At 69.0% G+C, this 57,671-nt stretch carries 42 protein-coding genes (1 of these 42 running past the window's edge); 19 read left to right on the top strand and 23 right to left on the bottom strand.

Going from position 1 to position 57,671, the window contains the following annotated elements; all coding sequences use genetic code 11:
- The 4 genes from HY049_03840 to HY049_03825 form a co-directional block, all read right to left on the bottom strand.
- Positions 1-2,237, bottom strand: the 5' portion of a protein-coding gene (locus tag HY049_03840) for a M36 family metallopeptidase (GenBank protein ID MBI3448039.1). Its footprint begins 1,543 nt before the window's first position; only the first 2,237 of its 3,780 coding nucleotides appear in the window; its start codon is at positions 2,235-2,237; the stop codon falls past the left edge of the window.
- 178 nt (positions 2,238-2,415) lie between these two features.
- Entirely contained in the window at positions 2,416-3,315 is a 900-nt protein-coding gene (locus HY049_03835) for a hypothetical protein (GenBank protein MBI3448038.1), read from the bottom strand.
- A 218-nt stretch (positions 3,316-3,533) separates the two neighbouring features.
- A complete protein-coding gene (locus HY049_03830) occupies positions 3,534-3,836 on the bottom strand; it encodes a hypothetical protein (GenBank protein ID MBI3448037.1) in 303 nt (100 codons plus the stop codon).
- Positions 3,837-3,906: 70 nt separating this feature from the next.
- A complete protein-coding gene (locus HY049_03825; GenBank protein MBI3448036.1) occupies positions 3,907-7,335 on the bottom strand; it encodes an MFS transporter in 3,429 nt (1,142 codons plus the stop codon).
- A 49-nt stretch (positions 7,336-7,384) separates the two neighbouring features.
- On the opposite strand from HY049_03825, the gene HY049_03820 reads away from it, so the two are divergent.
- From HY049_03820 to HY049_03810, 3 genes are all read left to right on the top strand, one after another.
- Entirely contained in the window at positions 7,385-9,196 is a 1,812-nt protein-coding gene (locus tag HY049_03820; GenBank protein MBI3448035.1) for a M2 family metallopeptidase, read from the top strand.
- 91 nt (positions 9,197-9,287) lie between these two features.
- Complete coding sequence (locus HY049_03815) at positions 9,288-9,584, top strand: type II toxin-antitoxin system RelE/ParE family toxin (protein ID MBI3448034.1); 297 nt, start codon at positions 9,288-9,290, stop codon at positions 9,582-9,584.
- 17 nt (positions 9,585-9,601) lie between these two features.
- Positions 9,602-9,898: an XRE family transcriptional regulator gene (locus HY049_03810; protein MBI3448033.1), complete on the top strand. Its 297-nt coding sequence runs from the start codon at positions 9,602-9,604 to the stop codon at positions 9,896-9,898.
- 91 nt (positions 9,899-9,989) lie between these two features.
- On the opposite strand, the gene HY049_03805 is transcribed toward HY049_03810, so the two are convergent.
- The 4 genes from HY049_03805 to HY049_03790 form a co-directional block, all read right to left on the bottom strand.
- Positions 9,990-10,205 carry a hypothetical protein gene (locus HY049_03805; protein MBI3448032.1) on the bottom strand — a complete coding sequence of 72 codons (216 nt, stop codon included), beginning with the start codon at positions 10,203-10,205 and terminating at the stop codon, positions 9,990-9,992.
- A gap of 111 nt (positions 10,206-10,316) precedes the next feature.
- Entirely contained in the window at positions 10,317-12,074 is a 1,758-nt protein-coding gene (locus HY049_03800; GenBank protein ID MBI3448031.1) for a thrombospondin type 3 repeat-containing protein, read from the bottom strand.
- Positions 12,075-12,744: 670 nt separating this feature from the next.
- Entirely contained in the window at positions 12,745-14,685 is a 1,941-nt protein-coding gene (locus HY049_03795) for a thrombospondin type 3 repeat-containing protein (protein ID MBI3448030.1), read from the bottom strand.
- Position 14,686: 1 nt separating this feature from the next.
- A complete protein-coding gene (locus HY049_03790) occupies positions 14,687-16,024 on the bottom strand; it encodes a thrombospondin type 3 repeat-containing protein (GenBank protein MBI3448029.1) in 1,338 nt (445 codons plus the stop codon).
- 704 nt (positions 16,025-16,728) lie between these two features.
- Here HY049_03790 and HY049_03785 point away from each other — a divergent pair.
- Complete coding sequence (locus HY049_03785; protein MBI3448028.1) at positions 16,729-19,050, top strand: carbohydrate binding family 9 domain-containing protein; 2,322 nt, start codon at positions 16,729-16,731, stop codon at positions 19,048-19,050.
- 21 nt (positions 19,051-19,071) lie between these two features.
- Here the strand turns inward: HY049_03785 and HY049_03780 are convergent, their stop codons facing one another.
- Both HY049_03780 and HY049_03775 read right to left on the bottom strand, forming a co-directional pair.
- Positions 19,072-19,809, bottom strand: a complete 738-nt coding sequence (locus HY049_03780) for a hypothetical protein (protein ID MBI3448027.1) — start codon at positions 19,807-19,809, stop codon at positions 19,072-19,074.
- A 2-nt stretch (positions 19,810-19,811) separates the two neighbouring features.
- Positions 19,812-20,921 (bottom strand): alanine--glyoxylate aminotransferase family protein, encoded by a 1,110-nt coding sequence (locus tag HY049_03775; protein MBI3448026.1) that lies wholly within the window; start codon positions 20,919-20,921, stop codon positions 19,812-19,814.
- 23 nt (positions 20,922-20,944) lie between these two features.
- Here HY049_03775 and HY049_03770 point away from each other — a divergent pair, with 23 nt between their 5' ends.
- Positions 20,945-21,922 (top strand): RluA family pseudouridine synthase, encoded by a 978-nt coding sequence (locus HY049_03770; protein ID MBI3448025.1) that lies wholly within the window; start codon positions 20,945-20,947, stop codon positions 21,920-21,922.
- Positions 21,923-21,937: 15 nt separating this feature from the next.
- On the opposite strand, the gene HY049_03765 is transcribed toward HY049_03770, so the two are convergent.
- A complete protein-coding gene (locus HY049_03765) occupies positions 21,938-25,153 on the bottom strand; it encodes a TonB-dependent receptor (GenBank protein MBI3448024.1) in 3,216 nt (1,071 codons plus the stop codon).
- Positions 25,154-25,518: 365 nt separating this feature from the next.
- Here HY049_03765 and HY049_03760 point away from each other — a divergent pair, with 365 nt between their 5' ends.
- Positions 25,519-26,211 carry an HAD-IA family hydrolase gene (locus HY049_03760; protein MBI3448023.1) on the top strand — a complete coding sequence of 231 codons (693 nt, stop codon included), beginning with the start codon at positions 25,519-25,521 and terminating at the stop codon, positions 26,209-26,211.
- 29 nt (positions 26,212-26,240) lie between these two features.
- Positions 26,241-27,863: an amidohydrolase family protein gene (locus HY049_03755; protein ID MBI3448022.1), complete on the top strand. Its 1,623-nt coding sequence runs from the start codon at positions 26,241-26,243 to the stop codon at positions 27,861-27,863.
- A gap of 3 nt (positions 27,864-27,866) precedes the next feature.
- Here the strand turns inward: HY049_03755 and HY049_03750 are convergent, their stop codons facing one another.
- Positions 27,867-31,427 carry a VCBS repeat-containing protein gene (locus HY049_03750; GenBank protein ID MBI3448021.1) on the bottom strand — a complete coding sequence of 1,187 codons (3,561 nt, stop codon included), beginning with the start codon at positions 31,425-31,427 and terminating at the stop codon, positions 27,867-27,869.
- A gap of 145 nt (positions 31,428-31,572) precedes the next feature.
- On the opposite strand from HY049_03750, the gene HY049_03745 reads away from it, so the two are divergent.
- From HY049_03745 to HY049_03730, 4 genes are all read left to right on the top strand, one after another.
- Positions 31,573-33,582, top strand: coding sequence for a response regulator (locus HY049_03745; GenBank protein MBI3448020.1), 2,010 nt, complete (start codon positions 31,573-31,575; stop codon positions 33,580-33,582).
- 79 nt (positions 33,583-33,661) lie between these two features.
- Positions 33,662-34,192 (top strand): methylated-DNA--[protein]-cysteine S-methyltransferase, encoded by a 531-nt coding sequence (locus tag HY049_03740; GenBank protein ID MBI3448019.1) that lies wholly within the window; start codon positions 33,662-33,664, stop codon positions 34,190-34,192.
- Between the two features lies 1 nt (position 34,193).
- The gene (locus tag HY049_03735; protein ID MBI3448018.1) at positions 34,194-35,906 is read left to right on the top strand and encodes a radical SAM protein; all 1,713 of its coding nucleotides are present in this window, start codon (positions 34,194-34,196) and stop codon (positions 35,904-35,906) included.
- The gene (locus tag HY049_03730; GenBank protein ID MBI3448017.1) at positions 35,903-37,831 is read left to right on the top strand and encodes a M36 family metallopeptidase; all 1,929 of its coding nucleotides are present in this window, start codon (positions 35,903-35,905) and stop codon (positions 37,829-37,831) included. The genes HY049_03735 and HY049_03730 overlap by 4 nt, the downstream gene beginning before the upstream one ends.
- Positions 37,832-37,889: 58 nt before the next feature.
- Here HY049_03730 and HY049_03725 read toward each other — a convergent pair whose 3' ends face one another.
- The 8 genes from HY049_03725 to HY049_03690 all read right to left on the bottom strand — a co-directional run bounded on the left by HY049_03725 (position 37,890) and on the right by HY049_03690 (position 46,387).
- Positions 37,890-39,539, bottom strand: coding sequence for a hypothetical protein (locus HY049_03725; GenBank protein MBI3448016.1), 1,650 nt, complete (start codon positions 39,537-39,539; stop codon positions 37,890-37,892).
- On the bottom strand, positions 39,536-40,252 hold the full coding sequence (locus HY049_03720) for a GTPase domain-containing protein (protein ID MBI3448015.1): 717 nt from the start codon (positions 40,250-40,252) through the stop codon (positions 39,536-39,538). The genes HY049_03725 and HY049_03720 overlap by 4 nt, the downstream gene beginning before the upstream one ends.
- A gap of 404 nt (positions 40,253-40,656) precedes the next feature.
- Positions 40,657-41,880, bottom strand: coding sequence for an MFS transporter (locus HY049_03715; protein MBI3448014.1), 1,224 nt, complete (start codon positions 41,878-41,880; stop codon positions 40,657-40,659).
- Positions 41,877-43,181 (bottom strand): peptide MFS transporter, encoded by a 1,305-nt coding sequence (locus HY049_03710; GenBank protein MBI3448013.1) that lies wholly within the window; start codon positions 43,179-43,181, stop codon positions 41,877-41,879. The genes HY049_03715 and HY049_03710 overlap by 4 nt, the downstream gene beginning before the upstream one ends.
- Positions 43,178-44,368: a M24 family metallopeptidase gene (locus tag HY049_03705; GenBank protein ID MBI3448012.1), complete on the bottom strand. Its 1,191-nt coding sequence runs from the start codon at positions 44,366-44,368 to the stop codon at positions 43,178-43,180. The genes HY049_03710 and HY049_03705 overlap by 4 nt, the downstream gene beginning before the upstream one ends.
- A gap of 43 nt (positions 44,369-44,411) precedes the next feature.
- On the bottom strand, positions 44,412-44,873 hold the full coding sequence (locus HY049_03700) for a hypothetical protein (GenBank protein MBI3448011.1): 462 nt from the start codon (positions 44,871-44,873) through the stop codon (positions 44,412-44,414).
- Positions 44,874-45,027: 154 nt separating this feature from the next.
- Positions 45,028-45,666, bottom strand: coding sequence for a hypothetical protein (locus HY049_03695; GenBank protein ID MBI3448010.1), 639 nt, complete (start codon positions 45,664-45,666; stop codon positions 45,028-45,030).
- Between the two features lie 160 nt (positions 45,667-45,826).
- Positions 45,827-46,387, bottom strand: a complete 561-nt coding sequence (locus HY049_03690) for a sigma-70 family RNA polymerase sigma factor (protein MBI3448009.1) — start codon at positions 46,385-46,387, stop codon at positions 45,827-45,829.
- A 27-nt stretch (positions 46,388-46,414) separates the two neighbouring features.
- On the opposite strand from HY049_03690, the gene HY049_03685 reads away from it, so the two are divergent.
- Both HY049_03685 and folB read left to right on the top strand, forming a co-directional pair.
- On the top strand, positions 46,415-47,680 hold the full coding sequence (locus HY049_03685; GenBank protein MBI3448008.1) for a beta-propeller fold lactonase family protein: 1,266 nt from the start codon (positions 46,415-46,417) through the stop codon (positions 47,678-47,680).
- Between the two features lie 116 nt (positions 47,681-47,796).
- Positions 47,797-48,219, top strand: coding sequence for a dihydroneopterin aldolase (gene folB / locus HY049_03680; GenBank protein ID MBI3448007.1), 423 nt, complete (start codon positions 47,797-47,799; stop codon positions 48,217-48,219).
- Here folB and HY049_03675 read toward each other — a convergent pair.
- Positions 48,170-48,850, bottom strand: a complete 681-nt coding sequence (locus tag HY049_03675) for an HAD family hydrolase (GenBank protein MBI3448006.1) — start codon at positions 48,848-48,850, stop codon at positions 48,170-48,172. The genes folB and HY049_03675 overlap by 50 nt on opposite strands.
- Positions 48,851-48,862: 12 nt before the next feature.
- Here HY049_03675 and HY049_03670 point away from each other — a divergent pair, with 12 nt between their 5' ends.
- Together HY049_03670 and HY049_03665 are read left to right on the top strand one after the other, a co-directional pair.
- Positions 48,863-51,214 (top strand): SpoIID/LytB domain-containing protein, encoded by a 2,352-nt coding sequence (locus tag HY049_03670; GenBank protein ID MBI3448005.1) that lies wholly within the window; start codon positions 48,863-48,865, stop codon positions 51,212-51,214.
- A 20-nt stretch (positions 51,215-51,234) separates the two neighbouring features.
- Positions 51,235-52,458 carry an HDOD domain-containing protein gene (locus tag HY049_03665; protein MBI3448004.1) on the top strand — a complete coding sequence of 408 codons (1,224 nt, stop codon included), beginning with the start codon at positions 51,235-51,237 and terminating at the stop codon, positions 52,456-52,458.
- 13 nt (positions 52,459-52,471) lie between these two features.
- On the opposite strand, the gene HY049_03660 is transcribed toward HY049_03665, so the two are convergent.
- A complete protein-coding gene (locus HY049_03660; protein MBI3448003.1) occupies positions 52,472-53,872 on the bottom strand; it encodes an FG-GAP repeat protein in 1,401 nt (466 codons plus the stop codon).
- Positions 53,872-54,216, bottom strand: coding sequence for a hypothetical protein (locus tag HY049_03655; protein ID MBI3448002.1), 345 nt, complete (start codon positions 54,214-54,216; stop codon positions 53,872-53,874). Before HY049_03655 ends, HY049_03660 begins: the two co-directional genes overlap by 1 nt.
- A 193-nt stretch (positions 54,217-54,409) precedes the next feature.
- Between HY049_03655 and HY049_03650 the strand changes: the two genes are divergently transcribed.
- The 4 genes from HY049_03650 to HY049_03635 all read left to right on the top strand — a co-directional run.
- Positions 54,410-55,528, top strand: coding sequence for a DUF4388 domain-containing protein (locus HY049_03650; protein MBI3448001.1), 1,119 nt, complete (start codon positions 54,410-54,412; stop codon positions 55,526-55,528).
- Positions 55,529-55,621: 93 nt separating this feature from the next.
- The gene (gene miaA / locus HY049_03645) at positions 55,622-56,593 is read left to right on the top strand and encodes a tRNA (adenosine(37)-N6)-dimethylallyltransferase MiaA (GenBank protein ID MBI3448000.1); all 972 of its coding nucleotides are present in this window, start codon (positions 55,622-55,624) and stop codon (positions 56,591-56,593) included.
- Complete coding sequence (gene hfq / locus HY049_03640; protein ID MBI3447999.1) at positions 56,580-57,215, top strand: RNA chaperone Hfq; 636 nt, start codon at positions 56,580-56,582, stop codon at positions 57,213-57,215. The genes miaA and hfq overlap by 14 nt, the downstream gene beginning before the upstream one ends.
- The coding region (locus tag HY049_03635) for a hypothetical protein (protein MBI3447998.1) at positions 57,212-57,671 on the top strand (460 nt) is incomplete at its 3' end. The genes hfq and HY049_03635, both read left to right, overlap by 4 nt.

The following is a 57,671-nucleotide window of genomic DNA, read 5'->3' as shown; positions in this document are numbered from 1 at the left end:
TCGCCGGTGCCCGTGTTGAAGACCTCGATCGGCAGGGCGGCCGAACCGCCGATGCAGACGTTGCCGAAGTCGAGCGAGGCGTTCACGCGGACGTTCGGCGTGCAGGCGGACGGCAGGTCGAACGCCTGGATCGGGTTGATGTCGTTCGGCCCGAGCGTGACGGCCGACACGCCGAGGCCCATCCGGGCGAAGGCGTCCCAGAGGAGGCAGACGTTGACGCCGCCGTTGTCGGTGACGTCGGCCAGCAGGATGGCGTCCCGATCGTCGAGGAAGTCGGGCATCGGCGCCGACATCTTCATCCCGTCGATGACGTCCTGCTGGATCGTCCTGTTGCCCGTCGCCCAGCCGTACTTCTTGACGAGGTTGGCGCGCGCGATCCAGAGCGTTTCGGCCCAGAGCTCTCCGGTGTTGTGCACCTCGGGGGAGCAGAGCCCCTGGTTGATCGCGGTGGCCGGCGGCTGGCACTGGAAGTCGAACTGGCAGCCGGTGGCGTTGCACGTGTTCCCGCCGCCGCAGTCGGAGTTCTTGGTGCAGGTCATGCTCGAGTTGTTGCTGCACACCTTGACGGCGCAGGTCGCCCCGTCGGTGAGGTTCGCGTACGTGCGCGTGAAGACCGTCTGATCGGTCGTGTAGGCCTGGCGGCGGATGCCGAAGCCGAAGAGCCACTCGCCGACGACGTACTGGGCGTCGACCCCGTCGGTCGGATCGACGAGGAACGTCAGCCCCATGAAGTCGGCCCAACCCTCACCGACCTCCTGGAAGCCGGTCAGCGTCGGCACGAGGCGCGAGTGCACGCCGTGCGTGAACTCGTGCGCGATCACGTGGTTGTCGAGATCGCCGTCCCGCTCCGGGCTCGTCTTGTTGCACTGGAACATCTGCATCCGCGGCGACGTGCCGTCGGCCGGCGTGTTGAAGTTGGCGTTGCACAGCGACGGCGTGTTCGCGTCGCGGTTGTCCTGCGCGTCGGCGAGGACCGGATCGTTCCCGGCGCCGCCGAGGCCGAAGTTGTTCACCTGGAAGTTCCCGGAGGCCTCGTCGAAGCCGAGCTGGTAGTAGAGGTCGTGCAGCCGGTTGTTCCAGTAGAAGAGGTTCGCGAGGGCGGCCGACGTGTACGTCTTCGGGTCCATCGTCAGGTCGATGGCGTAGGTGAAGCTCTCACCGGCCCCCGCCGTGGGACGGAATCCGCCGGTGTTGTCGCCGTCGCGGTCGTCCTGCGCGAAGACGTTGTTGCTGGTCGTCGTCGTGCGGCCGGGGTCGGGGCCGCCGTTCCACCAGTCCTCGTGAGGATCGGCGTGCGGGTAGAAGCCGTCCCCGGTGAAGGGGGCGTCCACGCGGGCGACGATACCCGTGGAGGATCCGACCGGGAAGTCGGGGTTGGGGCTGTCGCCGGTGTAGACCTGACCGTGCGTCGGGAGGTGGTTGTACGACGTCAGGTTGTGGCGCCACAGCACCGTCCCGTCCGTCGCGTCCACGATCGTCCGGTAGGAGTCGTTCGTCTCGGCGTCGTCGACCGTGAGATCCCACGCGAGGCGCGCCCTCCCGATTTCCATCGGGAAGAAGACGAGCGTGCCCGCGGGGATGTTGCCGGGCTTCGTCACGCTCGACGCGTCCGCGGCGAGGTTCGCCGCCTCGTCGGCCGTGATCTTCGGATTCTTCGTGTTGGCGCTCGCGTGGACGTCGGGGAGGAGCTCGCCCGCGACGTTCACGATGCGCCCCTCGGCGTCGACGTTGACGTTCAGCATCGCGCCGAAGACGTCGAGCCCGTGCGCGCGCTGCTGGATCGTCAGGTGCGTGACGCCGGTGCTCCGGGTGACGAAGTCGCGCGAGAAGCGGTTCTCGCTGACGTCGGCCGGGGAGAGCCTGAAGAGGGAGAGGTTCTTCCCGAGGAATTCCGCCGCGACGTCGGCGGGGGCCGAGCCGCTCGGGCCGGTGAGGGTCTTCGTCATGCTGTGGATCCGGTTGGGGGCGCCCGTGAGGGCGCTCCAGGCGACCTCGAGATCCGCGGCCTGCTTGCGGAGGGCGCCGAGGGCCTTCCCCTGGCCTGCCGTCATCGCGGCCTCGCCCGCGCCGGGGGCGAGCTTGTGGGCGCGCGCGCCGTTCGCGTCGCGGATGTCCATGTCTGCGGCCGGCCTCTTGTTCTCGTGGCCGTTGCCTCCCGCGGGGGCCGCCGACGGGAGCGAGAGGGCGGCTCCCATCGCGACGGCGATCGCGGACAGTCGAAGAGAGTGGTTCATCATCACTTCAAGCCTCCTGGTGTGTGAATGCGCGGACGACTCCCCGAACGGGAACTTCACGGCTGGGGTGAAAGGCCTCCTCTATGGGGCGGGTCACTCCCTCTCAGGGAAGGGGGAGAGTGTCAAGCCAGGTGAGGAGGCGATTCTACGCGGGTCGGGGAGCGCGGGTCAAGACACCACGTCAGATCTCGTTCTTCGGAGATCGGATCGACACCGGGCCGTTCTCGGTGGAGAGACTGACGGCGGTCGCGCGGTCGCCGAAGTGGACGGCGCGATGATCGTCGTCCCGGGTGCGGTCCGCTCCGGCGCAGGCCGCGGCGCTGCACGAGAATGGGGAGTGCCCCGTCGACGTCACGTCGACCCCGGACTGGAACCCCGCCTCGAGCTCGAGGGAGACGGGCCCGTTCTGCGTCGAGGCCTCAAGGCGCCCGCCCTCCCAGCTCCTCCCCTCGAGATCCACGCTCACCGGGCCGTTGAGGGCCTTGAGCGAAACGTTCCTCCCGCTTCCGGTGAAGGAGATGGGGCCGTTCTCCGTCGTGGCGACGACGTCGGCGGCGCAACCCCTGAACGTGACGGGGCCGTTCTCCGTTCGGGCTCGGAGCTTCCCGGTCACGCCGTGGAAGTCGAGCGGGCCGTTCGACGTCTCGAAGTCGATCGAGGAGTCCTTCGGGGCGTGGATGAGGAGGTACACGACCCAGTCGCCGCCCTGCGGCCCCGTGACGGACACGGCGCCTCCGTCATGCGCGACCGCCACGCGATCGAGAGTCTCCGCGTCGCGCGCCGCCTTGCAGACGGTGATCTCGTAGTCGCTGCGATCCCATCCCGTCACGCGGGCCCCCGACGCGGCGGGAAGGACCGCCCGCAGCTCGGTGCCGCGGCCGGGGATCGAGAACGACTCCTCCATCCGCGTCGCGACATGCCGATCGAAGGTGACGCTCAGCGAGCCGCAGTCCCCGAGATCGCCGGAGGACTCGATCCGCATCGAGGTGCTGCTCTCGCCCCCGTAGACCCGCGGCGAGCCGAAGAGGATGTGGAGGATGGCGGTGAAGATCATCAGGACGATCGCGATGAGCTTGCTCATGGATGTCGTCTCCCGTCTCATCTAAGGCAACCACTGTGCCAGATGCCCTCGAGGCGGGAAGCGTCGCAATCCGGGGGGAATCGGTCGATCGCGGCCGGGAGGAGCGGGATGGGGCGACCGGCCGCGGGACCGCACGTCCCGGAATCGAACAGCCGGAGCCGAAGGCACGCCGGGAGCGGGCGCGCGTCGAGGGGCGGCTCCGGCCTGGTTCGGAAGCCTCAGCTCTTGGCGGGCGCGATCCCGACGACGGCCTTGTGCTCTCCCTTCTCGTTGTCCTGACAGGTAATCGTCACCTTCGCGCCGGCTTTCACCGAGTTCGCGACGAGGAGGGCGGCTCCTGAAACTGGAGCCTTGTGTTCCTGGCCCTGGTCGTCCTTGATCGTGATCATCTTCGACGCCTGGTCGTAGGCGACGACCGTGGCGTTCATCTCGTGGGTCTTCCCCTTCCCTTCGCCGGCGACTGCGAGCGCGAGGCAGGCGACGAAGACGAGTGCAACGGCGAGACCGAGTCGTCTCATCATCTTTTTCTCCTCTTCCGCGATGTTCGAGGTCCCAAGACCGCTCGACGGAGCGTTCCGGGCGCTCAAGTTATCACGACGACGTTCGCGGATGGGCCAGCGCCTCGGTCGCGACGCGGCGAATCTCGCGGAGATCGAGCTTCCCGCTGCCGAGGAGCGGGAGGCGCTCGACCTTCACGAAGGCCGCAAGCTGCGGGATGAAGAGGTTCGGAAGCCCGAGGGCTGAGAGCTTCTCGAGGACGGCGGGAAGGGCCGCCGGGTCGAGGGTGTGGAGGACCGCGAGGCGCTCCCCCTTCCTCTCGTCGGGGACGGCCGTGACGGCGAAGACCTGGTCGTCGCGAGAGGCCGCCTCGTGCAGGGCTTCCTCCACGCGCCCGTGGGGGACCATCTCGCCGCCGATCTTCGAGAAGCGCGAGAGGCGGTCGGTGATCTTGACAAAGCCGTCCTCGTCCATGAGCGCGATGTCGCCGGTCACGTACCAGCCGTCCCGCATCACCTGCGCCGTCAGGTCGTCGCGGCCGAGATACCCCTTCATCACGTTCGGCCCCCGCACGATCAGCATCCCGGGCGATCCGGGGGGGAGGGGCGCGAAGGTGTCGGGATCGACGATCCGCACGGCGACGCCGGGGAGGGGCTGGCCGACGAAACCTCTCCGGGAGCCCGGCTGGTAGAAACCCGGGCCGCGGAAGTCGAGGCTGCTGACGGCAATCGCCGGCGAGCACTCCGTGGCGCCGTACCCTTCGAGGGGGCGGATGCCGAAGGTCTCCTCGAAGCTCGACGCGAGCCGCTCGCCGAGCTTCTCCGCGCCGGCGAGGACGAGGCGCAGCGATCCGAACTGCGCCGGCGTGCAGCGCCGCATGTAGAGCTTCAGGAAGGTCGGCGTCGCGAGGAGCATCGTCACGCGGTGGCGCTGGACCAGCTCTCCCACCATCCCGGCGTCGAGGGGGCTCGGGTGGAAGACGATGCCCACGCGGCTCGACGCGGCGACCCAGAGCGCGAGGAAGCCGAACGAGTGGAAGAGGGGGAGGATCCCGAGAATCCTGTCGGATGGCGTGACGCGGAAGACCTGCGAGACGGCCGAGGCGTTCGAATCGACGTTGAAGTGCGTGAGGAGAACCCCCTTCGGCTCTCCCGTGCTCCCGCTGCTGAAGATGACCGTCGCGATGTCCCCCGCGGAGGTGCGCCCCGCGGCGCCGCATGCCCTCTCGAGGAGCCTCAGGGGGAGCGCGAGCGCCGCGACGGTCGCCGCCGCGCGCGCCACGGGGCCGACGCCGGAGGCGATCTCCTCGATCCAGATCGGCGTCACCCCCTCCGGAATCCGGAGCTTCGCCCTCTCGAGGAATGTCCTGCTCGTCACGACCGACCTCACGCCGGCCTGCGCCACCGCCGACGACATCGCCGCGCGCCCCGAGGTGTAGTTCAAATTGACGCTCGTCCGCCCCGCGAGGGCGACGGCGATGTTGACCTCGGCCGCGGCGACCGAGGGGGGGAGGAGGATCCCCACGAAGCTCTGGCCGCGCCACGCCTCGCGGAGACCCCGCGCGAGGGCGACCGCTCCCGTGAGCGCCGCGAAGCGGCTGACCCATGGCCGCTCGGCCTCGGCGAAGCAGAACGCGAGCGGATGGCGGCGCGCCCCGCGGACGAAGGTGTGGTGGAGCGGAGAGGCGCCCGTCTCGCGAAGGCGCGCGGCGGATTCCCCCAGCTCGTGGACGGCCCGCCGGACTTCGTGCAGCGGCGTCGCGGCGGGGAGGGGCGCTCCGAACGACATCGTCACCGGGTAGGGGATGCTCTCGGGGAGCTTCGTCACGAACCGGCCGTGAGCCCGGCTGAAGACGCTCCCCCAGACGCGATCGAGGTTGACCGGGATGACGGGGGACGTCCGACCCTTCGCGATCCTCTCCATCCCCCGCTTGAACGGGAGCATCATCCCCGTCCGGGTGATCTCCCCCTCGGCGAAGATGCAGACCAGCTTCCCCTCGTCGAGGCGCTTCCCCGCGTCGCGGAGCGCCCGGAGGACCATGCGGGGCCCCCCCGAGGCCGAGATCGGGATCGCCCCGAGCGCGGCGGCGAAGGGCTTCACCAGCGGGTGGTGGAAGTAGTCGGCGTCCACGACGAAGTGGACGTTCCGGTCGAGGCTCGCCATCACCAGCAGCCCGTCCACGAACGAGACGTGGTTCGGGACGAGGAGCGCCCCTCCCTTCCGAGGCACGTTCTCCGATCCGACGACGCGCACCCTGTAAAACGTGTGCGTCAGGAGCACGAGCGCGAGACGGAGGAGCGCGACCGGCATGAGCGCCACCGCCCAGAGCGTGAGGGCGAGCGTGACGAGGGCCGCGCCGACCAGGATCCCGCGCGGCGAGACGCCGAACCGCGAGAGCCCCTCCGCCATGAGCGACCCGCCGAGGATGCCCGTGAAGATGAAGACGTTGGCGAGGGCGATGACGGCGCCGCGCCGGTCGGCGGGGGCGCGCCACTGGAGGATCGCGTTCAGCGGCACCACGAGGAGGCCGCTCGCGATTCCGAGGAGCGCCATCAGGAGCATCGTCCCGGCGAAGCCGGGAGCGAGGAGGCCCAGGGCGCTCGTCAGGAGGGCGAGGCCGACCGCTCCCATCGGGAGGAGGCCGTACTCGACCTTCTCGGCGGAGAGCTTCCCGGCGAGGAGCGTCCCCGCCCCGACGCCGACTCCGAAGAGGGCGAGGGGGGCCCCCGACAGCGCGTCCGCGATCCCCAGGGTCGTCTTGATGTAGACGAGGACGTCCTGCCCGAGGAGGCTCGCGATCCCCCAGAAGAAGGTCGACCCGAGGACGGCGAGGCCCAGGGCGCGATCGGCGCGCATCGCCCTGAAGGCCGCCCTCAGGCTTCCCGCGAGATCCCCTTCGGACCGTGCGGGCGGCACGCGCTGGATCGTGCGCGCCGCGAACAGCCCCGCGATCGCGAGCGCCGTGAGCATCGCCCCCGCGATCCACGCGCGCTCCCCGGTGGCGTCGAGGAGAGGGCCTCCGGCCGCCGTCCCCGCGATGATCGCCACGAAGGTCCACATCTCGAGGAGGCCGTTCCCCCACGAGAGGCGCGCGTGCGGGAGGATCTCGGGGAGGATGCCGTACTTCGCGGGGCTGAAGAGGGCGCTCTGCGCCCCCATGAGGCCCAGGATGACGAGGGGGAGGGTCGTCCCCGCCGGGTCGACGGCGAGGGCCATCGTCCCCGCAACCATCAAACAGAGCTCGACCCCCTTCATCGCGATCAGGATCGACCTCTTGCCCGCGCGATCCGCGAGGAGCCCCGCCGGGAGCGAGACGAGGACCAGGGGAAGCGTGAAGACGACGAAGGCGATCGTCGTGCGCGTCTGCGAGGCGCCCTCGATGGCCGCGGCCGTCAGGCCTGCGGCGCGCACGGCCCGCATCGAGAGGAGCGCGACGAAGAGCTTGAAGGCGTTGTCGTTGAAGGCGCCGAAGAACTGCGCCACGATCAGACCGCGAAGCGGGTGGAGTTGCGGCTTCGTCATCGCTGCGGCAGTCTATCGCAACTCAATCCCACATCTCACGGGAGGAACGATGCGCAGGATGCGAACGGCCGGCCTCGCCACGGTGATTCTCGCCTCCCTCACGGCGGCCTTCGGCGCCGGGGCCGTGGACATCCCCCCCGACGAAGGGCAGCGCTTCCTCGACCTGTACTCCTCCCTCTTCCAGCGCCTCTATTACGTGGCCCAGCAGGCCGAGTGGGCCGCCACCACCGACGTCACCCCCGAGCACGACGGCGGGCGCGTCGCCGCCGACAAGGCCCTCGCGGCCTTCGTCGGGGACCCCCAGGTCATCGCCGAGGTCCGCCGCCTGAAGGCGCACACGGATCTCCTCTCGCCCCTCCAGACGCGCCAGCTCGATCGGATCCTCCGCGCCGCCGCCGAGTACCCCGGCACGATCCCCGACGTCGTGGCCCGGCGCGTCGAGGCCGAGAGCCGGCAGTCGAGCACGCTCGACTCGTTCACCTTCTGCATGGAGAAGGGCCCGTCAGGGTGCGCGACACCGATCACGGCCAACGAGATCGACGACACGCTCCGGAAGAGCCGCGATCTCGACGAGAGGCGGAAGGTGTGGGAGGTGAGCAAGCAGAGCGGCCCCACGCTGCGCCCCGGCCTCGAGGATCTCCAGAAGCTCCGGAACGCCGTCGCGCGCGAGATGGGCTTCTCGTCCTTCTACGCCCTCCAGATCGCCGACTACGGGATGACCGTCCCCGAGATGATGGCGATGCTCGACGGCTTCCTGAAGGACATCGACCCCCTCTACAGGCAGCTCCACTGCTTCACGCGCCGCCACCTCGCCGAGAGGTACCACCAGCCGATCCCGAAGAAGATCCCCGCCCAGTGGCTCGACAACCGCTGGTCGCAGCACTGGTCGGGCGTCGTCGAAGGGGTGGACTACGATCCTCTCTTCAAGGATCGCACGCCTCAGTGGATCGTGAGGCAGGCGGAGTCCTTCTACGTCTCGATGGGGTTCCCGAGCCTCCCCGCCGTCTTCTGGGAGAAGTCCGACCTCTACCCGGTCCCGAAGGGATCGGGGAGGAAGAAGAACACGCACGCCTCGGCCTGGCCGATGAACCTCAACGGCGACATCCGCTCCCTCCAGAGTATCGAGCCGAACGCCCTCTGGTTCTCGACCGCGCACCATGAGCTGGGTCACGCCTATTACTACATCTCGTACGAGCGCCCCGAGGTCCCTCTTCTTCTCCGCGCCGGCGCCAACCGCGGCTTCCACGAGGGGATCGGCGAGCTGATCTCGATCGCCGCGATGCAGACCCCCTACCTGAAGCAGGTCGGGGTGATGCCCGCCGATCAGAACCCGGACCGGATCGCCGTCCTCCTCGACGCGGCGCTCGACGCGACGGTGCCGTTCCTCGTCTGGGGGGCCGGGACGATGTCGCACTGGGAACACGACCTCTACGAGAAGAACCTCCCGCCGTCCGAGTGGAACAAGCGCTGGTGGGAGTACGTCGCGAAATTCCAGGGGGTCGAGCCGCCGTCCCCGCGCGGGGAGGAGTTCTGCGATCCGGCGACGAAGACGCACATCAACGACGACCCGGGGCAGTACTACGACTACGCCGTCGCGACCGTCCTGAAGTACCAGCTCCACCAGCACATCGCGAAGAAGATCCTGAAGCAGGACCCGCGCTCGTGCAACTACTACGGGAGCGTGGAGACGGGGGACTTCCTCCGGTCGATCCTCTCGAAGGGGGCGACCGAGGACTGGCGCAAGGTCATCCGCGACGCGACGGGGTCGGACCTCTCGACGAAGCCGATGCTCGACTACTTCGCCCCCCTCCTCGCGTACCTCGAGAAGGAGAACGCCGGCCAGCAGTGCGGGTGGGAGTGATCGGGGAGGCCTTGTCTTGCGATACGAATACTAGTATAATCTGGCGGTGACCGAGAAGCCGATCATCTGGGTGGGCTCCTCGCTCGCCGACATGCGGAAGCTTTCGGTCGACGCGAGGCGGAAGGCCGGGCACGAGCTCTTCCTCGTCCAGACCGGGCTCGAGCCGTCGGACTTCAGGCCCATGCCGAGCGTCGGGCCCGGGGTCGTCGAGATAAGGGTGCACACGCGGCTCGAGCATCGTGTCTTCTACGTCGCGAAGTTCTTCGAATCAGTGTACGTGCTGCACGTTTTCAGGAAGACGACGCGAGCGACGGAAAAGCGCGACATCGATGTCGGTGCGCGCCGCCTGCAGGATGTCATGCGCGGTCGAAAGACCCGCGGGGGGTGAGTGTCGTGAAGTCCAGGATGACCCGATCTAGCGGGAACGTGTTCCGCGATCTCGGCTTCAGCCCGGAGGAAGCGGACAATTTGAAGATCCGATCCTCCCTCATGGGCCACATCCGTCGCCGGATCGAGGCTCGCGGGATGACGCAGGCCGAAGCGGCGCGGAGAATGAAGGTATCTCAGCCCAGAGTGAGCGATCTGGTGCGGGGGAAGATCGACTTGTTCAGCATTGACTCCCTCGTGACGATGCTTGGTCACCTGGGAGCGAGGGTGCGGTTCGAAGTCGTCGTCAAGCGCACAAAGTCGCGCGTGGCTTGACGACCGGGCATTGGTAAGGGCCGCGCTCTCCTTGAGAGCCCCGGGGAGATCCCGCGCTCACATCGGCGAGCCCCCCGGGGGTTGCGAGTTTCTAGAGGAGCTTGCACCCGCTGGCGTGGAAGCAGTGGGCGACGCACATGTTCGGGTAGGTCACGCCTCCCTTGCAGATGACCGGCGAGTCGTCGTTCGCGCACTCGCAGACGACGCTGTAGCCTGGAGTGGCCGTCAGGAAGAGGGCCGAGATCGCGACGACCGCCATCACGAGCGCGATCAGGACGATGGAAAGACGCTGACGCAAGGTCTTCATGGTTCGCTCCCCAACGAAGGGTCCGGAGGCCTCCCCGAACGCGGGCCATCCCCGCGACCGGGACGCCGGAGGCTTCACGCTACCAGCGTCGCGTCGCGCCGACAACCCGGGCTACTGAGGCGTCACCTTCACCGTCGGGCTGACCGCCCCGGCGCCCGTCACGCTGTTCATCCCCCAGACCCGGATGTACAGGTATGGGCTCGCGAGGGCGCACGGCCCGGCGAGCTGGCCGGCGGTCGGGGTCCACGGCGGGGCCGAAAGCGATTCGTAGGTTCGCGCCGTCTTGCTGTCGGGGAATGTCGGATCCGACGAGACATAGACCTTGAAGCGATCGTAGGGTCCCGGGCTCCACCGAATCGGCGTCGGGGCCGCGCACGAGTAGGTTCCTCCCGCCGCCGGCGCGTCGATCGCGAAGTCGCAGAGGTCTCCCTTCCCGTCGTGATCGACGTCGCTCTGGTTCGGGTTCGCGAACTCGCGGCAGTTGTCGCAGGCGTCGCCGACGCCGTCGCGATCCTCGTCACGCTGCCCCGGGTTGTAGACGGCCGGGCAGTTGTCCGTCGCGTCGGGGATCCCGTCCCCGTCCCGATCGCCCGTCGCGTCGCAGGCGTCGCCGATGCCGTTGTGATTCGCGTCGGTCTGCGACGGATTGTAGGTCGACGGGCAGTTGTCGCACCCGTCGCCGACGCCGTCGTGGTCGCCGTCGCTCTGCGTCGGGTTGAAGAAGGTCGGGCAGTTGTCGCACGCGTCGCCGGCGCCGTCCTGATCGACGTCGCTCTGCGCGGGGTTGTACACCGCCGGGCAATTGTCCCCCGCGTCCGGGACGCCGTCGCCGTCGCGATCGGGGGGCGGCTCGCAGACGTCGCCGACGCCGTTGTGGTTGGTGTCGGTCTGCGACGGATTGTAGGCGGTCGGGCAGTTGTCGCACGCGTCGCCGACGCCGTCGTGATCGGCGTCGCTCTGCGACGGGTTGTAGACGCCGGGGCAGTTGTCCGAGGGATCGGGAACGCCGTCGCCGTCGGTGTCCGGCGGCGGCTCGCAGGCGTCCCCGATGCCGTTGTGGTTGGTGTCGGTCTGCGACGGGTTGTAGGTCGACGGGCAGTTGTCGCAGGCGTCGCCCACGCCGTCGTGATCCGTGTCGCTCTGCGAGGGGTTGTAGACGGTGGGGCAGTTGTCGGCCGAATCGACGACGCCATCCATGTCTGCGTCGCCGGGGCCGCCTGAAGGGCAGAGTCTCGCGGAGGCGACCTCGTACCCGATGTCGCCGCACTTGCCGAGCCGGCAGTTCGCGGTGCTGGTGACCGTGGTCTCCGGCTTCTTGCCGAAGGTCGTCCGCAGCCGGAAGCAATCCCCCGCCGGCACGGTGACGCCGGTCAGCGACGTCGCGTCCGTCGTGAGCCGGGCGACGGGCGACGCGAAGCTCGGGTCGTTGAGGGCGGCGACCTCGAGGATGAAGTGGACCAGGCCGAACTTGCCCGCGATGTCGGCGACGCCGACTCCCGGAGCCCGCGTCAGGTCGCGCGTCCCCGTCGAGCCGCAGGCGAGCGACGTGCACCCTCCGCCTCCCATCGCCGGGTGGGTGGTGGGCCTCGCGCTCTGATCGGAGTACACCGTCACGGCGGGCCATTGAACCGCGAGAAGGTGATCGGACGCCGGGTTGTTCGGGTCGATGGCGACGTCGCTCGTGACGATCGGCGAGGGGTTCGCCTGCCACGGGACGATGTTGTTCCGGGCGCCCGAGCGCACGGTGTTCGGCAGCCCGTTGGTGACGTCCTGGAAGCTGTAGAAGCCCGGACGGAAATCGCAGGCGGCGGGATTGGTGCCGGGAGCGTTCGCGCAGGCGCCGTTCCCCCCCTGGTTGAAGCGCGTCATCGTGGCGACGGCGGCGAAGGCGAAGTAGTCCGCGTTCCGGCTCTTGAGGAGGAGGGCCATCGGGTAGTCCTGCTGCCAGTCGAGGGAGTAGTACCCGGGGGAGCCGCTCCTCGCGTAGTACACGTCATAGAACGGATTGAGGATGTCGTCGTTGTTGACGAGGAGGCTCGCCGTCCGGTCGTTGTCGCAGCACCCGTCCACGCCGGAGTTCGCCCAGTTGTTGCTCGATAGGCAGGTGGCGCCCGGTGGGATGGTGGTGAACTGCGTCGCCTGGCGTGCGTCCTTGAGATCCACCTCCCAGATGCCGGCGTCGTTCCCATTGAACGTGGACGCCCCGAAGTTTCCGGTTCCCGACGAACCGCTCCCGTTGTTGATGCGCTGGTTTCCGAACCCGATCTGCCAGAAGGCGGCCGAGATGCTCGGGACGTGGCCGTTCGGATCGATCGGGTAGGCGTTGGGATCCCAGTCGGGAGGGGGAGTGAAGAACGCCAGATCACCGCACTGGAAGATGGCGAAGCCGCCGAACTCGAGGCAGTTGGCGGCGGCGGGCGATGCGGCGAGAAGAAGGACTGCGGCAAGCGTGAGGGCGGGGCGGCGCATGAGATCTCCCGTGGTTCGAGTGCGTGGCGGGCGGGTCGGAATCATACGGAAGTATACGGTGAAATCGGATTCATCGGCGCACGACCTTCACGACGGAGCTCACGGACCCCGCCTTCGTCACGCTGTTGGTTCCCCACACCATGACGTAGAGGTACGGGCTCGTGCTCCCGCACGGGCCCACGAGCTGTCGCGCCGAGGGTGTCCACGACGTCGTCGAGAGCCACTCGTACGTGAGGGCGGTCCTGGCCGGCGCGAAGTTCGAATCCGAAGATACGTAAACCTTGAATCGATCGTACGGCCCGGGACTCCACCGGATCGGGGTCGGGGCCGTGCAGGAGTACGCGGCTCCCGCTGCCGGCGCGTCGATCGCGAAGTCGCAGATATCTCCCTTGCCGTCACCGTCCGCGTCGCTCTGGCTCGGATTCGCCGTCTCGCGGCAGTTGTCGCAGGCGTCGCCGACGCCGTCGAGATCGGCGTCGCGCTGCCCGGGGTTCTTGACCAGCCGGCAGTTGTCGCAGTGGTCGCCCACCCCATCGTGGTCGGTGTCCTCCTGGAAGGAATTCTCGACGTTCGGGCAGTTGTCGATCGAGTCCGGCACGCCGTCGCCGTCGGAGTCGAAGGTCGGATCGCACGCGTCGCCGATCCCGTCGCCGTTCCTGTCCGCCTGCGTCGGGTTGTACGTCGCCGCGCAGTTGTCGCAGAGATCGCCGGGGCCGTCGGCGTCCGCGTCCTCCTGCCCCGGGTTGTAGACGGCCGGGCAATTGTCGCTCGCGTTCCCGACGCCGTCACCGTCCGCGTCGCCGATCGCGCCCTGCGGCTCGGAGGCGATCTCGTATCCCACGTCGCCACATTTCCCCACGCGGCAGTTCGCCGTCGAGCGGACGGCGGTCTCCGGCTTCTTTCCGAAAATCGTCCGGAGCCTCAGGCAGCTCGAAGGGGGGAGGGGAACCGCGGAGACGGAAGCCGACTCCGTCTCGAACGTGAACGACGGCGTGGTGAACCCCGGGTCCGAGACGGGGGCGACCTCGACGCGGTAGCGAATGAGCTCACCGAACCGGGAGACGATGTCCCTGACGCCGACTCCTCCGGCCGCCTGCGGGTTCGTCGAGGGGCGCGACGACATGTCGCTGAAGACCGTCGACGGCGTCCAGATCAGATCGAGGAGGCGCCCCGCGTTCGGATCGGCCGGGTCGGTAGGGACGTCGGCGACGACGACCGGGACGGGGGTCGGCTGCCACGGGACGATGTTGTGCCGGCCGGCGTGGACCGGGTTCTCGATCCCGTTGGCGATGTCGCCGAAGTCGTAGTACCCGGGCCTGAAGTCGCACGCGGCGGGGTTCGTCCCCGGGATGGCGGCGCACGGTCCGTCGCCGCCTGTGTTGCCGCGCGGCGTCGTCGCCACGGCGGCGAAGGCGAACCACCGGCGATCCTGAGTCTTCAGGAGGAGCGCCGTCGGGGCGTCCTGCTGCCAGTCGAGAGAGTAGATCCCGACGTACCCGCTTCGCGCGGCCTCGACGTCGTAATAGGGGTTCAGCATCCCGTCGTCGGCAAGAGGCTGTGCCGGGTCGCGCGGGTTGTCGCAGCAGCCGTCGACGCCGCTGTTCCCCCAGTTGTTGTTCCCGAGGCAGAGCGCCCCGGAGGGAGCGCCGGGTCCCTGGGTCCACACCGTCGCATCGCGGAGGTCGATCGGGCGGATCCCGATGTCGTTTCCGTTGAAGCTCGTCGGGCCCGAGGTACCCGTCCCCGAGCTCCCCTGGCCCGTGTTGGCGACGTCGTTGCCGAAGCCGATCTGCCAGAAGACGGCGTCGACGTTGAGGACGCGGCCCGTGTTGGGATCGAAGACCGGCCGCGCATTCGGATCGGGGACCGCGTCGACGTAGGCGTCCTCGGCGCAGTGGAAGATGGCGAAGCCGCCGAACTCGATGCAGTTCGCCGAGGCGGGGGAGGCGACGAGAAGGAGGGTGAGCGTCAGGGCGACCGGAAGTGCGGTGCGGTGTCGGATGGTGTTCATCTCAGTGCACCTCCACGGCCACGGAATCACTCCAGACCGGGTCGCTCGCCGAGCCCCTGGCCGCCTGAAGCCGGATGTAGAGCTTCGGGTGGGCGGCCTCGCACGGGCGGCGCCAGCGATGGGGGAGGGGAGTCCACGACGTTCGATTGAAGAGCCAACCCTCGCTGTCGATGCGGTGCTCGGGGGCGAAGTCGGGGTCCCAGGCGATGAATATCTTGAAGCGATCGAAACCGGCCGGGTCCCACTCGATCGTGGGCGAGGCGGAGCAGTCGAGACGCGCTCCCGCGGCGGGGGAGGTCACCGCGAGCTCGCAGGCATCCCCTCGCGCGTCGCCGTCGGCGTTCTCCTGGCGGGGGTTGTAGGTGTTGGGGCAGTTGTCCGACGTGTCGCACCATCCATCGCTGTCGCGGTCGGAGCATGGAGGACCCGTGGGGACGATGGGCAGGCAGGCGTCCCCCACTCCATCATGATCCCAGTCAAGCTGGCTCGGATTGTACGTGGACGGGCAGTTGTCGCACGCGTCACCGGCGCCATCGCGATCCGAGTCGCTCTGACCGGGGTTGTAGACCGTCGGGCAGTTGTCGAACGCGCCGAACACTCCGTCGGCGTCTCCGTCGCCCGCGGGAGGCGTCGGGCAGAGTCGCTTCGAAGCCACCTCGTAGCCGGTGTCGCCGCACATGCCAATCCGGCAGTTGGCCATCACCGTCGCGGCCGTCTCGGGCCTCTTCCCGAAGGTCGTCCTCAGACGAAAGCAGTCTCCCGGCGTGATTCGCATGGCCATGAGAGACGCCGCGTCGGTCTCGATCCGTTCGACCGGAGCGGCGAACGCGAGATCGTCCGGAGCGGCGACCTCGAGGATGAAATGGACGAGGCCGCCGAACCGGGAGGCGAGGTCACCGACTCCCACGCCGGGCGCGCGCGTCGCGTCCCGTGTCCCCGGAGGCAGGCAGGCGCCGGAAACGCACCCGGCGCCACCCATTGCGGGGTGCGTGCTCGGCCGGATGCTCTGGTCGGAGTAGACGGTCACCGCGGACCACTTGATGTCGAGCAGGTGATCGGAGTCGGGGTCGCCCGTGTCCACGAGGGCGTCGTGGGTCACCCGTGGTGACGGCGTCGCCTGCCAGGGAACCACGTTGTTCGCCCCGGGCGTCAGGGAGTTCCCCAGCCCGTTCGAGACGTCCGTGAAGTTGTAGTACCCGGGACGGAAGTCGCACGGCGCGGGATTCGCTCCGGGGCTCGCGGAGCACGGGCCGTTCCCTCCCTGATTGTGGCGGTTCATCGTGGCGACGGCCGCGAAGGCGAAGTATTCCGCGGTCCGGCTCTTGAGGAGGACCGCCATCGGGTAGTCCTGCTGCCAGTCGAGGGAGTAGTAGCCCGGCAGTCCTGATCGCGCGTAGTAGACGTCGTAGTACGGGTTCAGTACGCCGTCGTGCTCGACCATGAGGTTGGTCGAGCGATCGTTGTCGCAGCAGCCGTCCACGCCGGTGTTCGCCCAGTTGTTGCTGTCGAGACAGACGGAGCCGAGAGGCATGTACGCGAGGGTGGCGAGGAACGCGTCCTGCACGTCCACCTGGAATTTCCCCGAGTCGTTGCCATTGAACGTCGACAGGCCGGCCATCCCGGTCCCTGACGACCCTGTGCCCGTCGCGATCCGCTGGTTTCCGAAGCCGATCTGCCAGAACGCCGCCGAGATGTTCGCGACGTGGCCGCTGGGATCCACCGGGTAGGCGCTGTCACTCCAGTCGGGAGGCTTGGAGAAATAGGCCAGGTCGCTGCACTGGAAGATGGCGAAGCCGCCGAACTCGAGGCAGCCGGCGGAGGCGGGCCCCGCCGCCACGAGGATGACGACGGCGAGCGGGCCGACGCATCGCGGGAGACGGGGACAGAGCGAACGAAGCATCGACATCTCCTCTATATCGATGCGCGGGCGGACAGCGGGAATCGAGAACCAGTATACGATCAACTCCTCCTCATTGCGCCAGGCGTACCGCGGGGCGAGATTGACAGCGCCGGACGCCGCCCGTAGGATTTCCGCCCCTAAGGATGGATGCTTCCCCTCCCGATCGGAGATCCCGAGCCCTGCGAATCGACGGCATCCATCCCCTCCGCCCACGGTGCGCGGCCGCTCTGCTCCTCGCGCTCGCGGCGCTCACGGTGTGGCCTCTCGCATCCGCCGGCGAAGAGACGCCGACCCTCGCGCCGCCGACGGTGCGCGCCGCTCGCGCGACGCAGCCGATCCGGCTCGACGGGGTTCTCGATGAAGCCGACTGGCAGTCTGCGCCGGCGATCGACTCCTTCACGCAGCGCTATCCCGCAGAAGGGAGCCCGGCCTCCCAGGCGACGCGCGTGCGGATCCTCTACGACGACGAGCGCCTCTACATCGGCGCCGTCCTCTCGGACGACGAGCCGGACCGCATCGTCGCCCGCGAGATGAAGGAGGACGCGCCGCTCGACAATGACGACAGCTTCTTCGTCGTCATCGACACCTTCCACGATCGGCGGAACGGATTCTTCTTCGAGACGAACCCGCTCGGCGCCCGGACCGACGCGCTCGTCTTCGACGAGGGGCGCAACAACTCCTTCGACTGGGACGGCGTCTGGGAGGTGTCGGCGAAGGTGACGCCGACCGGCTGGTCGGTCGAGATGGAGATCCCGTTCAAGACCCTTCACTTCGATCCGGCGCGCACGGGCTCGTGGGGGCTGCAGATCGGCCGGGTCATCCGGCGCAACGCCGAGGACGCCTACTGGGCTCCCATCCCCCGGAACGAGGACAAGTGGCGCCTCTCCCGCGCGGGGGAGCTGACGGGGCTCGAGGGGATAAGGCAGGGGAGGCACCTCGAGGTGAAGCCCTACGCGCTCGGCGCCGTGGAGCGGCGCCCCAGCTTCGGCGAGACCGCCGTCGAGGGGAGGGAGGAGGGAGGGGTGGACGTGCGCTACGCCGTGACGCCGAACCTCTCGGCGATCGCGACGGTGCACACCGATTTCGCCGAGACGGAGGTCGACGACCAGCAGGTGAACTTGACGCGCTTCCCGATCTTCTTCCCCGAGAAGCGCGAGTTCTTCCTCGAGTCGAAGGGGTATTTCGATTTCGGCTACCGGAAGAGCCCCTTCTCGTTCGCGGGGCCGATCCCGTTCTTCAGCCGCCGCATCGGCCTGGGGCCGCGAACCGTCGGCGGCGAGACGGTGGACGCTCCCGTCCCGATCCTCGGCGGCGTCAAGCTGGCCGGGAGGCTCGACCGGTGCAACATCGGCTTCCTGAGCGTCGAGACGGAAGCCGACGGCGGCACGCCGCAGACGAACTTCACGGCCCTCCGGGTGAGCCGGGACATCCTCACCCGCTCCAACTGGGGGATCCTCGCGGTGAGCAAGGAGCCGGCCGGGCCGAGCGACGCCGTCGATCCCAACGACTTCACCGCCGGCTCCCACTCGAACCGGACGTACGGGGCGGACATGAACTTCTCGGTCCTGCAGAACTTCCGCTTCGGCGGCGCGCTCCTCGAGACGCGGACGCCGTCGATCACCGACGGCCAGCGGGCGGGGAGGCTCTACGTCGACTGGAGCGACAGCGCGTGGGACACGGAGCTCTCCTACAAGGACATCGCGCGCCACTTCAATCCGGAGGCGGGCTTCGTCGAGCGGACCGGGATCGAAGAGCTCGGGGGCTTTCTCGGATGGTCGTGGCGCTCGAAGACCGCCCTCATCCGGAAGGTCGAGCCCCACGCGCGCTTCACGTACACGATGGATCAGGAGCACGATCTCGCGACGCGCCGCCAGCACTGGGCAACTTCCATCGAGTTCCGCGACGGCTCGACGGTGGAGCTGGCGTGGAACCCGATGTTCGACAGGCCCGAGAGCACCTTCGAGCTCTCGAGCCGGGCCTTCGTCCCGCCGGGCGCCTACACGATGGCGAGCCGCTACAGCGTCCGGATCGACGGCGATCCGAGCCGCGTCGTCTCGGCGAGCGCCTCCTCGGAGTTCGGCGACTTCTTCGACGGCCGCTACCAGACCGTCGTCGCGGGACTCTTCGCCCGGATCTCCGAGCATTTGAAGGCGTCGGCGACCGTCCAGCGTAACGACATCCACCTTCCGGATCGCCCCGGCGGGATCGATCCGTCGGAGTTCCTCACGACGCTGGCGCAGGCGCGGCTCGGCGTCACGTTCACGACGCGCCTCTTCTTCGACGCGCTCGTGCAGTACAACACCGAGGTGCGCGACGTCTCGACCAACCTCCGCCTCAACGTGAAGTACCGGCCCGGCTCGGACATCTACCTGGTGTACAACGAGCGGCGCGACATCGAGGGGCTTCCGACCGACGTGGTCGATCGGTCGTTCACGGTGAAGTGGACGTACCTCGTGTCGCTCTGAGGCGGGAGGTTCGGCCGGCCGTCAGCTCTTCGGCGCGATCACGAGGAATCGCGCCGGAGCGCGTCCGGTGTTGTGAACCTCGTACGGGAGATCTCCCGGGACCTCCTGGACATCGCCGGCGCGAAGCGGGCGGGTTCCCACTCCCGCGGCCCCCTCGATCTTGACGCGCACGATCCCCTCAGCCTCCGTCCCGTCGAGCGCGACGAGGAAGGGCGGTGACTTCGCGGCGGGCGCGGCCCAGGTCGCCCCCGGATCGAGCGTGAGAAGGCCGATCCGGAGCTGATCCGACTCGAGCTCCGGGAGCAACGTCGACCCCGCCTGGCCTGTGGCGACCGCGCCGCCGCCGGCCGGGCAGTTCATGGCCTCGTCCGGGATCACCACGGCGCAGATGTTGCGCGCGCCGGTCTGGGATGGGAGGAACTCGATCGTCACGTTCCGGAAGGGGCGATCGCTCTCGTTGTGCGCCACGTGGGCGAAGCCGCCTCGGGTGAAGCGAACCGCCGCGTCGGGAAAGTCGAGGCGCCGCTCGGGCTTGCCGAGGACGGCGTTGACAATCGTCGAGTCCCCGAGGGCGACGAAGACGTAGTCCCTGTCGTGCTGGTGGAGCAACGTCGCGCCGCGCGGCGCCACCTCGACGCGGAAGGCGCGCAGGCGATCCGTCGTGGCGACGAGATGGTGCGAGGGCTCCTCGGTGATCGGCACGGGTGACGCGGCGACGAGCGCGACGACGGCGGCGAGGGGGGCAAGGGATCGGATCATCGTCAGGTCCGCCCCAGGATCCTCTTCATCCCCGCGAGCAGCCTCTCGACGTTCTCGAGGCGCGCCGAGTACCCCATCAGCCCGATCCGCCAGATCTTCCCCGCGAAGGGGCCGAGGCCGCCGGCGATCTCGATGCCGTCCTCCTCGAGGAGGCGCTTTTTCACCGTCCCCGCGTCGACGCCGGCCGGGACCTTGATGGCGTTGACGACCGGCGCGCGCCGCTCCGGCGGGACCAGGAACTCGAGCCCGAGCTTCGGAAGGCCTGCCGCAAGGGCCGTGTGGACGTCCATGTGACGGCGGTAGCGCGGTTCGAGCCCCTCCTCGACGCAGAGGCGAAGCGCTTCTCGAAGGGCGTAGACCATCGTGACCGGCGCGGTGTGGTGGTAGACGCGCTCTGCCCCCCAGTAGCCGTTCAGGAGCGAGAGGTCCAGGTACCACGAGCGCACCGGGCTCTTCCGGCCGCGCACGACGGCCATGGCGCGATCGGTGATGGTGAGCGGGGCGAGCCCCGGCGGGGCGCTGAGGCACTTCTGCGACCCCGAGTAGGAGAGGTCGATCTCCGCGGCGTCGGCGTCCACCGCGATCCCCCCCAGCGAGGCGACGGTGTCGGCGACGAAGAGGGCCCCGTTCGCGTGCGCGAGGCGGGCCATCTCGGCGAGGGGCTGCATGACCCCCGTCGAGGTCTCGACGTGCACGATGCCGAGGAGCTTCGCCCTCTTCTTCTCGAGGGAGCGCTTCACGGCCCCAGGGTCGACGAGGTCTCCCCACTGCGGCTCGATCGTCTCGACCTCGGCGCCGCAGCGGCGGGCGATCTCGGCCATGCGCGCGCCGAAGTGGCCGCAGACGCCGATGACGGCGCGATCGCCGGGCTCGAGGAGGTTCACCATCGCCGCCTCCATCCCGGCCGAGCCGGCGCCGGAGATGGGGAGGGTCATCTCGTTCTTCGTCCCGAAGACGAGGCGCAGCGCCTGCATCGTCTCGTCCATGATCTTGAGGAAGGCGGGGTCGAGATGCCCGAGGACGGGGTTCGACATCGCGCGGAGGACTTCGGGGGGGGCGTCGCTGGGCCCCGGTCCCAGGAGGAGCCTCTTCGTCGGGGCGAGGGGAGCCATCGTCAGGGTCATGCGGAGCCTCCTTGAAGCATGTCGCGCGGGCGTCGGCGGGCGGCCGCTATTATACCGGGGTGGAGACGCCGCCGCGCCAGAGGAGCCTCGTCTACCGCGTCACCGAGCGCGACGCGGGGGTGCGCCTCGACCTCTTCCTGAAGGAGCGCATCCCGAAGATGTCGCGCGAGGGGCTCAAGCGCGCCATCGTCGACCGCGTCGTCGTGCGGGGCCGCCCCCGCGCGCGCGCCTCGACGGCGCTCCGCGCGGGGGACGAGGTCGAGATGACGTACCCTCCGCCCGAGGCGTCGCGCGCCGTCGCGGACGGCGCCGCCGCCCCACGGATCCTCCACGACGACGCGGCGATCCTCGTCGCCGACAAGCCCGCCGGGATGCTCTCTCACGCGACGTCGCGATCGACGTCCCTCTCGCTCCTCGGGTGGCTCCGCGGGGCGGGCTTTGGCGAGCTCCACCTGGTCCACCGGCTCGATCGCGAGACGAGCGGCCTGACCGTTCTCGCGAGGACGGCGGAGGCGGCGCGCGCCCTCTCCAGGGATTTCGCGCGGCGCGCGGTCGAGAAGCGGTATCTCGCGATCGTCTTCGGCGAGGTGGCGGCGGAAGAGGGAGTCATCGATCGGCCCATCGGGAGCGCCAGGGGATCCGCCGTGCACGTGAAGCAGGGGGTGGACGAGGAGAATGGGCGGCCGGCCCGGACGAGGATTCGGGTGCTCGAGAGGCTCCGGGGGTTCACCTTCCTCGAGCTGCATCCGGAGACGGGGAGGCGGCACCAGATCCGCGTCCACCTGATGTCGATCGGTCACCCGGTCGCCGGCGACGTTCTCTACGGCGCGCGCGAGAGCCGCGAGGCGGGGATCACGGGGCGGCAGCTCCTCCATGCGGGGGGGATTCGCTTCCGCCATCCCGCGAGCGGTGACGCCGTGTCGTTCGACTCGCCGATCCCGCCCGACATGGAGGCGTTCCTCGTCAGTCGTCGCCGGCCCGGCGCCTGACGCGCGCACGAGCGGTCAGATGTGGATGCTCATCCCCATCTCCCATCGGCGCCCGAACCGGCGGTTGAAGCTGCGGAGGCCGAGAGCCCCCGCGCTCGCCCGCGACTCGTAGAGCGTGACGTCGTCCTGGCCGAGGAGGTTGTCGACGGCGAAGTAGGCCTCGGCCGACTTTCCGGAGATCGCGAACCCCTTCTCGACGCGGCCGTTCACGGTCCACTGATCCCCGTTGCGCTGGTCGTTCCGCCGTCCGTTCACGTAGGAGAAGCGCGGCGCGGAGTTGCCGACGTCGTCGATGTCGATCGTCTCGTAGATCGCCGAGAACGGCGTCCCCGAGGCCCAGAAGATCGAGCCGCCCAGGATGACGCGCTTCGGCAGGTGCGTGGAGGCGAACGCCTTGACGATGTGCCGCTGATCGTAGTCGAGGGGGCCGCGCTGCTTGTCGCGGTAAGCCGGGTCGTCCCCCAGGACCGACAGGAACTGCTCGGCGTCCCCCGTCGCCCTGGAGAGGGAGTAGGAGAGCTGCATCTGCCAGTTGTGGTGGAGCCGGCGGTTCAGGACGAGCTCGAGAGCGCGGTAGCGGCTGGCGTTGTAGTTCCCGACCCGGAAGACCTGGTCGAAGTAGGGGTTCACGTTGTAGAGATCGGGGGCGCCGTTCGGCAGGCTGAGCGGGCCGACCAGGGGGACCGGATCGATCGGCAGGTCGTTCCTCGGCGGCCTGTCGGGGAAGCCGCCGAAGAGATCCATCACGAGGCGCCCGTTCTCCCCGCAGATCGTGTACGTATCGACGTGGAAGACCTTTCGGTAATCGGGACAGGTGATGTGGTTGACGTCGAAGTCCTGGAGCAGGTTTTTCGCGGTGCGCTGGATCGAAGTGACGGCGATCGACCACTCGGGGGCGATCTCGCGCTCGACCGTGAAGGTCCTCTCGTCGGTGTAGGGTGTCGTGAGGCCGCGGTTCACCTCGAAGATGCTCCGCGTGAGGGTCGGGAGGGAGCGATCCCCCGGGTTGATCCAGGGGGTCACGTCCGGGCCGGGAACGAAGACGAAGTTCCGCACATCCGGGAGCTGCTCGACGGTCACCTCGCCGAGGAAGAGGCGGTCGAAGTAGCGCCCCATCGTCCCCGACACCTTCGTGCGTCCGTCGTTCCAGGGATCCCACGCGAACGAGAGGCGCGGGGCGAGGTTCCGGTTCGCGATCGTGAAGTTCTCGCCCGGGCGAAGCTCGGGGCGGGTGTAGAGCCCCCAGATGGCGTCCCCCTCGCCCCCCCGCCCCGTGTCGAACCACCCGTCCTCGTTCGTGTCGAACCGCGCGAGAGGGGAATCGGGGGGCGCAGCGATCCTCGTCGGCAGGCCGCTCGAGGGTTTCCCCGGTGTCCGGTTGATCTCGCACAGGACGCCGACGATGGAGCAGGCCAGATCGAATCTCCGAAGCGCTTCGCGCGCCTCGGCGCGCAGGCGGAAAGGCTGTCGCCCGAACGTGTCCACGATCTCCTGATCGAGGCGCAGGCCGAAGCCGAGCGTGAGGTTCGAGGCCGGCTTCCAGTTCTCCTGGACGAAGGCGGCGAGCCCTCCTCCGGTCGCGTGCGGGTACGAGATGAGCGGGTCGAACGACGTCAGGAGCTGGATTCCGGAGACGGCGATCGGGTTGTCGACCGGCGACAGGATCGGCCCGTGCGAGGGCCTCAGGGAGCTCGAGAGGACCGGGTTCGTGATGAGCCGGTCGTCGTACGCCTCGTCGGTGTACTCGAAGCCGGCGCGGACCGAGTGCGATCCCCACGCGTCGTCGAGGTTCAGGTTGAAAGTCGAGCCGAAGGAGTTCCGGATCCGGCGGTCCCCGTCCTTCTGGTAGTACGGCCCGGACACCTCGTTGTTGTAGCGATCGATCTGGTAGAGGTTCGTCGGGGCAATCGACCGGAAGCAGTTCACGACGTTGCAGGGGTAGAGTGCGAAGAACTGCTCGCCCCCGGCGTCGGCGCGCACGTCCACGTGCACCGGCGCGAAACGACTGGAGACCGGGTCGTACCCCTGGCCGGTGTCGAAGTGCGAGAGGGTCGTCTCCATGAGGAGGACGGGGGAGAGGATCGTCGTCCAGCGTAGGGTCGATGTCAGCCCCCCGGTCCGGAAGATGTAATCGCTCTCTGCGAGGACTCCGGGCCTGAGGCCCAGGCCGCCGTAGCGCTGGGGATCGAAGTTCCCCTCAATCGAGATCTTGTTGTCGGAGGAGATCTGCCACGTGAGCTTGGCGAGCCCCTGGTAGCCCCGAATCGTCCGCACGAACGTCCCCGCCCCCCCCAGGGACACCGGGGTCTGGATGTCTATGCTCTGGACCGACGCGAAGTACCAGAGGCGGTCCCTCGCGACCGGGCCGCCGAAGGTGAAGGCCCCCTTCAGGTCGCGGAACGAGAGGGTCGTCGGGGTGGCCGCCTGGAAGGTGTCGTTCGCGGCGGCGCCGCGCGAGTCGAAGTAGATCGAACGGAAGAAGAACCTCGCCGACGCCTCGAACTCGTTCGTTCCCGACTTCGTGATGATGTTGGCGAAGCCGCCGTCGGCGCGCCCGTACTCGGCCGAGGCCCCCGACGTGATCAGCTCGACCTCCTTGATGGCGTCGAGGTTGAGGACCTGGCCGAAGTGGCCGGTGAGAGGGTCGGTGATGTCGGCGCCGTCGAGGCGGTACTGCAGTCCGGTGTCGCGCGCGCCGTGGACGTTCGGGTTCCCGTCGCCGTCGGTGTCCGTGATGCCGGGGGCCAGCGTCAGGAGGTCCTGGAAGTTCCTGCCGACGAGCGGCAGCCCTTCGATGTACTCGTCGTTGAACCGCGTGCTCGTGACCGCCGTCTCGGTGTCCACCGTCCGCGGCGTCGCCTCGACGACGACCCGCGTCGTCAGCTCGTCCGAAGGGGTGAGCCGGACCGGCAGGTCGGTCGTCTTTCCAGAGCGGAGCGCGATCGGGCCGATGTCGATCGCCGCGTACCCGGGGAGATCGGCCCTGAGGGTGCACGGCCGCTCCGCCTCGAGGCCGTTGAACGTGAACGCGCCGTGGACGTCGGTGAGGAGGCGCACGGGGGTCTGAGGCGCGGCGGCCGGGCCGCACGTGAGCGTGACGATCACTCCGGGGAGGGGGGTGCCGTCGTCCGCGCGCACAGTGCCGCGCAGGGCGGAGCTGCTCAGCGCGGCGGCCGCGCCCACCGACGCGGCGAAGACGATACCGGCGATCGCGGCGCGCGGCTGTTTCATGGCGCGTCCTCCGTGAGACCAGACTGGCCCGACATCAGACTAACCCATTGGACCCCTCGAAACTCATCAAGGTTCACCCAGGCGCCGCCATCGGGTCCGGGCCGGAGCCGGAGGAGAGTGGTTCCTCCGGCTGCGGCGTCCTTGCCGCCCGGCCCGGACCTTCTCGGGGTGCCGGCACCCCCATGCGACCCCGGTCCGCCTCCTCCGATCTCCCGTACAGCATGGATGGTGCCATCGACGGCGAGGCGTTCTTCCGGGCTGCGGCGATCCTCGATGGAATGGAGTTCCCTCCGGCGCCCCGGCGCGTGGAAAAAGTTCTTCCCGCGCCTACAATGCGCCCTCGCGGGTGGAGGTGCGGCGTCACGATGGGGGTCCCGGGCTTCGAGCGCGTGCGGGCGATCGTCTTCGATCTCGACGGGACGCTCATCGACTCGTACGAGGCGATCGCCGTGAGCCTCAACCACGCCCTGGAGCTCGCCGGCAAGCCGCCGAAGTCTTTCGCCGAGGTGCGGGGGCTGGTGGGCTTAGGCCTCGAGACCCTCATCGAGCGCGCGCTGGGAGGTCCGGAGGGCGTCGCGGGGGCGGTCGAGGATTTCCGGCGCCACTACGATCGCGTCTGCGTCGGGATGACGACGCTCCTTCCGGAGGTCGCGGAAACTCTCGCCGAGCTCGACCGGCGCGGCTACGCGATGTCGATCGCCACCAACAAGCCGTCGTACTTCGCGTGGCGGCTCCTCGAAGGGCTGCACGTGAGGCGGCACGTGACCGCCGTGTTCGGCCCCGACGTCGTCGAGAACCGCAAGCCCCATCCCGAGATGGTCCTCACCGCGATGCTGCGGATGGGGGTCACTCCGGCCCAGACGCTCTACGTCGGCGACATGGAGGTGGACGTGGAGACGGCGCGGGCGGCGGGGGTGCCTGTCGTCGTCGTCCCGACCGGGAGCCGCTCGGCCGCCGAGCTCGCCGAGGCCAGGCCGGATCGCCTCCTCTCATCCCTCAAGGACCTGCTGGACCTCGTCCCTCGCGTCGCCCCCCCTCGCTCACCCGCGCCGAAGTGAAGCGGCGGCTGTTTCGGGGCGGACTCCTCGTGGACGGCACCGGCGGTCCCGCGCGCGCGGCCGACGTGCTCGTCGCCCTGGACGTCATCGAGGAGGTCGCGCCGCCGGGATCGATCCCGGATTCCGCCGCCGACGGCGTCGTGGATGCTTCCGGGAAAATCGTCGCGCCGGGATTCATCGACCTCCACTCCCACGGCGATCTGATCCTCGCGCTCGACGACGAGCCCCTGCGCCGCCGCCTCGTCCACGGGCGCCTCGCCCAGGGGATCACGACCGAGGTCGTCGGCAACTGCGGGCTGGGGGCCGCGCCGGTCGCGCACGCGCACGAGCGGGAGCTGCGCGACGTCGTCGCCTGGATGACGCCGAAGGACGAGGCGTGGAGATGGCGCACGGTCGGCGAGTACCTCGATCGCCTCGAGGCGCTCGGCGTTCCGCTGAACGTCGCGACGCTGGTCGCGCACGGCGCCCTCCGCGTCGAGGAAGCGGGGCTCGCTCGCCCCCTCCCGTGGGGCGAGTCGATCGCCGCGATCGCGGCCTCGCTCGATCGCGCGCTCGGCGACGGGGCCTTCGGGATGTCCCTCGGCCTCATCTACCCTCCCGGGAGCTTCACGCCGTCGACCGAGATCGACCCTCTCGCGCGGGTCCTCGCGCGCCGCGACGCCCTTCTCACCGCGCACGTCCGTGGCTCGAGCGAGACGCTCCTCGACGCGGTCGAGGAGATCCTTTCGTACGGGCGCGGGGCGGGGGTGCGCGTCCACCACTCGCACAGCGAGGCGGTGGGGCCGGCGCACTGGGCCATGATTCCCCGCGTCCTCGAAATGGAGGGCGAAGCCCGGCGCGCCGGCGTCCGCGTGACGTACGACATGTTCCCGTACACCGCCGCCGCCACGTCGATGGCGGCGATCTACCCGCCGTGGGCGCTCGCGGGGGGGCTCGGCGCCCTGGTAGATCGCCTCCGGGATCCTGCGACGCGCGCGCGCGTGCGCCGCGACGTCGAGAGCTTGGTGCCGGCCTGGCCGCCCTGGGGAGTGAACGGGTGGGCGCACAACCTCGTGCTCGCCGTCGGCTGGCGCCGCATCACGGTGGGGACCGTGGCGACCGAGGGATCGCGCTGGGCCGAGGGTCTCTCACTTACTGATCTCGCCGAGCGAGCCGGGAGCGATCCCTTCGACGCGATTTCGGATCTCATGGTCGCGGCGGAGGGGCGGGTCTCGCAGATCATCCACGGGATCTCGGGGGACGAGGCCGACGACTCGGGCCTCATGTCGCTCCTCGCCGATCCTCACTCAGCCTTCTGCACCGACGCGAACGACGTCGGGCGCGGCCTTCCTCATCCCGCCGCCTACGGGACGTTTCCGAAGATCCTCGGCGAGTTCGTGCGCGGGCGAGGGGTGCTGCCGATCGAGGAGGCGATCCGGAAGATGACCTCCTATCCGGCGGCGATCCTCGGCCTCGCCGATCGCGGCGTCGTCCGAAGGGGTGCGCGGGCGGATCTGGTGGTCTTCGATGCGGCGACGATCGGCTCGGCCGCGACGTTCGCCGAGCCGAGGAGGATGGCCGACGGGATCGATCTCGTGATCGTCAACGGGGAGACCGCCGTCGAGCGCGGCGAGCTCAGGTCGATGGACGCGGGGAAGGTGCTGCGGCGGTGAGCGTCACGGCCCGATCGGCGTCACGCTCCTCTTGACCTGCCGCGTGTTGTACGCGTCGAAGTACTCGAGCGCCCGATCGTCGACCGGGTACGCGGCCGACGCGGGGTATGGAAAGGCCGGCATCGCATGGTAGGGGAGAGGCTCGACCCGATCCGGGCGGGCCGAGTTCACGTCCATGTCCTTCCCGAAGCCGTCGGCGTAGAGGAGAAACGTCCGCGTCATCCCCGGCGCGAGGGGCGGAAGCGGGGCGGGATCGAACGACATCGCGATCTCGTCGCCGCCGCGCGTGATGACGTACCGATCGTCGGCTGATGCAAGGAGAGGCCGCACGTCGCCGTACCGCGTGTAGAACCCCTCGTGCGCCTTCCAGAAGATCGAGGGGTCCTCGCGCGCGTAGTCGTACGCCGCGGGGGCCCTCCCGTCGGGGGAGACCGGGAGCGGGAAGCCGCGCCACCTCAGGAGCGCGACGGACGGGTCGAGCCGCGTGATCGACGCCGGTTTCCCGGACGGGGTGGCGACGAGGATCCTGTCCCAGTAGATCCTCATGTTGGTCGTGATGCGGATCTTCGTCGCTTCGTGCGGAAGCTTCCCCGTCAGATCGACAATCATCGTCTTGGGGAGCCCCGCGGGGAAGCCCATGTCGTGCGCGACGACGATCCACGCTCCCGTCGAGGGGTCCTGCGCCTCGAGGGAGGGGGCGGCGAGGGCGATTCCCGACTGGGATGCGGCGAGGTTGCTCGTCGAGTCGGCGTAGTCGATCCACGCCGTCATCAGCAGCACGGCCCCTCCCGCGGCCGGCGCCCCGAGATCGAGCGTGAGTGCGTGCGTCTCGGCGTAGCCTTTGAAAGGCAGGAGCCGGAAGCCGTCGGGATACGTGCGGTCCTCCCTCGCGAGCGCGTCGGTGACGTCGCGCCCTCGGTCGTCGACGGCCGAGACGGCCGGGTGGGCCCCCCGGACGACGTGCATCCTGAACCCCGGGAACGGCGGCGTCTCGACGAGCCTCTCGTCGGGGTACGCCTCGGTCCCCTCGGGATGATCCACGGCGACGAGCTGCGCGCGATCGAAGTAGATCGTCTCCTCGAGCTGATTGACGAGGTAGAGCTCGTAGCGGCCGTCGTGGGGGCTGATCCTGTCGGCCGGGATCCTCACGTACTCGTCGGTGTCGGGGGTGTTCCAGGTGGCGGGGGCGACGAGGTAGCCGAAGGCCGATCCGCCGAGGAAGTCGGTGACGAAGGCGATCTTCGTGCCGTCCCACGTGTAGAGGATGGGGCAGGAGGTCCCCTTCCGGTCGAGCTCATCGACTTTGAGCGGGGCGTCCGCGGCCACCTTCACCTCGTCCTGGAGGACGCCCCCGGGCCACAACAGCCTGAGCGCGTCGACGCTCGCGTGGGCGCCGAGGCCGAAGAAGGGACGCAGGCTCGTGGACGAGAGGTATCCGGAGCCCGAGGCGATCTCGGTCTTCTGCCAGAGTGTCCCGGCCTTCGCCTCGACCTTCGTCCCCACCCCCTGCCTGTTGCTGTTGAGCCCCTTCGGCGTCACGGTGAGCCAGTGGCCCTTGTTCCCGCCGTCGTTCCTCAGGATCGTGGGCGACGCGCCGTTGTTCGAGATGACGAGATCGAGATCGCCGTCGGCGTCGAGATCGGCGACCGCGAGGCCGCGCCCCCGGCGTGCCGTCACCCGCGCGAGCCCCGAGACGGCCGTGGCGTCCTCGAAGATCCCCTGGCCCAGGTTGTGGAGGAGGCGGATCGCCGGTCCGCTGTCGGTGCCGTTCACGGCGAGCAGGTCCACGAGGCCGTCGTTGTCGACGTCGGCCGCCCCCAGCCCGAAGAGTGGGCCGTTTCCGTCGCGCGGGATGTCGGCGACGGCCGTCACGTCGAGGGCGAAGGCGCCGCTCCCGTCGTTCCGGAAGAGGCGCGGGACGGACGAGTCCCACAACGTCGCCGCGATGTCCACCCATCCGTCGCGGTTGTAATCCACGGCGACGATGCCGAGGTAGTTCCCGCTGGTCGGGAGGCCGACCTTCGCCCCGATGTCCGTGAAGGTGCCGTCGCGGTTGTTCGTGTAGAGGGCGATCCCCTGCCCGAGCCGAGCCACCGCGACGTCGATGTCGCGGTCGTTGTCGAAGTCCGAGAAGACGGCGCCGGTGTTCCGCGTCGAGCCGTCGCCGAACCGTGCGGCCTGCGTCACGTCGGCGAACGAGCCGTTCCCGTTGTTCCTGAAGACGCGGATCTCCTCACCGGCGTAGTCGCCGGGGAAGGAGAGGGACTCGCGGGGCGGGTTCGGCGCCGACATGAGGCCTGCGACGAAGACGTCGAGATCCCCGTCGTGATCGATGTCGGCGAGCGAGGCCCCGGCCGCGAAGAAGCCCTCCTTCAAGGCGGGGAGCGTGGCCGGCGTGAAGGCCCCCTTCCCGTCGCCGAGCAGGAGCGCCACGCCGCCGTAGCGCGTCACGAGCAGATCCACGTCGCCGTCGTTGTCGACGTCGCCCGCGGCGATGCCCATCCCTTCGCCCGTGGGGATGGCCGACGCGGCCCCGGAGGCCTCGAAGCTCATCTTTCCCCTGTTGAGGAAGAGGCCGGCCGGCTTCCCGAGGGTGTTGGGGAAGATCAGATCCTCCATCCCATCGCCGTCGACGTCGGCGACGCCGACGCCGCTCCCGAGGAAGGGGGCGACGTGATCCCGGAGCACCGCCGCCGCGTTCCCGCCGGCGGGAAGGGGGGAGCGCAGCCCGAGAGGATCGCCTCCCCCCGAGTGCGCGAAGGCCACTCCCGACGTCACCGAGGCGTTGGTGAAGGTGATGCGTCCCGCGGCGAGAGGGTCGACCCGCGCGTTGCGCCCCGAGAGATCTTCCATCGCGAAAGAGTACCGCCCCTGCTCGCCGTACTTCATCCCCGAGGACGACACCGGGAGGCTCGACGCCGCCTGGAGCTCCTGGTGCTTCTGCATGTACTTCTTCCCGCTCTCGATGTCCCCCTTGGAGATGAAGGCGCGGCCGAGCGAGTAGTAGGCGGGGAGGAGGTTCGAGTCGAGCTTGAGCGCCGCCTGGTACTCGGCGATCGCCGCGTCGAAGTTGCGCGCCGACTGGTGGAGGGCGCCGAGGTTGTAGTGCAGGTCGGGGTCGCGCCCGTCGCCCGCGACGGCCGCCTTCGCGTGCAGGATCCCCTCGTCGGTCTTCCCCTGGACCTTGAAGATGAGCGAGAGGTTGTAGTGCGCGTGGACGTTCCCGGGATCGGCGGCGAGGGCGCGGCCGAAGCTCTCCGTGGCCTCCGGGTATCTCACCTGCGCGAGCTGCGCGATCCCGACGTTCACGAGCGCGGGGACGTAGTCGGGAGCGGCGGCGATCGCGAGCCGGAACTCCTTCTCGGCGTCCGACGCTTTGAACTGCGCGAGGAGCGCGATCCCCAGGTTGTTGTGCTCGATGGCGGCGTCGCGCGGTGTCTGGGCGGGGGCCGTGGCCCCCCCGGGGGGTCGCACCGAGCCTGTCCCCCCGAGGAGGAGGGAGAGAACGCCTATATATATGATGACGGTCGCGGGGCGGGAGCTGGGTTTATCCTTTGGATTCATGGGGTTATGCGGTATTCTCTCCAGGACAGGCGGCCGAGTATAGCCCATCGTGCGGAGGACCGGGGTTCCGATTCTTACGTCCTTGACCGTCCGGGATATCTCCCTATATTCCCTTGGATTTGCCACCTTTTGACGGAGCCCTCCCGTGTCCCGCACCATTCTCGTCGTCGACAACAACGCGTTCTACCGCCAGGTCCTCGGGGACTTCTTCAGGTCCGAGGGGTTCGATGTCGCCGTCGCCGGCGATGGCGTCGAGGCGCTCGAGCGCGTCGCCCTGGGCGGCGTCGACTTCATCCTCCTCGATCTCATCATGCCCCGCGTGGACGGCGCGCGCCTCTGCCGGTACCTCAAGGCCCACCCCGACTACTCCGCCATCCCCGTCGTCATCCTCTCGGGAATCCTCGCGGACGAGATCGAGGACATCGACACCATCAACGCCGACGCCTACGTCGCGAAGATGCCCATGGAGCAGCTCGAGGTCACGCTCCGGAGCGTCTTCGCGAAGCTCGACGGGCGGCCCGCGGCCCCCGTCCTCGAGGGGTTCGACAAGATGTTCCGCCGCGAGGTGGTCCTCGAGCTCCTCGAGGATCGCCGCGTGCGCGATCTCATCCTCGACTCGATCGCCGAGGGGATCGTCGAGCTGACCCCCGACCGGAAGATCCTCCGCACGAACATGATCTTCGACCGGATGGTGGGGCGCCCGGGGAGCGCGCTTCTCTCGCTGCCGATCGCCGACAGCTTCCCCGGATCGAAGGGGGTCGTCGAGGGGCTCTTCGCCGACGCCGCCGAGAGGCGCGGGCGCCCGGCCTCCGCCATCGTCGAGGTGGACGGGCGATCGCTGCGCGTACGGCTCCACACGCTCGAGACCGGCGACTGCTGCGAGTCGAACCTGAACCCGACGATCCGGAGGGTGTCGCTCGAGAATCCGAAGGTGAGGCTCATCGAGCCGGGAACTCTCCCGGGCTACGTCGTCCTCGTCGAGGACGTCACCTCCCACCTCGAAGCCCAGGAGGAGCGCGAGCGCTACCGCGAGAAGCTCCAGCGCTCCGAGAGGATGTCGGCGCTCGGGATGTTCGCGAGCGGCGCCGCCCACGAGCTCAACAACCCCCTCACCGCGGTCCTCGGCTACGCCCAACTCCTCGGCGCGAAGCCCCTTCCCGCCGACGTCAAGTCGAGCCTCAGGAAGATCGAGGAGGGGGCGGCGCGCTGCCGCAGCATCGTCGAGAACCTGCTGACTTTCAGCCGCATCGAGATCCCGGAGCGCGCCCCCGAGCCGATCAACGACCTCGTCCGCGAGGCGGTGCAGGAGTGCCTGCCGCGCGCCGAGGCGGCCCAGGTCGCCATCCGGACGCGCCTCGCCGACGGCCTCCTTCCCGCCGAGGTGAAGCGCGGCGACATGCTCCAGGCCCTCCTCGCCCTCCTCGACAACGCGGTGCGCGCGGCCGCCGGCGCCGAGCGGAACCGCCTCGTCGAGGTGACGACAGCCTTCGACGACGGCTCGATCGTCGTCGAGATCTCGGACAACGGCCCCGGCATCCCGGCGCGCATCCTCGGCCGGATCTTCGATCCCTTCTTCGGGACGAGGGAGGTCGGGGACGGGAAGGGTCTCGGGCTGAGCATTGCCTACGGGATCCTGCGCGCCCACGGCGGGTCTCTCAGCGCGCGGAACCGCGAGGTCGACGGCGCCTGCCTGACGATGCGCGTTCCCTGCGAGGCGGGGCGCGCCGACGTGGCGGTGCCGGCCGATTCGGGGAGCACGAAGGAAGTTCGAAGGAAGAGCGGCCGGCGCCTCCTGATCGTGGACGACGAGCAGGTGGTCCTCGAGCTCCTCATCGATCTTCTCGGCACTCAGCACCACATCGACACGGCGGGGAACGGCCGCGACGGCCTCGCCCTCGCCGTCTCGGGGAAGCACGACCTGATCCTCCTCGACATCAAGATGCCCGACATGACGGGGCGCCAGATGTTCGAGTCGCTCGTGGCGAAGCGCCCCGAGATGGCCTCCCGCGTCATCTTCACGACCGGCGACAGCATGGAGCCCCAGACGAAGAAATTCCTCGAGTCCACGGGGACGCCGGTGATCACGAAGCCCTTCTCGCTCGACACGGTCACCGATCTCGTGGACCGGCTGCTCGCGGCGTCGCGGAAGGCGTAGCTCCGCTCGCAGGCGCCAGAATCGCTCCGCCTTCTGCTAACCTCCCCCCCTTCATCCTCACAAGCTCAAGGAGGTCGGCGTGCCTGCACCCAGGGGGAAGTCCAGGGAAGTGATCTCGTACGCGAAGGTGAAGACGCGCCTCGGGCCGATGTTCGCGGCGGTGACGTCGCGCGGCGTCTGCCGGATCGCGCTCACGACGAAAAGCGAAGAGGCCTTCGTCGAGGAGGTCCGCAAGCAGACGGGCGTCACGCCGGTGCACGACCCCGCGAAGCTCGCGGGAGTCGAGCGCGAGCTCCAGGAGTACTTCGACGGGAAGCGAAAGGTCTTCTCCCTCAAGGTCGACCTCAGCCACATCACGGCGTTCCAGAGCAAAGTCCTCCACGCCACCGCGCGGATCCCCTTCGGCCGCGTCATCTCGTACGGCGAGCTGGCCGCGATGATCGGGCGGGGGAAGGCCGCGCGCGCCGTCGGGGGCGCCCTCGGATCGAACCCCGTCCCCCTCGTCGTCCCGTGCCACCGCGTCGTCGGATCGAACGGATCGCTGACCGGTTTCGGCGGCGGCATCAACATGAAGAAGGCGCTCCTCAAGGGTGAGGGGCTCGACGTCTGACGTGAAGATTCTCCTCGCCTACCGATCGGGGCGAGCCGGCGCCGGCGACTACTTCGCGACGATGATGCCGGTGGGCCTCGGGTACATCAACGCGGCGCTCCGCGCGGCGGGGTTCGACTCCCGCCTCGCGAACCTGAGCCGGGTCCCGTGGGCCGAGGCCGTGAAGCTGTTGAAGGTCGAAAAGCCCGGCCTCGTCGGCCTCACCCTCTACACGTTCAACCGCCACGCCGCCCTCAAGCTCGCCGTCGAGGCGAAGCGCGCAAACCCGCGGTGCTTCGTCGTCGCGGGCGGGCCTCACGCCGCGCACGTCGCAGAGTCTCTCCTCACGAGCTGCTCCGCCCTCGACGCCGTCGCGACGGGGGAGGGGGAGACGCTGATGGTCGATCTGGCGCGATGCCTCGAGCGGGGCGGCGATCCGAAGGGCGTCGCGGGGCTCGTGCTGCGGGACACCGGGGCGACCGCTCCCCGCGAGGCGATCGCCTCGCTCGACGACATCCCGTTTCCCGCGCCTCACTACGAGGGCTTCCACCTCGACGTGACCGCCGAGGCGGGGTTCATCATCACGTCGCGGGGGTGCCCGGGGCGCTGCACCTTCTGCAACACCCCCGACTTCTGGGGGACGAAGATGCGCTTCCGCAGCGCGGCGTCGGTCCTCGACGAGATCCGGTTCCTCGCGAGGGAGCGCGGCATCCTCTACGTCTCGGTGCGCGACGACACCTTCACCGTGCACAAGAAGAGGATCCTCGAGCTGTGCGAGCGGCTCTGTGAGGCGAAGCTCGGCGTCCTGTGGAACTGCCAGTCGCGCGTCAACGCCATCGACCAGGAGAGGCTCGACGCGATGCGCCGCGCCGGCTGCGAGGTGGTGCAGTACGGCGTCGAGAGCGGATCGCCCCGCCTTCTCCGCGAGCTGGCGAAGGACATCTCGGTGGATCAGATCCGGAGCGCGGCCGCGGCGACGCGGCGGGCGGGGATGAGCCTTTCCTTCTATCTCATCAGCGGCGTCCCCGGCGAGACCGACGGCGACTTCCGCGCGACCGAAAGTCTTCTCAAGGGGTGCCGGCCGCACGACGCGATGGTGGCGCCGCTCGCGCTCTACCCGGGCACGGCGCTCTGGGAGGCGTACAAGAGCGAGCGCGGCGTCACCGACGACTACTGGGTGAAGGAGAAGCGCGACACCCTCTACGCCCTGCCGGCCCGCGAGCGCGCGCGATCGAACGCCCGCATGGCGGCGATCTGCCGTGCGGCGACGTCGGGACGGGCGCGCGGGGGGCGCCGGCTCGGCGCGACGACCGATCTCGCGCGCCACGGATCGGCGGCGGTGCCGGGAGGGGAGACGGAGGATCTCGCGGTGAGCGCGGCGTACACGCGCGAGGATCTCGAAGCGCACAAGGAGCGGCACCCCGAGGCGTTCGCGCCGCTTCTCTCGAGCGGCCTCGCCTACGAGAGCGAGGGGCTGGCTGGGGAGGCGCTCACGGAGTACGAGGCGATCCTCGCCCTCGAGCCGAAGAACCCCTGGGCGCTCCACCGCACCGCGGCGGTCCTCACCGGGACCGGCGATCCGGAGAGCGCGCTCATGTACGCCGCGGATCTCGCGCGAGAGCACCCGAAGTACGCCGCCGGCCATGCGCTCGTCGCGGCGATCCATCTCGCGGCGGCGCGCCGGGGGAAGACAAGGGACGCCGCGCGCGCGGCGAAGCTCCTTCGAATTCCGTGAGGCGCGTCGCCCTCGCCGCCGTGATGCTCGTGGCGACCCTTCCCGCTTCGGCCCAGATCGCGTCGCGCCACCGGCTGCGCGTCCGCGTCGACCAGCGAGCCGCCGAGGTCGTGGGCGCCCCGGCCTTCATCCAGTCCCACGCGGGCTTCCTGACGGGGACTTCTGATGCGCGCGCCTGGCGCGCGACCCTTCGCGCGTACGTCGCCGCTCACGAAAGCCTCTTCGGCGTCGACCCCGACGTCCTCGACACCTGCCGGGTGTCCCGGGAGATCTTCGCGACGGACACCGGCGCCCGGTTCCTCACGCTCCAGCAGACGGTGAACGGTCTCGACCTCCTCGGCGCCGAGCTGCGCGCCGGAGTGACGGCCGTGGGGGAGATCGTCACCATCGCGAGCACGCTCGTTCCGGCGACGCCCGCACCTCGCGGAGGGCAAGCCTATCTGCCGCTGGATCGCGGGACGATCCGGCCGGTCACCGTGACGCGCGTCCACGGCTCCGCCCCCGACGACGTCGTCGAGGAGATCCGCGACGCGATCGACGGGCGCCTTCTCGTGAGCCGCGACGTCGTCCTCCACGCGAGCGCGACCTACGACGTCTTCGCCCGGAGCGATCTCGCCCCCGCGGATTCCCCGACGCCGGCGTCCCCCGGCTTCTGCGCGCCCGGGGCGACGCAGCCGGCGGTCATCGCGCGCTCCCTCCGCTCGCTCGCCGCTCTCGACGGGACGGCGTCACCGAACGGGTGGATCGACCCGAACGACAGCGTCACCTCGGGGAACAACGTCGCGGCGCACCTCCCGGCCGCCGCGCCCATCGCCGGGCCGTCGTTCCGCGTCTTCGACTTTCCCATCGATCTCGGGCTTGCCCCGTCCGCCTCCTCTAGCGCCTCGGTGACGCAGCTCTTCTACGACGTCAACTGGATCCACGACCGGCTCTACCATCTCGGCTTCGACGAGGCGTCGGGGAACTACCAGCGGCTGAACTTCGGGCGCGGCGGCCTTCCGGGGGACGCGATCGACGCCGTCGCGCAGGACACCGGCTCGAACAACGCCTTCTTCGTCCCGGCTCCCGACGGCACGTCGGGGAGCCTCCACCTCTTCAACTTCACGTTTCCGACCCCCGATCGCGACGGGGCGCTGGACGCCGAGGTCGTCATCCACGAGGCAGCGCACGGGCTTTCCACGCGACTCGTCGGCGATCTCTCGGCCGTGCAGTCCGATGGCCTGGGGGAGGGGTGGAGCGACTTCTACTCCCTGGCCCTGCTCGCCGAGCCGTCGGACGATCCGCGCGGCTGCTACGCCGAGGCGGCGTACGTCGCCTACCAGCTCGTCGGTCTGACCTCGAACTACACCTTCGGGATCCGGCGCTACCCGTATTCGGCGGATCTCGCGGTGAACCCGCTGACCTTCGCCGACATCGATCCGGCGCAGATCGCTTTTCCTCCGTCGATCCCGCGGTCGCCCCTCATCGGCTCGATCATCGCCCCCGAGGCCGACGAGTCGCACAACGTCGGGGAGGTCTGGGCCTCCGCCCTCTGGTCCGCGCGCGGGCGCCTCGTCGGCGCCCTGGGGTTCGCCGGGAACGAGAGGATGCTCCGCCTCGTCACCGACGGGATGAAGCTGACGCCGGCCAACCCGACCTTCACGCAGGCGAGGGACGCGATCCTCGCGGCCGATCGGATCGATTTCGGCGGCGCGGACCTCGCGCTCTTGTGGGCGGGGTTTGCGGAGCGGGGGTTGGGGTTCTCGGCCGTCGCGCCTCCGCCGACCACGACGCACGGCGCGTTCGAGGCGTTCGACGCGCCTCCGGGTCTCGCCATTCCGGGGCCGGCGTCGGTGCCGGTGCTACCGGACTCGGGGCTGCTGATCCTCGCGCTGGGAATCGCGGGCGGCGGGTTCCTCGCTCTCAGGCAGTCAGCCCACGAGTAGGAGCTTCCCGGTAGGCATCCGCGCGGTTGAACGCTCCGCCAGTCCATCGCGTCATCTCTCAATCCGAGGCGCGAGTGCTTTCATCCGGAGGCGACCAACGAACCTCAAGGCCATAGTGCGGAAGGGAGCCACCCCGGATGATCAGGGAACATCTCGCGCCGCGCCTATCGCAATCACTTCGGCACACTGATGGTTCATCCCCCGCCGGATGATGGAAGCGGGGCTCGAGGACGAATCCTCGAGGCAGCGAGATCGCAAGCGACGCGTCCAGAGTCAGATGGTCAAAGTACTCGGAATAGACATCGGCCCGGCCCACCGCCCCATCGAGCGTAAAACGGAGTTGAACGGCGGAGTGACTCCCAATCGTCGCCGAGAGATCCACGTCGCCGCCGGAGCCGGGTGAGTTGCGATATCGCAACGGGACGGACTCGGGTGAGAGAGTGCTCTCCCCCGATTCGGCTGGAATCATGTTCGGGTCGATGTCAGCCCAGCCCCAGTCACCGTCCTGGCGGAGGGACAGCATTCTGAGCGCGGTGCGCCCGCACGTGGGTGACAGCACACCCGCGTTCAATGGCAGCAAGAGATCTGCGCTGTCGGGGCCGAGGTTGCGCACATTGATTTCGCGTATCAACACGGCGTCAAGGCATGCGGAGATGGCCGGGGCACCGCGCCGCGTGAAGCGAGGCGGCAGGGTAATCGTTAGCCTCGTGACGGTGCTCTCGATGACGAGCGGATCTCCCTTCACGCGCTCCTCGAGGCTGGAAAGCAGCCTCGACACCACCAATTCGTCTTGCGGCGCGGCGGGATCGGGCGCAATCACCTGAGGACCGACACCTGACGTGGGGACCGGATCTTGAACTCCCTTGGTACGGTCCGAGTTGATTATTGGGTACGCGGCAAGACCGGCCACGAACATCGTGAGCGCCGCTCCCGCAAGTGCGCCTCGTCGAAACGTGCCCGGCGGTGGGGCCGGTGAGGCAGTATCGCGCCCTGCGGACAGCACGATCAGATCAGTCAAATCGGCCGAACGAAATCCGTCCACCTCAAGAGGAATGGAAACGCAGTCAAGCTTCGAAAGTTCAGACGACCTCAGGGCGCCGGCGCCGACCCTCAGTTTCTGGCTTGCGCTGAGGACCAAACCGGCCAGATAGAAAGTGGTTGCGTACGGGCTGTACGGAGGCCGAACTCTTGCGTTCAGTCGTTCTCTCGAAGCGCCGGGCAACGGGTGGGAGAAGGCAATGCCGGGGGTGCGCTCCCGATTTCGATCGTCGGCCAGCAGATCGCTGACACGTCGGGCCCAGGTCTCGGCGGTTCGCTCTCGTGCCAGTGAACCGGCCAGCCGCCCGAGCGCGTCATACAGATCGGTCCAGCGACAGTAGAGCCCTGCCATCTCCCGCGCCACCGATTCGTGCGAGTGCGAATCCGGCGAGAGGCCGTCGAGGAGCACTCCGTACCACATGCGAACTCCGGGTCGGCCCACTTCGTCGGTTTCCGCTTGCCACAACGCCGAGCACGAGAAGACGAGCTGGGATGCACTCAGCCTCGTACCGGTGAAGGCCACCTTTGGGAGCGGTGAGGCCTCGTCAACGTCCGGAAGCATGCTGTCGAGAGTCATCGCGTCGACAGGGCTGGTCGCATCGAGCCAGGTGAGAACGTAGCCTCTGCCCGCCAGATTGGCCTTGATGAAGGCGTGGATCGTCGGCCTCATGTCTTGATGAGGCCGAACTCGCGTTCCAGTTTGCTGATATGGTCATCGAATCGGGCCTGGTCCGCCTCCGTACTGATGGCGCACCTTCCGATGCTCCCGAGAACCTGAATCAGCCCCCTGTTCGTGGCGGCACTCGTCAGATGGTACTCGAGTTTTCCGGAGAACAATCGCTCGATTTGATAAAGCGCGTCGCGATTCGCGGATCTGAGCCGAACGAGGGCCTCGTCATCCGACCATGTCTTCGGCAGCAGATCGGCCTTGTTGAACACTATGATGGCCTTTGAGACGGACATGGTGGCGCGCTCCGCCTGGGAGAAGAGCGTGTCCGCGAGAGACGCGCTGAAGTACAGAGCATTGTCGCGATACAGTTCGACCTGATCGCCGACGATGCCCACCTTCATGACGAACATCAGGACGCATTTCTTGTCGCTCCTCAATTCTGCCAGCGCCTTCACCCGGTAGGAGTCTTCTCCAGGGAAGTCGTGGACTCGCAGGCGAAGCGTCGGCTTGATCGTCTGGTCGAGTTCCAGATCCCGATTGTGTCGGATGAACTCGGCCGACTCGTAAATGTTCTTCTGATAGACCCGCCAGGTCGCGGAAGGCTCGAGCTTGCCTATCTGGGTCCAGGGGCTCGTCCATAGCTCGACGATGCTCGTCTTGCCGGAAGCCCTGGGTCCCATGATAATCACGTCGATATAGTCGTACTCCAGCACGGTGAGACTCTTGATGTACGAACGGAGTTTGTCGCGCGCCAGTTGTGCTTGGCGATGTAGGTGCCAATGCTGAAGAGAAGCCCGGCGCCCGCAAAGAAGTCGCTGGTGGTCATGGGATCCATTAGGCTCACCTCTCAACGATCCGCGGTTAGATCGCGCTCCGAGTAGCATGTGCTCTAGGGCGACGCCGCGGCCCGCGGACAACGCTCCCCGTGGGAGCGCGAAATTCGCGTACGCGGAACAACGGGCAACGAGCTCCGAGCTCGGCCGTAGGCCACATCACGGCTCGAGATTCAGACTACAGCAATTTATTGTAGCTAACATGATATGTCAAGAAGAATTGCACGCGCAGGGGCAGATTGCCAGCCGCAGAGTGAATTACGGACTTGGGTGCGGGGGCAGCGCTACGCCGCCGCCGGCTTCCTTGCGAGCCACCAGAGGCCGGCCGAGGAGATGAGCCCGACGCCTGAGAAGACGAACCACATCATCTGCGGCGCTCCGGCCGCCTTGCAGAAGGCGTAGACCGGGCCGCCGATGAGCCCCGAGAGGAAGTAGCCGAGGGCGATCGGCAGGAACGCGAATCCCATGAACATCCCGATCTGGTCCTTCGGCGCGATGCTCCCGACGTAGCGGTAGAAGTGGGCCGAGTAGATCATCTCGCCGACGGAAAAGCCCATGATGCCTATCCCCGTCACGACGATCGACGGCGCCACCCCCATGAAGGCGATGCCGCCCGAGGCCACGAGCGTCGCGAGGAGGACGGCCCGCCCCGGCGAGAGGTTTCGCACCAGGTGGCCGACGACGACCTGGAAGCAGACGATGAGGGCGCCGTCGAGGGCGATGAGGACGCCGAGCGCGGTGCTCGATCCCTTCAGATCGTCGGTCACGTACAGGGGCATCGGGCCGTAGAACTGGTAGAACATGCTCCAGAACCCGGCGATGCAGACGACCAGGAGCATCAATCGCCCGTTCGTGAGGACCTTCCCGAAGTCCGTCAGGAACTCCCCGAAGCGCTTCTTCGGCTCCTCATCCCCGTCGGCCGCCTTCGGCTCCTTGAAGACGAGGAAGATCAGCGTGAGGGCGATCGCCGCCGAGCCGGCGCTCATCAGGAAGACCTTGTCGACCCCCGTGTTGTCCCGGAGCCAGCCGCCGAGGATCGGCCCCGCCGACCCGCCGATGTTGACGAGCGTGTAGTAGATCGAGAACCCCAGCGGCCGGATCGCCTCGCTGCACGATTTCTGGACCGTCCCGGTGATGCTCGGCTTGATGAGCGACGCGCCGAAGGCGACGAGGAAGAGGGCGCCGAGGATCGGGATCGTCCCCGCGGCCTCCCCGACGAGGAAGTAGCCGGCGGAGAGGAGCGAGTAGGCGAGGAGGATCGCCTTCCTGTAGCCGAGGATGTCGGCGAGAAAGCCGGAGAGGGCGGCGAGGCCGTAGGTGAAGAGGCCGAAGTAGCCGCCGATGACGATGGCCGTCGAGCTCTCGAAGCCGCGCGACTTGGTCAAGTAGAGGACGAGGGCCGACGTCATCCCGTAGAAGGCGATCCGCTCGAAGAGCTCCGAGATGTTGGCGGACCAGAACGAGACGGAGAATTCCCGTAGCGACGCGACGAATCCCTTCCCGCTCAATGCACGCCTCCCATGAGATTGCGGATGGGCTTCATCAGGAAAACAAGGATGAGGGCCGCCGCGGCGGTCGTCGCGAAGACGGCGCCGAAGAGCTGCGGAAGGGGCAGCGTCTCGAAGAAGCCGGCGACCCAGCCGCCGATCTTGTTCCCGAACGACAGCGACAGGAACCAGATCCCCATCATGCTCCCGACGATGCGCGGCGGCGCGAGCTTCGTGACGACGCTCAACCCCACCGGGCTCAGGCACAGCTCGCCGATCGTGTGCAGGAGGTACACGCCCACGAGCCACCACGGCGAGACGAGGCGGTCGGGAGGGGAGGCGATCCTCGCCGCCGGGACGAGGAGGAGGAAGCCCAAGCCCACGAAGAGAAGCCCCCAGGTGAACTTCGCCGGGCTCGACGGCTCGCGCTTTCCCATCCGGATCCAGATCCAGCCGACGACGGGGGCGAGGGCGATGATGAAGATCGAGTTGACCGCCTGGTACCACGTCGACGGGAAGGCGAACCCCAGCGCCCGGTTGTCGGTCATCCGGTCGGCGAAGAGGTTGAGGCTGCTCCCGGCCTGCTCGAAGGCGGCCCAGAAGAGGGTGGCGAAGAGGAAGAGGACGCTGATCGCGGCGATCCGCTTCCACTCGACGGCGGTGAAGGGGGCGCTCGCCGGCGCGGCGGGGGCGCCTGCGTTCTTCGCGGCGGGCTTCGCCGCCTTCAGCCGGTCGAGCGCCGGGACCAGGTGCTTCTTGCCGAGGACGTACTGACCGAGGCCGAGGACCATCCCGGCGGCGCCCGCGCCGAAGCCGTAGTGCCAGTCGACGTTCTGGCCGAGCCAGCCGCAGATGAGGGGCGCGATCCCCGCGCCGAGGTTGATCCCCATGTAGAAGATCGAAAAGCCCGCGTCGCGCCTCGGATCCCCCTCGTCGTAGAGAGAGCCCACCATCGTGCTGGCGTTCGGCTTCAGAAGCCCCGTCCCCGCGACGATCAGCGCGAGCCCGAGGTAGAAGAACGGCACCGCGTGGAAGATGAGGGAGATCTGCCCCGCGGCGATGAGGATGCCGCCGACGAGCACCGATCGGTACGGCCCGATGAGCCGATCGGCGATCCACCCCCCCGGTATCGCCGCGGCGTACGCGAGGGCGGTGTACCAGCCGTAGATCGCTGCGGCGTGCTGCGTCGAGTAGCCGAGGCCCCCCCTCTCGGCCGAGGCGACCATGTAGAGGATGAGGAGGGCCCGCAGGCCATAGAAGCTGAACCTCTCCCACATCTCGGTGAAGAAGAGGGTGACAAGGCCCCGCGGGTGCCCCGTCACGCGAGGAGGGGCTCGATGCGCTTCTGGATCGGCTCGCCGGTGATCCGCGCGTTCCCCTGGCCGATGTAGATGTCGATCTCGCTCCGCACGCCGAACTTCGGGAGGTAGACGCCGGGCTCGATCGTGAAGGCGGTTCGCGGGATGAGCCGCCGGTCGTCCTTCGTCTCGAAGTGATCGATGTTGGCGCCGTTCCCGTGGACCTCGTACGAGAGGTTGTGCCCGGTGCGGTGCACGAAGTAGTCGCCGTACCCCTTCCCCGCGATGAAGCCGCGCGAGACGTCGTCCACCTCCCAGCCCATGATCTCGCGCCCGCCGTTGAGCCCCTCGAGGGCGAAGGTCGCCGCCGCGTCGCGCCCGCCGGTGACGACGTCGAAGACCTTCTGGTTCTCGGCCGGAACGCTCGTGTCGAGGAAGGCGGTCCACGTGATGTCGGCGTAGACGGCGTCGGGGACGTTCTTCTTGCACCAGAGATCGATCAGGAAGTGATCGCCCCGCTTGATGGGGGAGGCCGTCTCCGGGGTGGGGCCGTAGTGCGGGTTCCCGCTGTGCTCGTTGACGGCGACGATGGGGGCGTGGTCGAAGACGCAGTTGTTCTTCTCGAAGTGCTTCACCATGAACTGCTGGATCTCGTACTCGTTGGTGGGGACGTTCGCGAGGAGGCGGCGCCTCACCTCCCGGAACGTGAGATCGACCGTCTCCCTCAGCACCGCGGCCGCGTCGAGGTGCGTCTGGAGCTGCGCGTCGGTCATCGTCGCCTCGAAGGTCTGGACGAGATCGGCCGACGAGATCACCTCGACTCCGCGCTTGCGAATCATCTCGATCGTCCCCGCGTCGACCCTCGAGATGTAGGGGATCGCGTTCTCGGGGGAGTACTGCATCGCGACGCGCCGGCACCCCTTGAGGATCGAGTCGAGCCGTGCGTTCAGCTCGTGGAGCCCCGAGTAGGGGAGGCTCCGCCCCGCGGCCGGCTCGAGCATGTCGGGCTCGATCTTGTGCGTGATCTTCGACGGGGCCCCCTTCACCGGGATGAAGTAGAACCAGCGCCGCGTCGCCATCCGGTCTTCCGAGAGACCAAGGATGCGGTAGCCGAGAGGATCGCTGTGGTGGAAGTCGTAGAAGAGCCACCCGTCGAGCTTGAACGAGGCGAGGGCCTGCTGGACGGCGGCGACGTCGAGAGGGCGCGGCATGGTGGGGCTCCTTTTCTTCCTCTTCTGCTTCCTTGCGGCGGGACTAGGCTCGATCGAGCAGCACGAGATCTTTCAGCGCGGAGCGGACGACGTAGATACGGAGATTGTTGCTGCCCGGGTCGGTGGGGAAGAAGAAGAAGCCGGGCTGGCTCGTCTCGAGCCCCTGGGCGAACCCCCACATGCGCTCGCCGTCCCGGAACTCCAGGAGCGCCTTCTTCCCCCTCGCCATCGCCGCGCGGAACCGGGGCTCCTCGATCTCGCCGACCGCCTCCGGGGAGGGCGGGTGCTCGCGGTTCCCCTCGAACGTCCGCACGTGGAAGACCGCCTTGAGATCCTCGAAGGCGACGCTCACGGGCTGAGACTCCGCCGCGTACGGCTGAAGAGTGAACTCGTCGCTCGCGGGGCTGAAGTCCTTCGCGTGCCCCTTCACGATGCGGCCGTTCTTGTAGTGGGCGACCACCTTGTCCTCGAAATAGATCTCGCCCACGAAGCCGATGATCGTCACTGCCGGGACCCCCTCCCGGTTGTGCCGTGCCCGCCCGGCGGCGGCGCCGCGCCGCATGCCGAAACGCCCGACGACGGGGCATGATAAGCCGACCCCGATCTATGTCAACACGAGGCGGCGCGCCGGAGCTGGGCGCGGCACGCCCTCGGGGTCTCTACGACCGCTGTTGCGCCTTGGCGACCGCCAGCGCCATGATCTCGGCACGAGGGATCGCCCCGCCGAGCACGCAAGCCACGCGGCCCTCCTCCCAGAATACGACGGTGATTCCCGAGCGCTCGAAGATTCGGAATCGCACACCGCGCACGTCGCGAGTCTCTCCCCCCTCGGGGAGGGCTGTCATCGAGCCCTCGTACATCTGGCAGATCATGATCCGTCCGCGTCCGTCACGATAGACGAAGAGTGCTCGCGAACCGGAACCATGGCGCTGGATTCGGCCTCCCTTGAGCGTCCAGTCCATCATCCCGAGATCGAAGACCCTCGTTTCGAAGGCGATCCCGTTCGCCGCAAACCATCCTTCCATCGCTCGCACGTCGGCAGTTTTCATCGCGACCGTGACGCGGCCCGCCGCGTAGTCGCGCACGTCGCCTGCGAACATCTCGACGATGTCGGGCCCGGGCGGGCGCAGCAGCAGCACCCCGAGGACCGCCGCCGCAGCCACGGCTGCCGCAGCGACCCATCGCATCGATCTGTGACGACGACTCCGCGAGCGCGCGGCGTCCTCGCGATCGAGAGCTTCCAGGACACGGGACGTCACGCTCTCGTTGGGCGGCGCGTGGCGCAAGGCCTCGCCCACGATCTCTCGCGTCTTGCGAATGACGGCCAGCTCGTCACGACAGGATGAACACAGCTCGAGATGCGAGGCGATCGCCGCCCCGCGAGAGGGATCCAGCAGGCCGTCGGCGAGCTCCTGGAGGGAGTCGCGGGGATGGAGGGACCGGGAGTCGCCGTTCACGTTACTTCCTCACCACGTGGCCGCGGCGGCCCGCGAGATCGTGGAGCGCCGTCGCGAGAAGCCGCCGGCCGCGGAAAAGTCGGGACCGGAGTGTGCCCGTCGGGCAGCCGCAGATCGCCGCGGCCTCCTCGTAGGAAAAATCCTCGACGTCCACCAGGAGGACCGCGATGCGGAAGTCCCTTCGAAGACCCTTGACCGCCAGTTCGACTTCCTCGGATGGCCAGTCGAGTCCCGGGTTTCCGAGAATTGCGGAGAGCGCGGCGGGGTCCTGGAGTTCGAAACCGCCCTCCCACTTTTCGGCCATGGCCTCGATCGAAAACGTTTTCGGCGCCCGTCGGGCGCGCTGCCACGTGTTCGCGATGACCGAGTGCAGGATCGTGAACAGCCATGCCCTGGCGTTGGTTCCCGGCCGGAAATTGCCGTACGTCCGGTACGCGCGGAGAAATGTCTCCTGGACCGCGTCGGAGGCGTCCTCCTCGGTCCGAAGAACGCGTCGCGCCGTCGCGTGGAGCGCGCCCGCATGCGGGAGGGCGATCTGTTCGAATTCGGCGCGCGTCGACATCGACGGCGACTATAGACGCTGAGAATCATGGAGGCCCACGGTGCACGAGCGGTCCGGGAACTTTTTCTCGCACGCCGCGGTTCACGCCTTCTACGACACGACGGGCCGGCCGCGCGCAGCGGGCCACCCGTCCCCAACGCGCCGCGCGGCGCAAGCGAGGTGCAGGTGATTTCACGTCTTCTCATCCGTCGAGCCTTCCTGAACGCGGGCCTGGCCGCCGCAATCTCCGTCGCCCCTATCGTGGCGATGGACACGCCGGGATCGGTCTTCGTCGCCACCAACGGAGCGAGCGGCAACGCGATTCTTGTCTACGACCGTGCCGCGAGCGGAGCGCTCACCCCCGCCGGGAGCTATCCGACCGGCGGGCTGGGAACGGGCGGCGGCCTCGGGAACCAGGGTGGTCTCGTGGCGAGCGACAATCATCGCCGTCTGTTTGCGGTGAACGCGGCGAGCGATGACATCTCGGTCATGGACATCGTCCCCGGTGGTCTCGCCCTTCGCGGCGCGTTTTCGGCGGGCGGGCGCCGGCCGGTGAGCCTCGCGATTCGGCACAAGCTCCTCTACGTCCTGTTCGCCGGAGGCACGGTAGGAAGCACAGACGGCATCGCGGGGTTCCGAATCTCCCTCGATGGGGCCCTCTCGCCCATCCCTGGCTCAACCCGTCCGCTGAGCGCGGTCCAGACCGCCCCGGCGCAAATCTCATTCTCGCCGGACGGGGCGTTCCTCGTCGTCACCGAGAAGGCGACAAATCATATCTTGACTTTCCCTGTGGATGCCGACGGTGCCGCGGGCAACCCATTGATCTTCCCCTCCGCCGGCGTCACTCCCTTCGGATTCGCATTTGGCAAACATGATCAGCTTCTCGTTTCCGAAGCGTTCGGGGGAGCCCCGGATGCGGGTGTCGTCTCATCGTACTCGCTGGACGGAGATGGAAGTCTCGCCGAAACCGATCCGCGGGTGGCGACGAACGAGACCGCGCCCTGCTGGGTCGTCGTCACGAACGACGGTCGTTTCGCGTACGCGACGAACACGGGCAGCGGCACCGTCTCCGGGTTTGACATCGCCCGCGACGGGGGCCTCACCCTTCTGGATGCCGATGGGATCACAGCAAGCACGGGGACCGGCAGCGGACCGATCGATATGGATCTCAGCCGTGATGGACGCAACCTGTACACTCTCAACGGCAGGGGCGGGACGATCTCCGAGTTCCGTCTGAACGCGGACGGCGGATTGATCCCCGTGGGAACCGTCGACGGACTGCCCGCGGGAGCCAACGGCCTCGTCGCACGGTAGCCCGACACCTCAGGCCGGCCGGGACGCAGAGAGCCCGGCCGGGTACCCACTCACCTTCCCGCGCGGGTTGATCCCTCTCGATCGAGCGCACTAGACTCGGCGCGAGGAGCGAGACGATGGCGGAGCGAGGGTCGAATCCGGTGCGCGCGGACAGGATCATCGTCGGCGGCATCAAGTTCCACGCGTACCACGGGCTGACGAAGCTCGAGCGGCACGTGGGGGTGCGCTGCTCCATCGACGTCGAGATGAGCCTCGACCTCTCGCGCGCGATCGCGTCGGACGGCCTCGCGGACACCATCGATTACCGAAAGGTCCACGCGATCGTGCTCGACATCGGCCGGAAGGGAGCGTCGTACCACCTGATCGAGAGCGTCGCCGGGAGGATCGCCTCGGAGATCCTGAGGAAGTTCCCCATCTCGGAGGTGACGGTCCGGGTCCGCAAGGAGACGCCGGTCCTCGACGGGATCGTCGACTACGTCGGCGTCGAGGTCACGCGCCTCGGACGTCGCCCCCCGCGAGCAGCGCGGGGAGCTCGGTGAGGATCCGGACGACGAGGGCGCCCTCGACCGCGGGCGCGCCGCCCCCGCGATCGAGATGAACCGCGACGAAGCCGGCGCCCAGGGCGCCACGCACGTCGTCCTCGACGCTGTCGCCGACCATGGCGATCTCGCGAGGCAGGAGGCCCAGCCGCCGCGCGACCGCCTGGAAGAAGATCGGATCGGGCTTCAACCGCCCCTCGTCGCAGGAGAGGCAGAGGGCGTCGAAGAGCGGCGAAAGCCCCCGCGATTGGAGAAAGTCGAGATCGAACGACTGCGTGTTCGAGAGAAGGCCGAGGCGGAAGCGCCCGCGGAGGGCGCGCAGCGCCGGCAGGCTGTCGTCGTAGAGGCGCGTCGCCGCGGAGGCTTCGTTCCACCGGCGGATGAGGATCTCGCGCGACGCCGCGGCGATCGGGTGGCCGGATACCGCCTCGACCCCTTTGAGCCCCTCGCGGATGCCGAGGTGGCGCCGCGTCATCATTCCGCGCTCGAGGAGGCGCCGCCAGTCGGCCCGCCCGGCGACCCCCGCCGCCTCGGCGATGAGGACCATGGGGTTCGGCGTGACATCGGAGAAGGCGAGGGTGTTCCAGAGATCGAAGACGATGCCGCGAAGGGATCCGCTCTCAGGGCTCATGCGAGGTCTGCCGTGACCGCGCGGAAATATATCACCGCCGCGGCCGCGCTCCTGATGGCGGCGGCCCTCACCCCCGCCGCCACCGCCGCGGGGCGCCCGGGATCCAGGCCGAAGCCGGCGCCGATCGCGGAGGCGTCCGGCGAGAAGGTCCCCCTGGGCCCGCTCGCCTCGCGCGGGCGATCCGGGGGGCCCGTCGCCCTCGCGATCGCGGGGCCCATCGTGCGCATCGGCCTCACGACCGACGAGCGCCACGTCACGCTCTCGTCCGCCGGGGGGTTCCATCTCGTCGACGCGAAGACCGGGCGCGATCTCTGGCGCCGCCTGCACAGGGGGGATCTCCACGTCGTCCTGGAGGCGAACGGCGCCGCCTCGACGACCCACTTCCGCGTGCAGGTCGCCTCGCTCCGAGACGCCGAGGAGGCCGAAGCGCTCCGGGCTCAGCTCGAGGCGCAGACCGGCGAGGTGGCCACGGTCACTCCGGATCCGGATCGCCACGCCTTCCGCGTGCGCGTGGGGCAGGCGCCGTCGCGCGAGGCGGTGCAGCCGATCGAGGAGAAGGTCCGGGGGATGGGCTTCGCCGAGACGTGGATCGTCGAGGAGTCGACCGCGGCGGGCCGGAAGGTTCGAGTGCGCCTCGTCGACGAGGAGTACAACGACCTCCTGATCGATCCGAGGACGATTCTCGCGCTGCCCGCGGAGGGGGGCAAGCCGATCGAAGTCGAGGGGAGGCCGTACCGCGGCGCCGTCGAGGTCCTGGTCAGCGGCTCCGTGCGGCTCCGCGCGGTCAACGTCGTGGGGCTCGAGGACTACCTCCGCGGCGTCGTCCCGCACGAGCTGGGCCCCGGGCTCTACCCCGAGCTCGAGGCGCTCAAGGCGCAGGCGGTCGCGGCGCGGACGTACGTGGTCGCGAACCGGGGGCAGTTCGCCGCCGACGGCTACGACGTCTGCGACACCCCTCGGTGCCAGGTGTACGAGGGGAGCAAGGGGGAGGACCCCCTGAGCGACCGTGCCGTCGCCGAGACGGCCGGGCTCGTCGCCACCTTCGGCGGCCAGCCCATCAATGCCCTCTACACCGCGACCTGCGGCGGCCACACCGAGGACGCGATCAACGTCTTCAGCCAGGAGAAGGCCCCCTACCTCAAGGGGATCGACTGCTACGCGGACGAGGCGTCGCTCGGGTCGCTGAGGCGGACGCTGACCGGGGCCGCCCCGCTCCAGCCCGTCACGGGCGCCGACGGCGCGAGCCTCGACGAAGGCCTCGCCCTCCTCGACGTCCTCGGGATCTTCGACCCCGCGACGGCGGCGCCGGCGCGGATGGCCGAGACGGCGACGTCCCCCGAGGTCTCGGCCGCCACGTCCCGCGCCCTCGTCGTGTGCGGGAAGCCGTCGTCTTCCCCCCCCCTTCCGCAGGGGGCGTACCCCTCCGCCGTCGATCTCGCGCGCTATCTCGTCCCGGCCTTCGGCTGGCAGGATCGCGTCGACCTCCTCCTCGATCCGCGCGATGTCATGACGCTCCTCGGCGGAGGCCTCCTCGCGGGGCGGGCCACCTCGGGGCTCCGCGAGACCGCCTGGCTCGTGAAGGAGGGGATCTTCCCGCCGCGCCTCGCGGCCGGGGACGACCTCCTCGCCCCCGCAACCCGCGCGCTCCTCTACCGCGCGCTCCACCGGATGGTCCTCAAGTACGACGCGGCCGGTCTCGGCAAGGGGATCTTCCGTGGGGGGCGGGGGACGAGCCTCCTCGTCATCCCGGAGGCCGACGAGGCGAAAAGCCTCGGCGCAGCGCGGGAGATCGAGCCATCGCCGGGGGCCTGGCTCTCCAGGGAAGGGGCGGACGGAATCTCCCTCGCGGCCGAGCTGTCGCTCGTTCCGGGGGATCGGATCTCGTGGCATCAAGGAAAGGACGGACGTGCCGACTTCATCCGTCAGAAGGCGAACGTGAAGGGCGCCAGCGACGATCGTTTCACGGCGGTCTACCAGTGGGAGGTGCGGACCACCCGCGCCGAGCTTCAGGCGAAGATTCGGGAGCGGGCGTCGATCGGCGATCTGATCGACGTGACGCCGACGAAACGGGGCGTGTCGGGAAGGGTCGCCGAGCTGGTCGTCACGGGATCCGCCGGACGGTTCACGTTTCACGGCTTCCCCATCCGGACGCTCCTGGGGCTTCGGGAAAACCTCTTCGTGGTGGATCGCCAGCGCGACGCCGACGGGCGCGTCGAGACGTTCGTCTTCACCGGCAAGGGATGGGGGCACGGCGTCGGCCTCTGCCAGGTCGGGGCCTTCGGGATGGCGCTCCGCGGCGCCAGGTACGACGAGATCCTGAAGCGCTATTACACCGGAATCGAGATCGAGCCGCTCGCGCGCTAGGCGCGCCGTGGAGGCCGGAAGTGCCCGTCGTCACCGATCTGTTCGTCGCGCGCCAGCCCATCCTCGATCGCCGGCAGGATCTCTTCGCCTACGAGCTCCTCTTCCGCTCCGGCCCCGAGAACTATTTCCACCACCCGGACCAGGACGCCGCGAGCCGCAAGCTCATCAGCGACAGCATGCTCGTCTTCGGCTTCGAGAACCTCCTCGGGCGGCATCGCGGGTTCATCAACGCCTCCCGCGAGGTCGTGATCGACGGGAGCCTCTCGCTCCTCCCGAGCCGGCAGGCGGTGGTCGAGCTGCTCGAGACGGTGGAGGCCGACGACGAGGTCCTCGCCGCCTGCCGCGCCCTCAAGGAGCAGGGGTATCTGATCGCGCTGGACGACTATCGCCCGCGCCCCGAGCTCGACGCGCTCGTCGAGATCGCCGACTTCATCAAGGTCGATTTCGCCGAGGTGAAAGGGGAGGGGCGCCGCGAGCTGGTGGACGCGCATCGCCCCCGGGGGATCCAGATGCTCGCCGAGAAGGTCGAGACGCGGGAGGACTTCGACGAGGCTCTCGAGGCCGGCTACGCCTACTTCCAGGGGTACTTCTTCGCCCGCCCGATCATGGTCACCGGAAAGGATCTCCCGGCCCTGAAGGTCAACTACCTGCGCCTCCTGAACGAGATCAACCGCCCCGAGGTCGTCTACGAGGGGCTCGAGGCGATCATCAAGCAGGACGTGGCGCTCTCGGTGAAGCTGCTCCGGTACCTGAACTCCGCCGCCTTCGGCTGGCGCTGCGAGATCAAGTCGATCCGCCACGCGCTGACGCTCCTCGGGGAGCGCCCCATCCGCAAGTGGGTCTCGCTCGTCGCGCTGACGAGCCTCGCCTCAGACAAGCCCGCCGAGCTGATCGTGACGAGCCTGATGCGCGCGCGCTTCTGCGAGCTGCTCGCGCCGCACATCCGCATGGAGGAGCGCGAGCTCGACCTGTTCCTCGTGGGGCTTCTCTCGGCGGTGGACGCTCTCGTCGATCGGCCGCTCGCCGAGGTCGTCAAGGGAATGGCCCTCTCGGCGGAGGTCCGCGGCGCGCTGACGGGGACGGACTCCCCTCTGCGCGATCCCCTGGATCTGGCGCTGAGCTACGAGCGCGGTGAGTGGGAGGAGATGATGAAGCTGACCGACCGGTTCGGCCTCGACGAGGACACGGTCCCAGCCATCTACCGCGAGTCGGTCACCTGGTCGGATTCGCTCCGGACGATCTGAGCCCCCCGGCGCCTCAGAAGCAGGTCTGCGAGGCGTAGCGCGAGGTCACGCGCTGGAACGGAGCCCCCACGATCACGTCGGCGACGTTGTCGGCGTTCACGTCGGCCGTCGCCGCGACGGCCCATCCGAACCGCGAGCAGACGTCTGAGGTCGGCGACTCGATCGTCAGCCGCAGAGCGCCGTTCTTCGCCTCGACGACATAGGCGCGACCGATCCGCACGCCGTTCGGATCGACGTGCAGCTCGGCGCCCACCGCGAGCTCGGGGAGCGCGTCGCCCGTGATGTCTGGGAGGGCGGCGAGGGAGCCCCCCAGGAAGTCGGACGGCGCGGGGGCCGGATCGTCGAAGGTCGCGATCGACACCGCGTTCGGATCGCCTCCCGTCACGTACAGCCGCCCCACCGAGGCGAGCGTCGAGATGTCCTCGTCGGGGGCCGTGGCCGCGAAATCCCCGATGCCGTCGGCGTTCACGTCGGGAAGGCCCGCCACGGCGAACCCGAAGTTCGCGAGCTCCTTCCGGGTCGCGGAGGGGTCCTCGGCGAGAAACGTCGGCGTCCCCCCCGCGTCCGAGAAGAGAAAGACGACCCCGGTGAAATCGTTGATCGCGAGGCTCTCCCCATCGGCGCCGACCGCGAGGTCGGCGACGGCGTCGCCGTCGATGTCACCGGTGGCGGAGACGCTCTCTCCGAACCGCGCTCCGGCCTGCGGCGACGGGTTGCTGATCGAGCTCTCCAGGATCCCCTGCTTGTCGAAGACGAAGATCGATCCGCTGTGGCTGATCCTCCCGACGGGATCCGCCGGGGCGCCCACGAGGATGTCGGGCGCACCGTCGCCCGTGACGTCCCGGCCCGCCGCAAGGCTCGAGCCGAACTGCGAGCCGGCGTGGGGCTGGGGGGGGGAGAGCGTGGCGAGGAGCGCGCCGTCGATCCCGCTGAAGAGATAGGCGGCCCCCGTCTTCCCCTTGCCCGGAGTCTTCCCCCGCGGCGCGCCGACGACGAGGTCGCCCGCCCCGTCGCCGTTCACGTCCCCGGCGGCGGCCACGACGAACCCGAATCGAATCCCCGCGGCTGGAGCCGGCGCCGAGATCGTCCGGAGGAGAGATCCGGTCGCACCGGAGAAGATGTACACGCGTCCGCAGCGCTTGAGCTTTCCCTCGGAGACCCCGGAGGCGCCGACGGCGATGTCGGGGACCGCGTCTCCGTCCACGTCGCCGATCCCGGCGACCGTCTCTCCGAAACGGCCGCCGGAGGTCACGTCGGGGGCGTTCAGCGTGAGGACCAACTGCCCGGTCGCGCCGCTGAAGACGAACGCGCGGCCGGCCTGGGGGTTCGTGGCGGCGGAGAGGCCGTCCGCCCGGGCGGCGGCGCCCGCCGCGGCGAGCGCCAGCACCACCCGGGCGATCGACCGGAGCTTCATTACTTCTTCTTGGACCCCTTGGTGGTCTTGATCGTTATCTGCGTTGCGATGCGATCTCCGCCCTTCCTCGTGCTGTCGACCTGCACGTGCATGCCGTTCTTGAGGTCGGCAAAGGTGATCGTCTTGAGGTTCGCGTCCCGGATGACCGTGACCCCGTCCTGAACGGTGTAGACGTGGTTCATCTTGTCGCCGTTGGAGACGATCTTCACGGTGAGCGTCTTGGCGGCCGTGTCGATGCCCATGATCTCTCCCCGGTGCACCTCCCCGCCCTGCTGGGCGGCGAACGTCACGGTCGCGAGGAGGAGTGCCACGGGCAGGGCCAGTGCGAACATACGCTTCATCATCTTCTGAAGACCTCCGAATGGGTTGACTTGCGGGCGGGGCGAACACGGCTATTAGAGAGGACATTCGCCGGACCGTCAAGCCGCCCATGCCCGCGGTTGACGGGCGGCCGAGCCCGAAACTACCATGCGCGCACGTCTTGCGCGATCTCTCGATCGCCACGGATCCTCGGAGCGGCGACACTCTGGACTCCAAATGACGCTAGGCGCCTTCAAGGGTCGGCTCACTCCCTTCAACCAGCCCGAGATCCTCAAATTCTTCCGGGAGTCCGGGAAGACGGGGCTGCTCCAGATCACGTCCGCCGACATGACCAAGGGGCTGTACGTGCGCCGCGGGAGGGTGGTCGCGGCGGAATCGAACGACCCCGGCGAGTCGCTGCTGTCGCTCGTGGCGGCGGCCGTCCCCCTCGGGGCCGATCAGGTTGCGGCCTGCGAGTCGCTGATCGCGGCGGGATCGCGGCCCGGGCGCGCCCTGATCCAGGTGGGGGCTCTGACGCCGGCCGGGCTGTGCGAGTGGACCGAGCGGCGGGTCCGCGCGGTGATCCGCAGCGTCCTCGCATGGGACGAGGGGAACTTCGCGTTCGACGAGGGGCCCATGCCCCCCCCGGACTGGCTCACGGTCGACCTCGACATCGTCGATCTCCTCCTCCGGAACCTCCGCGACGTCGAGGGGAGGGATCTCCTCGCGTCGCGCCTCCCCGAGCCGGATGTGGTCTTCGAGCACATCACCTTCTCCGAGGGAGGCGAGCCCCCTCCGCTCCTGCCTCACGAGCGGTACGTCCTCGGGCTGGTCAACGGGCGCCGGACGGCGGCCGAGATAGGGAGGTTCAGCGAGCTCGGGGACGACGCCACCCGATCGATTCTCGCCCTCCTGTCCCTCGTGGGCTGCACCCGGCAGGGGAGATCCGATCCCGTGGACACGGGCCCGATCCCGGCCGAGCCGCCGGGAGCCGACTCGCGCGTCATGATCCGCGCGTACAACGAGATGTTCGCCTTCCTGTACGCCTATATGATCAAGGAGGTCGGTCCGATCGCAGAGCACGTGCTCGAGAAGTACCTGCGCGAGGTGCGCGAGTCGAACGCCACGCTCTTCAACAAGGTCGCGCTCGGAAAGGACGGCACGCTCGCCGAGGAGGCGCTCGGCCGCAACCTCCAGCTTCTCCGCGGCAAGAGCCGTCACGAGATGCTCGTCGGCGGCCTGAACGAGCTGCTCTACTCCGAGCTTCTCGCGGTGAAGCGGACGCTCGGGGCCGACCACGAGGAGATCGTGGTCCGGCGCCTGAAGGAGCTTCGCAAGAGCCCGACCGTTGGCTGAGAATGACGACGCGGCGCTGCGCCGCCGCTACGCCGGGACCGCCCTTGCCGGGCTCGCGATCCTCGTCTACTGGTGCGGAAAGGTCTTCGTCGCCTGGCTGAAGAGCTGATCCGGATCGTCGTCATCGTCGGGCCCACCGCGGCGGGAAAGTCCGACCTCGCGCTCGCGATCGCGCGGCGCTTCGGCGGCGAGATCGTCGGCGCCGACTCGGCGCAGGTCTACAGGGGGCTCGACGCGGCGACCGGGAAGCCCCCCCGCGCCGACCGCGAGGCGATCCCCCATCATCTGATCGACGTCGCCGACCCCGCGGTCGATTTCTCCGCCGGCGACTACGCCCGGCTCGCGCAGGACGCCATCGCGCGGGTGGCGGCCGGAGGACGGCCGGCGGTCGTGGTGGGGGGGACGGGTCTCTATGTGAGGGCGCTCCTTCGAGGGCTCACGGATCTCCCGCGGCGCGACGCGTCGGCCCGCGCGGCGCTGAAGGCCTGGGCGGGGCGGCGCGACGAGGGGGCGCTCCACCGGATGCTCCAGGCCCTCGACCCGGCCGCGGCGCGCGCCCTCCCCGGGAAGGACACCCAGAGAATCGTCCGCGCGATCGAGGTCGTCCTTTCGACCGGCCGGCCGTACTCGGCGCTCGTCGCCGCGCAGCCGTTCGCCGGCGATCGCTACGACGCGATCAAGGTCGGGATCACCGCGCCCAGGGAGGTGCTGAGCCGGCGGATCGACGGCCGGGTGGACGCCTTCTTCGGCGAGGGGGATCTCGTCGCGGAGGTGCGCGGGCTCCTCGCGTCGGGAGTTCCCGCCGCCGCGAACGCGCTCAAGGCCCTCGGCTACCGGGAGGTGATGGCCCACCTCCGGGGGGGGGGAGACCTCCCCGCGACGATGGCGCTGGTCAAGAGGAACACGCGGCGCTACGCTAAGCGCCAGCTGACGTGGTTCCGGCGCGAGCCGGATGTGATCTGGTACGAATTCAGGGAGCGTCCCGAGGAGCGGTTCGCCGAGATCGTCGACGCGATCGCGCTCCGGATGGAAGCCCCGGGGGAGTCCCACGATGGACACCGTTGAGCACGTGGAAGACAGTTCGCTGAACATCCAGAACGATTTCTTCAACAACGCGCGCAAGAACCACACGCGCATCACCGTCTTCCTGACGAACGGTCAGCGGATCTCGGGGCTCATCCGCTCCTTCGACAAGTTCACGGTCATCCTGGAGACCCGCAACGGGGACCAGATGGTCTTCAAGCACGCGGTCACCACCGTTGCGATGGCCCGGCCCGGCGACGAGGACTTCCGCGGCCCGCGGCCGAGCCGGCCCATGGGCGATCGCGCGGGCGAGCACCGGCCCGGCGGCGCCAGGCCTCCGCGCTTCGGCCCCGGCGGCCCGCCGCAGGGACGCCCCGGCGGCGCGCCGGGCGCCGACGCCTCCCGGCACTCGGGGCCGCGCCCCGAGGGGGACTCGCGCCCTCGCGGCGGATCCGGGCCCCAGGGGAAATCGTTCGGCAACTTCCTCGATCTGAGCTCGCTCAACAAGGACAAGGCCGAGGGGGCCGCGCCCGACGCGGCGGGTCAGTCCGCCGCGGCCGCGCCGGCGCCGGCAGGCTCCGCGACGCCGTCCGCGCCGCCGGTGTCGAAGGCGGAGCCGCAGGCGACCATTCCCGCCGCGGAAGCCCCCACCGACGCTTCATGACCCGGGCGCAAGCCGGTGTCAGGCCCGCCCCGCCGCGGTCGCATCTCCTGCTGACCGCGGCGGCGCTCCTCCTCGCCCTCTCCACGCAGCGCTCGATGGCGCAGGGGGGCGCCCCTCCCGCTTCGATCCCCGAGCCCTACGTCCAGAATTTCACCGACGGCTACGTCGATTGGGGGCGCGGCATCGTCGGGGCCTGGGGGCGGGCCGTCGATCGCACGGGGAACCCGCCCGACCAGCCGAACCCCGCTCTCTCCCGCACGGGCCAGATCCTCGCCAGGCGCCGCATGCTCGAGATCATCCGGAAGGTCCGGGCCACGGCCGACACGCGCGTCGGCGATCGCCCCGACTTCGTCGAGCGGGTGAGTGGCATCGTCCGCGGCGCCGAGCTGGTGAAGGAGCGCTCCGGGCGGGGTCACTCCTACGACGTTCTCCTCGAGGCGCCGCTCTGGGGTGTGG

It is taken from the genome of Acidobacteriota bacterium, from assembly GCA_016195325.1.
In the GTDB taxonomy this organism is placed as follows: domain Bacteria; phylum Acidobacteriota; class Polarisedimenticolia; order JACPZX01; family JACPZX01; genus JACPZX01.
The sequence above is the reverse complement of the archived record's forward strand: the minus strand, read 5'-3'. Positions and strand labels throughout refer to the sequence as shown.

What these genes read in the sequence shown, in the direction of transcription:
- HY049_03830 (MBI3448037.1), bottom strand. Translation starts at nt 3,836, where the DNA reads ATGATGAGACGACTCGGTCTCGCCGTTGCACTCGTCTTCGTCGCCTGC.
- HY049_03650 (MBI3448001.1), top strand. Translation starts at nt 54,410, where the DNA reads ATGACGCTAGGCGCCTTCAAGGGTCGGCTCACTCCCTTCAACCAGCCC.
- HY049_03675 (MBI3448006.1), bottom strand. Translation starts at nt 48,850, where the DNA reads ATGAGCCCTGAGAGCGGATCCCTTCGCGGCATCGTCTTCGATCTCTGG.
- HY049_03815 (MBI3448034.1), top strand. Translation starts at nt 9,288, where the DNA reads ATGCGGAAGCTTTCGGTCGACGCGAGGCGGAAGGCCGGGCACGAGCTC.
- hfq (MBI3447999.1), top strand. Translation starts at nt 56,580, where the DNA reads ATGGACACCGTTGAGCACGTGGAAGACAGTTCGCTGAACATCCAGAAC.
- HY049_03775 (MBI3448026.1), bottom strand. Translation starts at nt 20,921, where the DNA reads ATGGCTCCCCTCGCCCCGACGAAGAGGCTCCTCCTGGGACCGGGGCCC.
- HY049_03725 (MBI3448016.1), bottom strand. Translation starts at nt 39,539, where the DNA reads ATGAGGCCGACGATCCACGCCTTCATCAAGGCCAATCTGGCGGGCAGA.
- HY049_03820 (MBI3448035.1), top strand. Translation starts at nt 7,385, where the DNA reads ATGCGCAGGATGCGAACGGCCGGCCTCGCCACGGTGATTCTCGCCTCC.
- HY049_03685 (MBI3448008.1), top strand. Translation starts at nt 46,415, where the DNA reads ATGGAGGCCCACGGTGCACGAGCGGTCCGGGAACTTTTTCTCGCACGC.
- HY049_03660 (MBI3448003.1), bottom strand. Translation starts at nt 53,872, where the DNA reads ATGAAGCTCCGGTCGATCGCCCGGGTGGTGCTGGCGCTCGCCGCGGCG.
- HY049_03785 (MBI3448028.1), top strand. Translation starts at nt 16,729, where the DNA reads ATGGATGCTTCCCCTCCCGATCGGAGATCCCGAGCCCTGCGAATCGAC.
- HY049_03690 (MBI3448009.1), bottom strand. Translation starts at nt 46,387, where the DNA reads ATGTCGACGCGCGCCGAATTCGAACAGATCGCCCTCCCGCATGCGGGC.
- HY049_03760 (MBI3448023.1), top strand. Translation starts at nt 25,519, where the DNA reads ATGGGGGTCCCGGGCTTCGAGCGCGTGCGGGCGATCGTCTTCGATCTC.
- HY049_03655 (MBI3448002.1), bottom strand. Translation starts at nt 54,216, where the DNA reads ATGATGAAGCGTATGTTCGCACTGGCCCTGCCCGTGGCACTCCTCCTC.
- HY049_03795 (MBI3448030.1), bottom strand. Translation starts at nt 14,685, where the DNA reads ATGAACACCATCCGACACCGCACCGCACTTCCGGTCGCCCTGACGCTC.
- HY049_03780 (MBI3448027.1), bottom strand. Translation starts at nt 19,809, where the DNA reads ATGATCCGATCCCTTGCCCCCCTCGCCGCCGTCGTCGCGCTCGTCGCC.
- HY049_03790 (MBI3448029.1), bottom strand. Translation starts at nt 16,024, where the DNA reads ATGGCGGTCCTCCTCAAGAGCCGGACCGCGGAATACTTCGCCTTCGCG.
- HY049_03800 (MBI3448031.1), bottom strand. Translation starts at nt 12,074, where the DNA reads ATGACGCGCTTCAACCAGGGGGGGAACGGCGCCTGCGCGAACGCTCCC.
- folB (MBI3448007.1), top strand. Translation starts at nt 47,797, where the DNA reads ATGGCGGAGCGAGGGTCGAATCCGGTGCGCGCGGACAGGATCATCGTC.
- HY049_03765 (MBI3448024.1), bottom strand. Translation starts at nt 25,153, where the DNA reads ATGAAACAGCCGCGCGCCGCGATCGCCGGTATCGTCTTCGCCGCGTCG.
- HY049_03835 (MBI3448038.1), bottom strand. Translation starts at nt 3,315, where the DNA reads ATGAGCAAGCTCATCGCGATCGTCCTGATGATCTTCACCGCCATCCTC.
- HY049_03750 (MBI3448021.1), bottom strand. Translation starts at nt 31,427, where the DNA reads ATGAATCCAAAGGATAAACCCAGCTCCCGCCCCGCGACCGTCATCATA.
- HY049_03810 (MBI3448033.1), top strand. Translation starts at nt 9,602, where the DNA reads ATGACCCGATCTAGCGGGAACGTGTTCCGCGATCTCGGCTTCAGCCCG.
- HY049_03705 (MBI3448012.1), bottom strand. Translation starts at nt 44,368, where the DNA reads ATGCCGCGCCCTCTCGACGTCGCCGCCGTCCAGCAGGCCCTCGCCTCG.
- HY049_03805 (MBI3448032.1), bottom strand. Translation starts at nt 10,205, where the DNA reads ATGAAGACCTTGCGTCAGCGTCTTTCCATCGTCCTGATCGCGCTCGTG.
- HY049_03825 (MBI3448036.1), bottom strand. Translation starts at nt 7,335, where the DNA reads ATGACGAAGCCGCAACTCCACCCGCTTCGCGGTCTGATCGTGGCGCAG.